Source organism: Hyphomicrobium sp. MC8b, assembly GCF_905067615.1.
Classification (GTDB): Bacteria; Pseudomonadota; Alphaproteobacteria; order Rhizobiales; family Hyphomicrobiaceae; genus Hyphomicrobium_B.
This window is the reverse complement of record NZ_LR898465.1, coordinates 4,131,106-4,188,776: the sequence shown is the minus strand read 5'-3', so window position 1 is coordinate 4,188,776 and position 57,671 is coordinate 4,131,106. Positions and strand designations below refer to the sequence as shown.

At 60.6% G+C, this 57,671-nt stretch carries 51 protein-coding genes and 1 tRNA gene (2 of these 52 only partly in view); 20 read left to right on the top strand and 32 right to left on the bottom strand.

Annotated features, from left to right (window positions below):
- The 9 genes from ACLB1Z_RS20050 to ACLB1Z_RS20010 all read right to left on the bottom strand — a co-directional run.
- Positions 1–97, bottom strand: the start of a protein-coding gene (locus tag ACLB1Z_RS20050) for a beta-ketoacyl-ACP synthase III (RefSeq protein ID WP_409561412.1). Its footprint begins 884 nt before the window's first position; only the first 97 of its 981 coding nucleotides appear in the window; its start codon is at positions 95–97; the stop codon falls past the left edge of the window.
- Complete coding sequence (locus ACLB1Z_RS20045) at positions 94–1,353, bottom strand: adenosylmethionine--8-amino-7-oxononanoate transaminase (RefSeq protein ID WP_409561411.1); 1,260 nt, start codon at positions 1,351–1,353, stop codon at positions 94–96. Before ACLB1Z_RS20045 ends, ACLB1Z_RS20050 begins: the two co-directional genes overlap by 4 nt.
- Entirely contained in the window at positions 1,350–1,997 is a 648-nt protein-coding gene (bioD, locus tag ACLB1Z_RS20040) for a dethiobiotin synthase (protein WP_409561410.1), read from the bottom strand. The genes ACLB1Z_RS20045 and bioD overlap by 4 nt, the downstream gene beginning before the upstream one ends.
- The gene (locus ACLB1Z_RS20035) at positions 1,994–3,127 is read right to left on the bottom strand and encodes an 8-amino-7-oxononanoate synthase (protein ID WP_409561409.1); all 1,134 of its coding nucleotides are present in this window, start codon (positions 3,125–3,127) and stop codon (positions 1,994–1,996) included. Before ACLB1Z_RS20035 ends, bioD begins: the two co-directional genes overlap by 4 nt.
- The gene (gene bioB / locus ACLB1Z_RS20030; protein ID WP_409561408.1) at positions 3,111–4,181 is read right to left on the bottom strand and encodes a biotin synthase BioB; all 1,071 of its coding nucleotides are present in this window, start codon (positions 4,179–4,181) and stop codon (positions 3,111–3,113) included. Before bioB ends, ACLB1Z_RS20035 begins: the two co-directional genes overlap by 17 nt.
- Positions 4,182–4,315: 134 nt before the next feature.
- Positions 4,316–4,768 (bottom strand): DUF1178 family protein, encoded by a 453-nt coding sequence (locus tag ACLB1Z_RS20025; protein ID WP_013950034.1) that lies wholly within the window; start codon positions 4,766–4,768, stop codon positions 4,316–4,318.
- Positions 4,765–5,643, bottom strand: a complete 879-nt coding sequence (locus ACLB1Z_RS20020; RefSeq protein ID WP_409561407.1) for a carbon-nitrogen hydrolase family protein — start codon at positions 5,641–5,643, stop codon at positions 4,765–4,767. Before ACLB1Z_RS20020 ends, ACLB1Z_RS20025 begins: the two co-directional genes overlap by 4 nt.
- Position 5,644: 1 nt before the next feature.
- The gene (gene grxC / locus ACLB1Z_RS20015) at positions 5,645–5,905 is read right to left on the bottom strand and encodes a glutaredoxin 3 (protein WP_013950032.1); all 261 of its coding nucleotides are present in this window, start codon (positions 5,903–5,905) and stop codon (positions 5,645–5,647) included.
- A gap of 135 nt (positions 5,906–6,040) precedes the next feature.
- On the bottom strand, positions 6,041–6,841 hold the full coding sequence (locus tag ACLB1Z_RS20010) for a ComF family protein (protein WP_409561406.1): 801 nt from the start codon (positions 6,839–6,841) through the stop codon (positions 6,041–6,043).
- Positions 6,842–6,921: 80 nt separating this feature from the next.
- Between ACLB1Z_RS20010 and ACLB1Z_RS20005 the strand changes: the two genes are divergently transcribed.
- Entirely contained in the window at positions 6,922–7,830 is a 909-nt protein-coding gene (locus ACLB1Z_RS20005; RefSeq protein ID WP_409561405.1) for a methyltransferase domain-containing protein, read from the top strand.
- Here ACLB1Z_RS20005 and mutT read toward each other — a convergent pair.
- From mutT to ACLB1Z_RS19985, 4 genes are all read right to left on the bottom strand, one after another.
- Positions 7,775–8,206, bottom strand: coding sequence for an 8-oxo-dGTP diphosphatase MutT (gene mutT, locus ACLB1Z_RS20000; RefSeq protein WP_409561404.1), 432 nt, complete (start codon positions 8,204–8,206; stop codon positions 7,775–7,777). The two genes, ACLB1Z_RS20005 and mutT, sit on opposite strands and share 56 nt — an antisense overlap.
- Positions 8,203–8,862 (bottom strand): thiopurine S-methyltransferase, encoded by a 660-nt coding sequence (locus ACLB1Z_RS19995; protein WP_409561403.1) that lies wholly within the window; start codon positions 8,860–8,862, stop codon positions 8,203–8,205. The genes mutT and ACLB1Z_RS19995 overlap by 4 nt, the downstream gene beginning before the upstream one ends.
- Positions 8,863–8,916: 54 nt before the next feature.
- On the bottom strand, positions 8,917–10,164 hold the full coding sequence (argJ, locus tag ACLB1Z_RS19990) for a bifunctional glutamate N-acetyltransferase/amino-acid acetyltransferase ArgJ (protein ID WP_409561402.1): 1,248 nt from the start codon (positions 10,162–10,164) through the stop codon (positions 8,917–8,919).
- A 94-nt stretch (positions 10,165–10,258) separates the two neighbouring features.
- Positions 10,259–11,179, bottom strand: a complete 921-nt coding sequence (locus ACLB1Z_RS19985) for a peptidylprolyl isomerase (protein WP_409561401.1) — start codon at positions 11,177–11,179, stop codon at positions 10,259–10,261.
- A gap of 411 nt (positions 11,180–11,590) precedes the next feature.
- On the opposite strand from ACLB1Z_RS19985, the gene secA reads away from it, so the two are divergent.
- Entirely contained in the window at positions 11,591–14,545 is a 2,955-nt protein-coding gene (secA, locus tag ACLB1Z_RS19980; RefSeq protein ID WP_409561400.1) for a preprotein translocase subunit SecA, read from the top strand.
- Between the two features lie 56 nt (positions 14,546–14,601).
- Here secA and ACLB1Z_RS19975 read toward each other — a convergent pair whose 3' ends face one another.
- The 10 genes from ACLB1Z_RS19975 to ACLB1Z_RS19930 all read right to left on the bottom strand — a co-directional run bounded on the left by ACLB1Z_RS19975 (position 14,602) and on the right by ACLB1Z_RS19930 (position 24,923).
- Entirely contained in the window at positions 14,602–14,775 is a 174-nt protein-coding gene (locus ACLB1Z_RS19975) for a hypothetical protein (protein ID WP_409561399.1), read from the bottom strand.
- 218 nt (positions 14,776–14,993) lie between these two features.
- On the bottom strand, positions 14,994–15,575 hold the full coding sequence (locus ACLB1Z_RS19970; protein WP_409561398.1) for a TIGR00645 family protein: 582 nt from the start codon (positions 15,573–15,575) through the stop codon (positions 14,994–14,996).
- A 136-nt stretch (positions 15,576–15,711) separates the two neighbouring features.
- Entirely contained in the window at positions 15,712–16,716 is a 1,005-nt protein-coding gene (locus ACLB1Z_RS19965; RefSeq protein WP_409561397.1) for a murein L,D-transpeptidase family protein, read from the bottom strand.
- A gap of 109 nt (positions 16,717–16,825) precedes the next feature.
- On the bottom strand, positions 16,826–17,668 hold the full coding sequence (locus ACLB1Z_RS19960) for a L,D-transpeptidase family protein (RefSeq protein WP_409561396.1): 843 nt from the start codon (positions 17,666–17,668) through the stop codon (positions 16,826–16,828).
- 76 nt (positions 17,669–17,744) lie between these two features.
- Positions 17,745–18,704 carry a L,D-transpeptidase family protein gene (locus ACLB1Z_RS19955; RefSeq protein WP_409561395.1) on the bottom strand — a complete coding sequence of 320 codons (960 nt, stop codon included), beginning with the start codon at positions 18,702–18,704 and terminating at the stop codon, positions 17,745–17,747.
- 175 nt (positions 18,705–18,879) lie between these two features.
- Positions 18,880–19,827, bottom strand: a complete 948-nt coding sequence (locus ACLB1Z_RS19950; protein ID WP_409563317.1) for an acetyl-CoA carboxylase carboxyltransferase subunit alpha — start codon at positions 19,825–19,827, stop codon at positions 18,880–18,882.
- 154 nt (positions 19,828–19,981) lie between these two features.
- Complete coding sequence (locus tag ACLB1Z_RS19945) at positions 19,982–21,514, bottom strand: peptide MFS transporter (RefSeq protein WP_409561394.1); 1,533 nt, start codon at positions 21,512–21,514, stop codon at positions 19,982–19,984.
- Between the two features lie 411 nt (positions 21,515–21,925).
- The gene (locus ACLB1Z_RS19940; protein WP_409561393.1) at positions 21,926–22,858 is read right to left on the bottom strand and encodes a site-specific tyrosine recombinase XerD; all 933 of its coding nucleotides are present in this window, start codon (positions 22,856–22,858) and stop codon (positions 21,926–21,928) included.
- Between the two features lie 9 nt (positions 22,859–22,867).
- Positions 22,868–24,775 carry a hypothetical protein gene (locus tag ACLB1Z_RS19935; protein ID WP_409561392.1) on the bottom strand — a complete coding sequence of 636 codons (1,908 nt, stop codon included), beginning with the start codon at positions 24,773–24,775 and terminating at the stop codon, positions 22,868–22,870.
- Positions 24,776–24,779: 4 nt separating this feature from the next.
- On the bottom strand, positions 24,780–24,923 hold the full coding sequence (locus ACLB1Z_RS19930; RefSeq protein ID WP_172636520.1) for a hypothetical protein: 144 nt from the start codon (positions 24,921–24,923) through the stop codon (positions 24,780–24,782).
- A 249-nt stretch (positions 24,924–25,172) separates the two neighbouring features.
- Between ACLB1Z_RS19930 and aroB the strand changes: the two genes are divergently transcribed.
- Complete coding sequence (gene aroB / locus ACLB1Z_RS19925; RefSeq protein ID WP_409561391.1) at positions 25,173–26,867, top strand: 3-dehydroquinate synthase; 1,695 nt, start codon at positions 25,173–25,175, stop codon at positions 26,865–26,867.
- A 79-nt stretch (positions 26,868–26,946) separates the two neighbouring features.
- Positions 26,947–28,254: an HlyC/CorC family transporter gene (locus ACLB1Z_RS19920; RefSeq protein WP_409561390.1), complete on the top strand. Its 1,308-nt coding sequence runs from the start codon at positions 26,947–26,949 to the stop codon at positions 28,252–28,254.
- A 7-nt stretch (positions 28,255–28,261) separates the two neighbouring features.
- Here ACLB1Z_RS19920 and ACLB1Z_RS19915 read toward each other — a convergent pair whose 3' ends face one another.
- The gene (locus tag ACLB1Z_RS19915; protein ID WP_409561389.1) at positions 28,262–28,558 is read right to left on the bottom strand and encodes a BolA family protein; all 297 of its coding nucleotides are present in this window, start codon (positions 28,556–28,558) and stop codon (positions 28,262–28,264) included.
- A 153-nt stretch (positions 28,559–28,711) separates the two neighbouring features.
- Between ACLB1Z_RS19915 and ACLB1Z_RS19910 the strand changes: the two genes are divergently transcribed.
- From ACLB1Z_RS19910 to ACLB1Z_RS19895, 4 genes are all read left to right on the top strand, one after another.
- Entirely contained in the window at positions 28,712–29,338 is a 627-nt protein-coding gene (locus tag ACLB1Z_RS19910; protein WP_409561388.1) for a J domain-containing protein, read from the top strand.
- A 94-nt stretch (positions 29,339–29,432) separates the two neighbouring features.
- A complete protein-coding gene (cobS, locus tag ACLB1Z_RS19905) occupies positions 29,433–30,434 on the top strand; it encodes a cobaltochelatase subunit CobS (protein WP_024274921.1) in 1,002 nt (333 codons plus the stop codon).
- A gap of 46 nt (positions 30,435–30,480) precedes the next feature.
- Positions 30,481–32,373: a cobaltochelatase subunit CobT gene (cobT, locus tag ACLB1Z_RS19900; RefSeq protein WP_409561387.1), complete on the top strand. Its 1,893-nt coding sequence runs from the start codon at positions 30,481–30,483 to the stop codon at positions 32,371–32,373.
- 9 nt (positions 32,374–32,382) lie between these two features.
- The gene (locus tag ACLB1Z_RS19895) at positions 32,383–33,453 is read left to right on the top strand and encodes an esterase-like activity of phytase family protein (protein WP_409561386.1); all 1,071 of its coding nucleotides are present in this window, start codon (positions 32,383–32,385) and stop codon (positions 33,451–33,453) included.
- Between the two features lie 39 nt (positions 33,454–33,492).
- Here ACLB1Z_RS19895 and rpmB read toward each other — a convergent pair whose 3' ends face one another.
- Positions 33,493–33,789 carry a 50S ribosomal protein L28 gene (rpmB, locus tag ACLB1Z_RS19890; protein WP_409561385.1) on the bottom strand — a complete coding sequence of 99 codons (297 nt, stop codon included), beginning with the start codon at positions 33,787–33,789 and terminating at the stop codon, positions 33,493–33,495.
- 259 nt (positions 33,790–34,048) lie between these two features.
- Between rpmB and ACLB1Z_RS19885 the strand changes: the two genes are divergently transcribed.
- The 5 genes from ACLB1Z_RS19885 (at position 34,049) to ACLB1Z_RS19865 (ending at position 40,636) form a co-directional block, all read left to right on the top strand.
- Positions 34,049–34,906: a DUF3108 domain-containing protein gene (locus ACLB1Z_RS19885; RefSeq protein WP_409561384.1), complete on the top strand. Its 858-nt coding sequence runs from the start codon at positions 34,049–34,051 to the stop codon at positions 34,904–34,906.
- Between the two features lie 118 nt (positions 34,907–35,024).
- Entirely contained in the window at positions 35,025–38,240 is a 3,216-nt protein-coding gene (locus ACLB1Z_RS19880) for a helicase-related protein (RefSeq protein WP_409561383.1), read from the top strand.
- Between the two features lie 4 nt (positions 38,241–38,244).
- Positions 38,245–38,664, top strand: a complete 420-nt coding sequence (locus ACLB1Z_RS19875; protein ID WP_409561382.1) for an RNA-binding S4 domain-containing protein — start codon at positions 38,245–38,247, stop codon at positions 38,662–38,664.
- A 124-nt stretch (positions 38,665–38,788) separates the two neighbouring features.
- Positions 38,789–39,127, top strand: coding sequence for a ferredoxin FdxA (gene fdxA, locus ACLB1Z_RS19870; protein WP_013950005.1), 339 nt, complete (start codon positions 38,789–38,791; stop codon positions 39,125–39,127).
- 468 nt (positions 39,128–39,595) lie between these two features.
- Complete coding sequence (locus ACLB1Z_RS19865) at positions 39,596–40,636, top strand: CarD family transcriptional regulator (RefSeq protein ID WP_409561381.1); 1,041 nt, start codon at positions 39,596–39,598, stop codon at positions 40,634–40,636.
- Between the two features lie 5 nt (positions 40,637–40,641).
- Here ACLB1Z_RS19865 and ACLB1Z_RS19860 read toward each other — a convergent pair whose 3' ends face one another.
- Both ACLB1Z_RS19860 and ACLB1Z_RS19855 read right to left on the bottom strand, forming a co-directional pair.
- Positions 40,642–41,574, bottom strand: a complete 933-nt coding sequence (locus tag ACLB1Z_RS19860) for a thermonuclease family protein (RefSeq protein ID WP_409561380.1) — start codon at positions 41,572–41,574, stop codon at positions 40,642–40,644.
- Between the two features lie 108 nt (positions 41,575–41,682).
- The gene (locus tag ACLB1Z_RS19855; protein ID WP_409561379.1) at positions 41,683–42,372 is read right to left on the bottom strand and encodes an outer membrane protein; all 690 of its coding nucleotides are present in this window, start codon (positions 42,370–42,372) and stop codon (positions 41,683–41,685) included.
- Between the two features lie 516 nt (positions 42,373–42,888).
- Between ACLB1Z_RS19855 and ACLB1Z_RS19850 the strand changes: the two genes are divergently transcribed.
- The 7 genes from ACLB1Z_RS19850 (at position 42,889) to ACLB1Z_RS19820 (ending at position 51,263) form a co-directional block, all read left to right on the top strand.
- A tRNA-Arg gene (locus ACLB1Z_RS19850) sits at positions 42,889–42,965 on the top strand.
- Positions 42,966–43,031: 66 nt separating this feature from the next.
- Complete coding sequence (locus tag ACLB1Z_RS19845) at positions 43,032–43,655, top strand: response regulator transcription factor (protein WP_409561378.1); 624 nt, start codon at positions 43,032–43,034, stop codon at positions 43,653–43,655.
- A gap of 239 nt (positions 43,656–43,894) precedes the next feature.
- Positions 43,895–45,115, top strand: coding sequence for an aminotransferase class V-fold PLP-dependent enzyme (locus ACLB1Z_RS19840; protein WP_409561377.1), 1,221 nt, complete (start codon positions 43,895–43,897; stop codon positions 45,113–45,115).
- Between the two features lie 103 nt (positions 45,116–45,218).
- Positions 45,219–46,175, top strand: a complete 957-nt coding sequence (locus ACLB1Z_RS19835) for an HpcH/HpaI aldolase/citrate lyase family protein (RefSeq protein WP_013949994.1) — start codon at positions 45,219–45,221, stop codon at positions 46,173–46,175.
- Positions 46,176–46,219: 44 nt separating this feature from the next.
- Entirely contained in the window at positions 46,220–47,386 is a 1,167-nt protein-coding gene (locus ACLB1Z_RS19830) for a malate--CoA ligase subunit beta (protein ID WP_013949993.1), read from the top strand.
- An 18-nt stretch (positions 47,387–47,404) separates the two neighbouring features.
- Entirely contained in the window at positions 47,405–48,304 is a 900-nt protein-coding gene (sucD, locus tag ACLB1Z_RS19825) for a succinate--CoA ligase subunit alpha (RefSeq protein ID WP_024274917.1), read from the top strand.
- A 109-nt stretch (positions 48,305–48,413) separates the two neighbouring features.
- Positions 48,414–51,263: a phosphoenolpyruvate carboxylase gene (locus tag ACLB1Z_RS19820; protein ID WP_409561376.1), complete on the top strand. Its 2,850-nt coding sequence runs from the start codon at positions 48,414–48,416 to the stop codon at positions 51,261–51,263.
- A gap of 54 nt (positions 51,264–51,317) precedes the next feature.
- Here the strand turns inward: ACLB1Z_RS19820 and prmB are convergent, their stop codons facing one another.
- The 5 genes from prmB to ACLB1Z_RS19795 form a co-directional block, all read right to left on the bottom strand.
- Positions 51,318–52,235 carry a 50S ribosomal protein L3 N(5)-glutamine methyltransferase gene (gene prmB, locus ACLB1Z_RS19815; RefSeq protein ID WP_409561375.1) on the bottom strand — a complete coding sequence of 306 codons (918 nt, stop codon included), beginning with the start codon at positions 52,233–52,235 and terminating at the stop codon, positions 51,318–51,320.
- A gap of 24 nt (positions 52,236–52,259) precedes the next feature.
- Entirely contained in the window at positions 52,260–53,360 is a 1,101-nt protein-coding gene (locus tag ACLB1Z_RS19810; protein ID WP_409563316.1) for a fatty acid desaturase, read from the bottom strand.
- Positions 53,361–53,604: 244 nt separating this feature from the next.
- Positions 53,605–54,969 carry a DUF2541 domain-containing protein gene (locus tag ACLB1Z_RS19805; RefSeq protein ID WP_409561374.1) on the bottom strand — a complete coding sequence of 455 codons (1,365 nt, stop codon included), beginning with the start codon at positions 54,967–54,969 and terminating at the stop codon, positions 53,605–53,607.
- Positions 54,970–55,677: 708 nt separating this feature from the next.
- Positions 55,678–56,841: a thermonuclease family protein gene (locus ACLB1Z_RS19800; protein ID WP_409561373.1), complete on the bottom strand. Its 1,164-nt coding sequence runs from the start codon at positions 56,839–56,841 to the stop codon at positions 55,678–55,680.
- Between the two features lie 139 nt (positions 56,842–56,980).
- A protein-coding gene (locus ACLB1Z_RS19795) for a protein kinase domain-containing protein (protein WP_409561372.1) crosses the window boundary here: on the bottom strand, positions 56,981–57,671 show its final stretch. Its footprint extends 1,661 nt past the window's final position; 691 of the gene's 2,352 nt are visible here — the last part of the coding sequence; its start codon lies beyond the right edge, outside the window; it ends in the stop codon at positions 56,981–56,983.

The following is a 57,671-nucleotide window of genomic DNA, read 5'->3' as shown; positions in this document are numbered from 1 at the left end:
AGCCGGCTTCGAGACCGAGTCGCGCTTCGATCTCGTGGTTCGGCACGACGCGCTCCGGCGCATAATGCCCGTGCCCGACGATGGCGACTCCGCTCATGCCAGCACCTCATCGACGGCCTCGCTGAGGGCATTGTAGACGAATCTAAGTTCGTCCTTCGTCGTGCAATAGGGAGGCATGATATAAACCGTCGAACCCAGCGGGCGAAGCAGGACGCCGCGCTCCAGTAATCGCGCTCTGAGCTTCAAGGCAACGTCAGCCAGATAGCCAGGTTGAAGGTCAGCAAGCTCGAACGCCGAAATCGTTCCGAGCTGCCGCAAGCTCGCAAAGCGCGGATCGGTTTGCAGTTCGTTGAGACACAAAGCCTGATTTTGGGAGAGTGCAAGGATGCGCTCCAGCACGGGCTCGGTCCGCCAGATTTCGAGATTGGCCGCCGCCGCGGCGCAGGCGATCGGATTGGCCGTGTATGAACTAGAATGAAAAAACGTCCGCGACCGATCTTTCGAAAGATGCGCGTCGTAAATCGCAGTCGTCGAGAGCGTCACGGCAAGCGGGATTGAGCCGCCTGTCAGCCCTTTCGCGACGCAAAGGATGTCCGGCGAGATGCCGGCCTGTTCGCACGCGAAAACGGTGCCGGTGCGCCCGAAGCATGTCATGACTTCGTCGGCGATGAACAGCACGTCGTGCGCTTTGCAGATGCGATGCATTTCTTTCAGAGTGTCGGCGTCATAGAACAACATCCCGCCCGCGCCGAGCACTAGAGGCTCGCAGATAAAGGCCGCCACGTCGCCTTTGCGGCATGCGATCTCGAGCGCATCGAACGTCGGCTGCGCGTGATGCGGTTTCGGATAGGGGATGCGGCCGACCTCGAATAAAAGTGGCTCGTAGGCCGCGTTGAACACTCCGCGCGCACCCGCCGACATCGTGCCGATGGTATCGCCGTGATAGCCGTGTTCAAGCGCCAGAATGCGCGTGCGCTTGGCGCCGATATTTTTCCAGTAGCCGAGCGCCATTTTCAGCGCCACCTCAACCGACGTCGAGCCGCTGTCGGAAAAGAAAACGTGCGACAGCCCCGGCGGCACGATTTTCAACAATCCCGCCGCGACGGCCTCCGCCGGCGCGTGCGTGAAGCCCGCGAAAATCACCTGATCCAGCGCCTCCGCCTGCTCTCGCATTGACGCGATGATTTTCGGATACCGGTGCCCGTGCGTGATAACCCACCACGACGACACGCCGTCGAAGATTCGTTGCCCATCGTCGGCTTCGAGCCACGCGCCTTCAGCGGCCCGAATGCGGCGCATATCGGGTTCGAGCGCATGTTGCGTGAACGGATGCCAGATCGGTGACGCGGTCATGGGCCGACCGCCCCGATGTCGAGGACGTCGGCAACGGAGAAATTCTCGGCGAATGCGCGTTGCAGGCTGTAGGCGTCGAGCTTGGCAAGCCGTGGGAGGCGGCCCAGGCGCCGAACGCCTCCAAATGATGTGATCGCTTCTTCGCTATTGCTATTCGCGTCGCCGATGAATGCAACGCCTAGAATAGGAATCGCTCGGCGCTTCAACGCTTCGATCGACAACAACGAATGGTTGATCGTGCCGAGCTTTGTCGATGCGCACAGGATCACGGGAAGACGCCACTGCGCCAAAAGATCGACCTGCAGAAGTCTGCGCGTCAGCGGCACCATCAATCCACCCGCTGTCTCGACAACGAGCGGTGTCGGCAGCCCAAATGGCGATAACTGTCGGGCATCGATCTCGACGCCGTCGATTTCTGCGGCGAAATGCGGCGATGCGGGCGTGTTCAGCCGATAGACTTCCGGCAGGATGTGCGACTGCGCAAGATCGGTCACGCGGCTGACGACATCGGAATCCGTCTCACCTTGAAGGCCCGACTGCACCGGCTTCCAGTAATAGCCGTCGAGCGCGCTCGTCAGCGCCGCGGAAAAAACGGTCTTGCCGACATCCGTGTCGGTGCCGGCGACGACGATGCGGATGGTCATGCTGCATTCTCCGCTTCAGCCGCCGCGAGATCGTCGATGAGGCGCGTAATTTCAAGCTCGGAAACATTGAGCGTAATCGTGAGTCGAAGCCGTGACGTGCCTTCCGGCACGGTCGGCGGACGGATCGCGCGGATGTCGTAACCCCTGGTCTTCATCGCTGTCGCAAGCGCCATCGCCGTGCCATCGCTGCCGATGATCAATGGCTGGATCTGCGAGCCTGAAGCCGCAAAGCGCGTTTTCGTCGTCAGTTCCCGCGCGGCAAACCCGACGAGATCGTGCAAGCGCTGCCGCCGTTGCGGATCGTTGCGGCAAATGTTGAGCGCTGCGCGCACGGCGGCAGCCATCAGCGGCGACGGTGCTGTCGCGTAAATAAAGGCTCTACCGCGATTGACCAGAAAATCGCGAATAGTGCGCGGCGCTATCACAAGTGCGCCCGTCGCGCCCAACGCCTTTCCGCACGTATGCACCGTGACGACGTTTTCGCGGCCTTCGAGATCGGCGGCGAGGCCGCGCCCATCTGGACCGAGCACGCCCGTGGCATGTGCTTCGTCCACGATCAGCATCGCGTCATGACGATCCGCGATCGCCGCGAGCTCAGCGATGGGCGCGCGATCGCCGTCCATGCTGTAGAGGCTCTCGATCGCAATCCACGGCTGCCCGGTGCCGCCGGTCGCGCGCCATGCCGTGATCGCATCGTCAAAACCTTGCGCATCGTTATGGCGCACGGCCTTTGCCTCAGCCTTCGACAGCCGCATGCCTTCATGCGCGCTGGCGTGGATCAACTCATCGTAGACGATGAGATCGCCGCGTGCAGGCAACGTCGAAAAAAGCGCGGTATTGGCAATGAAGCCGCCGCCGAAATAAAGCGCGGTCTCGCCGCCGAAAAAGTGCGCCGCTTCCTGCTCTAAAAGCTCGTGCTCAGCGTGATTACCGCGCAACAGACGCGATCCGCCCGCGCCGACCGGAACGCCGCGCGCAATCGCCGCTTCGATGGCGTCGGCAAGCGCGCGCGATTGCGCCAAGCCGAGATAATCGTTCGACGTGAAGTCCAGTCCGTGCGCGGGTTCTAGCGTTCTCAGACGCCCACGGCGGGAGAGCGCGTCGAGCGCACGCTCATGATTGCCTGGCATCCTGATGTCCCGCGCACGTCGCGGGCTCGTGCTCCGGAGACGTGTCGATATCGAGTTCAAGCGCCGAAAGTCCGAGCTTGGCGAAAAGTTTGCCGTCTTTGTCTTCGCCGGGATTGTCGGCGGTCAGCAGCGTTTCGCCGACGAAAATCGAGTTTGCGCCCGCAAAGAAGCACAACGCCTGCATCTCATCACTCATGTCGGTGCGGCCGGCCGAGAGACGGACGAACGACTTCGGCATCATGATGCGGGCGACCGCGATGGTGCGCACGAAATCGATCGGATCGATCTGTTTTGTATTTTCGAGCGGCGTTCCTGGAATGGCGATCAGCATGTTGATCGGCACGCTCTCGGGATGTTCGTCGAGATTGGCGAGCGTCACCAGCATATCAACGCGGTCCTGGCGCTCTTCGCCCATGCCGACGATGCCGCCCGAGCAAACCTTCATGCCCGCATCGCGAACGCGCGCGAGTGTGTCGAGCCGGTCGGCGTAAGTGCGCGTCGTAATCACCTTGCTGTAATAGGCTTCCGACGTATCGACGTTGTGATTGTAGTAGTCGAGGCCCGCATCGCGTAGCTTGACGATATCGTCATCCGTCAGCATGCCAAGCGTCATGCACGTTTCCATGCCGAGCGCTTTGACGCCCTCGACCATCGCGACGACGACGTCCATGTCGCGACTTTTCGGGCTGCGCCACGCCGCGCCCATGCAATAACGCGTCGCGCCCGCGGCCTTGGCTTTCTTCGCTTCCGAAATAACCCGCTCGACTTCCATCAGCTTCGAGGCTTTGAGGCCGGTCTTGTGATGGGCCGACTGGCTGCAGTACCCGCAGTCTTCCGCGCAGCCGCCGGTCTTGATCGACAGCAGGCGGCTCATCTGGACTTTATTGGGATCGAACGATGTCCGGTGGACACTTTGGGCGCGGAAGAGCAAATCCATGAACGGCAGCTCGTAGAGCGCCAGCGCTTCTTCACTCGTCCAATCGTGACGGATTGCGGGACCGGCGCGGTTGGCAGCGCGCACGGACGGATCGAGACGGGCAACGGTCGAGGTCATTCAGGCGTGATCTCCGCAGGGCGTACTGCCCTATCGGAAGATGTTTGCACCGCTTCCGGCCTGTCTCGCAACCGTCAAAATGCCTCCCTGATCGGCGAACTACGCCGGGAAAAGGGCAAGCATCGGTTCGGTGGTTAATTTAGCTCGTCCGGAGGCGTCGGCAGAATGCCGAACGGCACGCCGTCTTCTGCAAGCTCCTGGGCCTCTTCGAGCGTCGAGCTGCCGCGGATTTGGCGCTCTTCTGTCTCTCCGAAGTGCATTTTACGGGCTTCTTCGGCGAAGCGCGGCCCGACGTCCTCAGTATTGGCAATAATCTTCTGAGCGAAGGCCCTGAGCGCCTCGCGCACCGCAGCGCCGTTGCCGCCACCCCCGGCAGCCGCTGGACTGGCGTCTTGCGTCGATTGTGCTGGGAGCGCCGCACGCTTGGTGACGACCGAAGGTGCCATCGGCAGCTTGCTGACTTCGATCGAACCGCAGTGCGGACAGGCGATTTCACCCGAGCGAGACTGCGCGTCGAAGTCGGCGCTGGCGCGAAACCAGCTCTCGAACTCGTGCCCGGAGGCACATCCTAGAAGATATTTGATCACTGCTCGTGTACCAAGTGCGGCGATTTCGAAGGTGTCGCGACGACGACATCGAAATCACGGTCATGCATCAACGACGGAATTTTCCGCCGGATCTGATCCGCGTAGGCGGCGTCGATATCCGCAGTAATGACCTGGGGATCGACGCCCGCTTCCGCAAGGATTTCGCCCCACGGTGAGATGATAAGGCTATGGCCGAACGTCTCCCGGCCGTTTTCATGCAATCCGCCCTGGCCTGCCGCCAGGATGAACGTGCCCGTCTCGATAGCGCGCGCTTGCAAAAGGGTGTGCCAGTGGGCTTCGCCGGTGGTCCGGGTGAAGGCAGCTGGTCCGGCGATGAACTTGGCCCCCGCCTTGGCGAGAGCCCGATGCAGCGCCGGAAAGCGCAGATCGTAGCAAATCGTCAGGCCGAGCCGGCCCCACGGCAGATCCGCAAGCATTGCGCTTGGACCTGCCTGATAGTTGGCGCTTTCGCTATAGATCTCGCCGCCGCCGAGGTCGACGTCGAACATATGGATCTTGTCGTAGCGCGCCGCGACGTTGCCGTCCGGCGCAATGAGATAGGACCGGTTCGCCAATCGTCCCTCGGCAACCTTGACCGCCATCGAGCCGATGTGCAGCCAGATCTTCTGCTTGCGGGCGGCGTCGGTGAAAGCCTGAAGGGCAGGATTGCTCTGCTCTGGCTTCGTCTCGGCCATCAAGCGCGGCTGGTCGAGTTCCATCAACGTCGTGCATTCCGGCGTCTGGATGTAGACCGCGCCTTTGCTGGCCGCTTCCTTGATGAGCGAAACGGCGTCAGTGACGTTGCGTCCGACGTCACGGCGTGCCCGCATCTGGACGAGCGCCGCGCGAAAAGCCGTCTTGGACCCGGATGCCATCTCAGGACGCCGTCAGCAGCGTATCAAGGCGGCCCGATCGATCGAGATCGTAAAGGTCGTCACAGCCGCCGACGTGCACGTCGCCGATCCAGATTTGAGGGACTGTCCGCCGGCCACCCGAGCGCGAAGTCAGCTCCGCACGTAGATCGCTCCGTCCAGTCAGGTCGACCTCTTCGAAGGCAGCGCCTTTCCGGCGCAACAAATCCTTCGCCATATGGCAAAAACAGCAATTTCCAGCCGTGTAGACCGTCACCTTCGGCATTGCTCGGCGCCTCTCACTACGCCATTAAAAATCATTCGAATCAAAAGTAGCGCGTTCGCGAGGTCATGCAACCTTGCTTTGCAGTTTTGCGCCGCTGTGCCGCGCCTATGTCACGCCCTTTCCAGTTTCAGAATATCATTCTGAAACAATAGCAAGTGCGAGGACATCCACGCGCCGTGCACCGGCACGTCTGAGGGCAATTGCGGCGGCTGATGCCGTCGCGCCGCTCGTGATCACATCGTCGATCAGAACTATGGCTTTTCCGGACACGTTCGGCAATTCGTTGGCGGGAACCCGGAAAACACCTGACACATTTTTAAGGCGTTGCGCCCGGGTTAGTCCAACCTGGTGCCCCGTCGAGCGGCGGCGGACGAGTGCGAAAGGATTAACAGGCTTGCCCGCGCGCCGGCCGGTTTCCATGGCCAGAATCTGCGCCTGGTTGAACCGCCGCGACAGCAGCCGCCAGCGCGCGAGTGGCACGGGTACCAGCACGTCGGCGTCCGCCAGCAACTCTTCGCCCGCCACCTCCAGCCAGCGTCCGAACAGCCGCCGCGCGTTATGGCTGTCGTGGAATTTGAAACCATGAATCAACAGCCGCATCAGCCCGTCGAAGCGGGCAACGGCCCGCGCCCTGTCGTAGTCTGGCGGATCGGCGATGGCGGCTGCCGAGAGCATCGGTCCGCCGGTGTCGATTGCCAGCGGTACTCCGAGCCTATCGCACAGCGGTGGCCGGATGAACGCGACCTGCCGCCAGCATGATGGACACAGGGCATCGTGGTCCATAATGCGCGTCTGGCAGCCGAGGCACAGGGGCGGCAGCAGAACATCGAGAGCGGAGCGTCCGAGGTGCTTCAGACCATGCGCGAACGCCCAGCGGCCGGCGTGGCGCGGTGCCTCCGCGGGGTCCTCATACGCAACCGGCTGACTATTCGACATTGCGCAACTCTAGCCCAACGCGCTAACGCGGGCGAGAGGAACCGGGCCGAGGTTCTCGCGACGCCGCGGAAAGAGACAAAATGGCTGTAGCGCCCCGTATTTTCGACCGGACTTTGCTCCGCGCCCGCCGCGATCGCATCGCCAGGGTGTGCGCCGACCAGCCGCTTCCCGATTTTCTGCTGGAACGCGTCGCCGACGACTTTGCCGAACGCCTCATCTTCGTGCGCCGGGAGTTCCCTGTGGCCGCCAGCCTAGGGGCCTATCATGGACTGTTGGCGGCGCGGCTCCGGCAGCTTCCAACGATCGGCCGGATCGTCGATGTCGAACCGGCCTACGATGCCCTTTCGCGCGGGAAAGACTGGAAGGTCGTCGCTGACGAGGAAGCATTGCCGTTCGCTCCAGCCGCTCTCGATCTTGTCGTCTCCGGGCTGTCACTGCAATTCGTCAACGATCTGCCGGGCGTGCTTGTCCAGATCAATCGCACCCTGAAGCCGGATGGCCTGTTTCTCGGTGCGCTGCTCGGTGGCGAAACGCTGAAGGAGCTGCGAGAAGCCTGGATTTTGGCGGAGGACGAGGTGCTCGGCGGCGCTTCTCCCCGGGTCGCGCCGTTTGCCGATGTCCGTGACCTGGGTGGCCTGCTTCAACGCGCGGGTTTCGCGTTGCCTGTCGCCGACAACGACATCATCGAGGTGACGTACGCGTCGCCGCTGGCCTTGATGCAGGAACTCAAAGCCATGGCCGCCAGCAATCCGCTGGCCGAACGTCGTCGCGCCCCCGTAACGCGAAGCCTGCTTTTGCGCGCCGCCGAGATTTATCAGGACCGCTTCGGCCTGCCGAATGGCCGTGTCTCGGCGACCTTCGAGATTGTCACGCTCACGGGCTGGGTGCCGCACGAAAGCCAGCAGAAGCCGCTGCAACCCGGCTCAGCCAAAGTCAGCCTGGCCGATGTCCTGAAATCTCGGCCAAAAGATCCCGGAGCCACGGAATAAGGGGCTCATCTGCGGGCGGCATCGGATAGCGGCTCAGCTCGATGCCGCGAACCCATTTGATCGTTTGACCTTCGCGCGGGCAGATCTCACCGTCCCATGTGCGGCAGAGATAAAGCGGCATCAACAGGTGGAATTTCTCGTAGGCGTGGCTCGCGAAGTTGAACGGCGCAAGGCACGGCCGGCACAGCTCAATATCAAGTTCTTCTTTGAGTTCGCGGCAGAGCGCATCCTCGGGCGTTTCTCCCGCCTCGACCTTGCCGCCGGGAAACTCCCACAGTCCGGCCATCGACTTGCCCTCGGGGCGCTGGGCGAGCAGCACGCGATTATCGTCGTCGATGAGCGCGACGGCCGCAACGAGCAACAGGGGGTTCGTCATGCCTGCCGCCTGAGCAGATAGGCGACCTCTTCGAGCCGTGTCACGCCGCGCTTCTTGAGGTTGTCGCTGGCCGCGAGCCCATCGCGCACTTCGAGAACGTCGATGTCGTACAGCTTGCCGAAAAGCGCACGCACCTCGTCCTGAGCTACGGCAAACGGCGGACCTTTGATCTCGCCTTCAGGATATTCGATGGAGATCACGAAAATTGCAGCCTCTGGCGGTAGCACGCTCGCAAGCTTTTCTGCGTACTGCGGCCGCATCTCGGGCGGCAGTGCAATCATCGCGGCACGGTCATAGCAAACGGCAACGCCGCGAAGGGCATCCGCGGGCAGAGCGAAGAAATCACCCTGATAGATCTTGTAAGGGCCGGCCTCGAAAACATGAAACGGCCCGCTCGGCGTGACCGCAGGCGTCAACCCGCAGTCTTTGAAAAAGTCCCGAACCGCCAATTCGGAAAGCTCCGCGCCGATCACCTTGTGACCCTGCTCGGCAAGCCAAACCATGTCGCGCGTCTTGCCTGAAAGCGGCACGAACACGATGCTCCCCTTCGGCAGCGACAGCCCCGGCCAGAACTGCTGCAGCTGGGCATGAATATGGGGTTGGTGAAACCCGATCTCGCCGCGCTGCCAGCGCTCTTCCCAGAAGCTGTGTTCCATCGCGTGATCGGTCCTTTCATCCCACGGTCAGGCTCGCCCTGCTCCGTGTCGCCTCTAGCTGCGGTAGTCGGCATTGATCGACACGTATTCGTGCGTCAGATCGCACGTCCAAACGCGCGCCGCTGCCTTGCCGACGCCGACGTCGGCGCGAATGACGATCTCGGCGTTCTTCATGTAGGCCGCAACCGTCTTTTCGTCATACTCTTCGGCGCGTTCGCCGTCGCGTGCGACGCAATGCGGACCAAACCAAATGGTCAGTTTATCGCGGTCTGCGGCCTCGCCCGATTTGCCGACCGCCATCACGACCCGGCCCCAGTTCGGGTCTTCGCCGGCGATTGCCGTCTTTAGGATCGGCGAGTTGGCGCAGGTGAGCGCAATCGTCCGCGCCGCATGCCACGACTTCGCGCCGGTAATCTCGAACGTCACGAACTTCGAGACGCCCTCGCCATCCTTCGCCACCTGGATCGCCAGATCGCGCATCAAATCTTGAAGCGCGTCCGAAAAAGCCTGCAGCTTTTTCGTCTTTGCCTTCGTCACGGGCTTCTGCCCGCGTGTCTCTGCGGCGCCCGTCGCAAACATCAGGCAGGTGTCGCTGGTCGACGTATCGCCATCGACCGTCATGCAGTTGAACGTCGTCTGGACGTGCTCTGCCAGGAGTTCCTGCAATGCATCGGAAGAAATGGCGGCATCCGTGAAAATGAAGCACAGCATCGTCGCCATGTCGGGCGCGATCATGCCGGCACCCTTGCAGAAGCCGTTGATCGTCACCTCGACGTCGCCGATGAGCGCGGTCCGCGTCGCGAGTTTCGGAAAGGTGTCCGTCGTCATGATCGCGCGCGCCGCCGCCTCGAAAGCGTCAGGCTCGGCGCGCTTTGCCAAATCGGCGAGAAGATGCGCGAATTTTTCCGCATCCAGCGGTTCGCCGATGACGCCTGTCGATGCAACGAAAACCTCATGCGGCTTGCATGCAACCGCGTCGGCGGCGTGCGTGACGGTGATATCGACCGCCTCGGCGCCCTTCTTCCCGGTGAAGGCGTTGGCATTGCCCGAGTTGACGACCAGCGCTCGTGCCGTGCCTTTCTTTAGATGCTTGCGGCAGGCAAGGACCGGCGCTGACGCCGTTTTCGATTGCGTCAGGACGCCCGCGACCGAGGTCCCCTCGGCGAGCACGGTGAGCAGCAGGTCTGTGCGATTTTTATAGCGAATGCCGGCTTCGGCGGTCGCAAACGCGACGCCCTCGATGACAGGCAGTTTTGCAAGACTTGCGGGCGCGAACGGGGAAACGCTCGTGACTTTGCCCATGAGGGAACCTCCAGCTGAGTAAGAGGCTCCCTGAAACAGATCGGGCTGCCATAATCAAGCAGCCCGTCTGAATTCTTTTCGGTGATCGAAGCGGTTAAGGCTTCGGCGCGTCCTGCGGCGGCGTATCGACCGCCTTCGGTTGCGATTGCTTCTGGATCATGGCTTGCCGCTCGTCGATCGCCTTCTTGATTTCCGGATCGACGACATCGACTTTCGCGCCCGACCGCAGCGAGACGGCTGTTTGCTGCGCCTTCCGGAGCAGCAGTGACTGGATGATGCGATCCTTGACGATGTCGAACGCTGGCGGCTGCTTAACGCGGCGATCCTCAAGTTTGACGAGATGCCAACCGAACTGGGTCTTCACCGGGTCCGAAACCTCGCCCTTCTTGAGCTTGAAGACGACTTCTTCAAACTGCGGCACCATCTGCCCGTGGCCAAAGTAACCGAGGTTACCGCCATCGTCTTTCGAGCCCGGATCTTTCGAGTTTTCTTTGGCGAGCTGGGCAAAGTCGGCGCCCTTGTCGATTTTTTCCTTCAAAGCTTTGGCTTCTGCTTCGGTATCAACAAGAATATGCCGTGCCGATACTTCCTCTTCCGGCTTTAAAAGCTTGACTTGCTCATCGTAGATCTTGCGCGCGTCGGCGTCAGTCACGCCCGTCTTGATGACTTTTTCGAAATAAAGCTCACGCAGCGCACGGCGCTTCAGGTATGTGAGGCGGGTCTGGAAATCAGCCGACTGGTCAAGCTTGTCCTTCTCGGCAGCCTCGGCAAAGAGCTGGTTGTCGATGAGGAATTCGAGCAGAGATGCCCGCTTTTGCGGCCCCGGCATCGTGCCCATATCGGAGCCGATTTCGCTTTCCGCGACCGCCAGATCGCCTTCCGTGATCGGTTTTCCGTCAATCGTTGCAATGACTTTATCCGGCGATGCCGGCGCTTTGTCGTCGGCCGCGGCTGCCAGCGGCAAAGCTGCGCCTGCGAGCGCGAATGTGAAAATAGCCAGGGCAATGCGCTTCATCGGCGTTGGGCTCCGCTGTGGGTTTGAAGTCGAAATAATGGGCCGTCTCATAAGCTCATTCAGGCACGACGGCGTAACCGCACGCGGGCGGCCAATAAGCGCGCCTCGATAGCGGTCCGGAGGCCGAAAACCAAGTTAAAAGTTGGGAGGGTGCCAGGAAATCGCCATCCTCTGCCATCGCGCACAGAACATTGACAGTCAGGGGGGCGAGTTCTTATGTCTCCCGCTAATCGGATCGGGTCTTGAGCCCGTCACGACCGCGCGTTTAGCAGCTCCGAGGGAATGTTGACGCAGGCGTGGCGGGGCACCCCTTGCCGCGCATTTTTTGCTGAATGCTGCCCGGCGCTTGAAACTGAGCCTGGTCGCGCGCGTGCGTGGCCAACACGAATTTTGTAGGGACGGAACTTAAAGATGCTCTCGTTCGGTGGTCTCGCTTCGAAAATCTTTGGCTCTTCCAACGAGCGGAGGGTCAAAGGCTTTCGCTCGCGAGTCGCAGCGATCAACGCCCTCGAACCGGAGCTGCAGAATCTTTCGGACGAGGAGCTTCGCGCCCGCACCGAAATGTTCCGCAAGCAGCTTGCCGAAGGCGCATCACTCGACGATCTTCTGGTCCCCGCGTTTGCAACGGTTCGGGAAGCTGCCAAACGAACGCTCGGTCAGCGCCACTTCGACGTTCAGCTGATCGGCGGCATGGTGCTTCACCAGGGCGACATCGCCGAAATGAAGACCGGCGAAGGTAAGACGCTCGTCGCGACTGCCCCAGTTTACCTCAACGCTCTGGCGGGCAAAGGCGTCCACGTCGTCACCGTCAACGATTACCTCGCCAAGCGCGACGCTGACTGGATGGGTCAGGTCTATCGCTTCCTCGGGCTTACTGTCGGTGTCATCATCCATGACATGTCGGACGAGGATCGCAAGGCCGCTTACGCCTGCGATGTGACATACGCCACCAACAACGAACTCGGCTTCGACTATCTTCGTGACAACATGAAGATGAACTATTCCGAGATGGTTCAGCGCGGCCATGGCTACGCCATTGTCGACGAGGTCGACTCGATCCTGATCGACGAGGCGCGCACGCCGCTGATTATCTCCGGCCCGCTCGAAGACCGCGCCGACCTTTATCAGTCGATCGACGAGCTGATGAAGCTCCTCGTGCCCGAAGACTTCGAACTCGATGAAAAGCAGCGCCAGGTTTCCTTTACGGAAGCCGGTAACGAAAAGATGGAGCGTGCGCTCGAAGACGCGGGCCTGCTCAAAGGCTCGCTCTACGACATCGACAACGTCACGCTCGTCCACCATCTCACGCAGGCGCTCAAAGCCCACAAGCTGTTCCAGCGCGACAAGGATTACATCGTCAAAGGCGGCCAAGTCGTCATCATCGACGAATTCACCGGCCGCATGATGCCGGGCCGCCGTTACTCGGAAGGTCTGCATCAGGCGCTCGAAGCCAAGGAGCACGTCGAGGTTCAGCCCGAGAACCAGACGCTGGCGTCGATCACCTTCCAGAACTACTTCCGCCTCTACAAGAAGCTCGCCGGCATGACCGGCACGGCGATGACGGAAGCCTCCGAATTCCTCGACATATACGGCCTCGAAGTCATCGAAATCCCGACCAACCTTCCCGTCAGCCGTCTCGACGAGGACGACGAGATCTATCGCACGCAGCGCGAGAAACTTGCAGCGATCGTCCAGTCCATCGCCGAAGCCATGAGCCGCGGTCAGCCGATTCTCGTCGGCACGACGTCGATCGAGCGCTCAGAGCAGCTTTCCGAGCTTCTGAAAGACAAGAAGTACATCAAGGGCCTCGCTAAGCAGCTCGAGGAGCAGGCCGCCAGCCTGAAGCCGGGCAAGGAAGAAGAGCTGCGCAAGCACTTCACCGATATGGCGGCACTGCTGACGAGGCTCGTCAATGACGCCAAGGGCAACGAGTATCCCATCCCGCATCAGGTGTTGAACGCTCGCTATCACGAGCAGGAAGCCAACATCGTTGCGCAAGCCGGTCAGCCCGGCGCCGTCACGATCGCCACCAACATGGCCGGTCGCGGCACCGACATTCAGCTCGGTGGCAATGCCGAATTCCGTCTTCGCGATTGGATCGCCGAGGAAACGGCGAAGGGCACGCCGCCAGATGAATCGGCGATCTCGGCGAAGCGCGATGAGCTTGTTGCCGACGTTGCCGACAAGAAGAAAAAAGCGCTTGAAGCGGGCGGCCTCTACGTCCTTGCGACCGAGCGCCATGAAAGCCGCCGCATCGACAATCAGCTGCGCGGCCGCTCGGGCCGTCAGGGTGACCCTGGCCGTTCGAAGTTCTATCTCGCGCTCGATGACGATCTGATGCGCATCTTCGGCTCGCAGCGCATGGACAAGGTGCTGCAGACGCTCGGCCTCAAAGAAGGCGAGGCGATCACGCACCCTTGGATGAATAAGTCGCTCGAAACCGCGCAGAAAAAGGTTGAGCAGCGCAACTTCGACATCCGCAAGCAGATTCTGAAATACGACGACGTGATGAACGACCAGCGCAAGGTCATCTTCGAGCAGCGTCTCGACATCATGGGCCAAGAGGACGTTTCGGAAACCGTCCACGAAATGCGCAACGAGCTAATCGACGTGCTTGTTACGCGCTTCATCCCGCCGGCTGCCTACGCTGAGCAGTGGGACGTGAAGGGCCTCATCGAGCAGGTCAACGCCATCTACGGCATTGAGCTTCCGATCGAAGCCTGGGCGGCCGAGGAAGGTATTGCCGACGAAGAAATCGGCGAGCGCATCAAGGCCGCGGTTGACGCCAAGGTCGAGGCCAAGACCCAGGAGATGGGGCCGGAGCTTTATCGTCAAATCGAAAAGATGGTTCTGCTGCAGACGCTCGATCATCTCTGGCGCGAGCATCTCGTTACGCTCGAGCATTTGCGCCAAGTGATTGGCTTCCGTGCTTACGGCCAGCGCGATCCGCTGAACGAGTATAAGTCCGAAGCGTTCATCCTCTTCGAGAACATGCTTGGCCACCTGCGCGAAAACGTGACGGGTCAGCTCATGCATGTCGAACTGGCGCCGCCAGAAGATCAGCCGATGCTGCAGCCATACGAACTGCCGCCGATGGAAGCGCACCACATGGATGCGTCGTCGGGCTATGATGATTTCGTCGAGCGCGATCCTGAGCTGGCGATGGCGGATGCCGCGATTGCAGGCGCCCGCGCCCGTCGCGATACGCTGCCTGAGCCTGAGAAGCGTGCGCCGCTGCAGAGCCGCCGCAGCGATGGGGCCGTCGATCCGAACGATCCCGCCACCTGGGGCCGCGTCTCGCGCAATGCACTCTGCCCGTGCGGTTCAGGCAAGAAGTACAAGCACTGCCACGGCAAGATGGACTGACGAGCAATCCCTTTTTGCGAGATAGCTCGCCTTGAGCGGCGATGCGATATGAGAGTTTAGCGCGCGTCGTCACCGGGTGATCGAAGGATCGCACGGTGTTTGCGGAGGCGATCCGCTTTTTCTGCGCGCAGCGGTCCGTCGCCGTCTTCGCCCTTCATGAGTTGGACAAAGATCACGACGGCGGCGGCAACCTGGAAACCCAGAACGATCTGCAGGGGGAGCAAGTTCATCGGCGTCTCTCCGTTTGTGTCAAACAAACGGCGGGCGAGGCACCGTGTTCCGGACAGGGACACGAATGGCTGTGGACAAACAACTCGCAGGAATCCGCCCAGGACGAAATTACCAGGGCTAAATTAATTGACGCCTGGTGAAGCCGGGGCGAGTTTCGAAGGGAAAGCGGGCTAGCCTTCTAGCCGTTATGAGCTAGCCCATTTTTAGGCCCCGAAGATCAGTGCTCGTTTGTTTTTGCGGCGGCCTTCTCGGGAGCTTCGCTGGCCTCGCCATGGTGTCCGCCAGCGATGCGGTCGGAAAGCGCGAGCAGAACGCTCGAGACGACGAACACCAAGTGGATGATGACCAACCACATCAGCTCCTTCTCGCGTTCGGGCGTAACCGTGCCGAGCGACATGAACTGACGCAGAAGCTGGACTGCAGAAATCGCCACGATCGACGACAGCATCTTGAGCTTTAGCGCCGAGAAGTCGATGGTGCCCATCCATTCCGGGCGATCGTCGTGGTTGGAGTGATCCATCCGCGAGACGAAGTTCTCGTAGCCGGAAAAGATCACGATAATCAGCAGCGACCCCGTCAGCGTCAGATCGACGAGCGTCAGCAGTCCAAGAATGACGTCCGACTCTGTTGAGGTGAACGCACTCTCTGCGAGGTGCAGTAGCTCCATCAGGAATTTGATGAGCAGCACGAACAGCGAAATGGCTAAGCCGAAATAGAACGGTGCAAGCAGCCAGCGCGCGCTGAATAGCATGTTCTCCATAAATATCTCGACGCGCTTCACGACGCTCTTTTCAGCCATGCGTAGTCCTCGCTCCTGTGTCATCCGGTGAACCACGTGTGCGACGGCAAATGCTCATCGCACCCATTATGCAATGGTTATAAAGGCCAAGTAAGGCTTCAGGATAACGGGCGCAAGCGTTGGCCTTCGCAGCCGACTATCGGACGAGAGGCCACGAGAACATTGGTGGCGGGGTGTCGCTTTCGAGGCTCGTCTGGATTTGCGGAATAGGCGCCGACTTCGACGCGGCCGCTTGCGTCACGAGTTTCGGCATCACGGCCGTCGGCGGTGGCACGCCGTTGAGCCATTGGTCCTGTTCTCGGATGGACGCCAGCGTCGGTTCGCAGACGTCGAGCGGCCCAGGCAGAGCGCCGCGAGGTGTCTCGCTGAAGATATACCGACCGCTACACACGCCGACCGACGGCGGCCGACGGGTCCGTTCGAACAGGTCGTAGCCGTCTTTGAGGTTGTTCCAGAACGCTTTCCACGGCGAGCCGCTTTGCGCGATCATGTTCTCGTTCGTCATGCGGAACGGCAGCACATGCACCGGCACGAGCGTCTCCCCCGCATCGATTGCCGCGAGCGTCAGCTGATGAATTTCTTCCGACACCGGATTCGTCATCGCAAAGCAGCCAACCGACGAGCATCCGCCGTGAATGAGGATGTCCGAGCCCGTGCGCGCCTGCGATTGGTCGAGAATGTTCGGATATCCGATGTCGATGGAAATCGGCCAGCGGCCGACATGACGAGCTTGTGAGCGCGAGACGGTGTAGAACCCTTCCGGCGCCTGCCGGTCGCCATCGCTCAATTTCGGCCCGAGCGTTCCCGACCAGTGGCAGATGGGATAGGTCGCAAACAGGATGAAGGGGCCATCCTTTCCCGTCTGCTTCCAGATCTCCAGTTCGGACTCGGCCTTGAAGATGCGGATCATGATGGGAGACGCAAGCGTCACGCCTTTGTCGCGCAGGCGTTCCTGCAGCACCGCGACGTTGGGCGTTCCGGGCAACGGCAACGCACCGGTCGCCGCAGCACGCTGTCGCTCGACCCGGTCCGGGGCAACGTCCTTAAGCTCGATTGTCAGCGCGTAAGCGTGCTGAACGCCGACGAGGCAGAGCACCATCGCCGCGACAAGTCTGAGACGCGATAAATCGAACGACACCATAGAATTTGCGACCGGCTGACTCCTGCGCGAGCCGCACACTATCGCCGGTCAAGCGCGATTCTAAGTGACTTTGTGCAACACTCGGCCCGAGAAGTGAGGCTATGTACAGCTAGCTTTTAGCCTGCTCGGCTGTGCACTTGTCATCAATCGAATCATCCCCAGTCGAGCCGGCATCGCCGGGCGCGAACCGATAGGCGCCGTTGCAGACGCTGACCTTCGGTGGCCGCCCGTCTGCTTGGAATAGGTCATTTCCTTCTTTCAGGTTTTTCCAAAACGCGATGTTGGGATTGCCCGCATACCGCGCCATCGCCTCATCAGACATCCGGAATGGATAAACCTGCACCTGAAAGCGTTTTTGCCCGTTCTGCAGCGCCGCGGTGACGAGCTGCCAGATTTCCTGCATCTGCGCGTTCGTCATCGCAAAACAGCCGATGGACGCGCAGCCGCCGTGCACCATGATGAATGAACCCGTGCGTCCGTGGGACCGATCGAAGGCGTTCGGATAGCCAAGATTGAACGAGCGATACCAACTGCTGTTCGGATTGAGAGCCGTCTGGTCGACGGTATAAAATCCTTCCGGCGCCTGTACGTCGCCTTCGCGATGTTTCGGCCCGATCCGCCCCGACCACCGGCAGATCGGATAGGTCGCGAAGCGATGGAACTCACCGTCGCGCTGCATCCAAAGCTCCAGCTCGAATTCGCTCTTGAAGATCCGGACTAGGATCGGCGCGCCTTCTTTGACGCCGGCCTTCGCCAGCCGTTCCGGCAATTGCGCAAGATCGGGCTCGCCAGGCATCGGAAGGCCAAGGCTCCAACGCGTCAACCGCTGGCCGCGTTCATAGGCGATCAGCGCTCGGTCGCCATCCGGCAGTTTCGGCAGCCACGACGGCATCGTCGTGAACGCAGCGATCCCTGCCGCGAACAACGCCGCGACAAACAGAAAGATTTTCAAGGCACGTCTTTTGCGGGGCTTCTGCAACGTTGGCTCGCTTAACGTTTGGGACCGTTATCGAATGCCTCGCGGAGGCTCAGTTTGCGTTGGCGACCGGCGCCGTAACGGCGGCCGCCTGTGTGCTCTGACGCGCTTTCGCCTTGTTGATATCGGCCAGCGTCGGCTCGTTGTCGGGATCGGCAATCCCTTTCAACTTGTTACCATGCGCAACGTCAACCCCGCCAGGCTCTGGCAGCGGCTTGAACGCCGTCACGATTGGCCGTGCGAGCGGTGGGCAAGGGCCGGCCGGATCAGGACGGTTTCGCGACACCGCATCGACGACATAGCGCCGTTCGCAAACTGTGATGGCGGGCGGAATCCGGTACTTCTCGAAATAGTCGTAGCCCTGCTTCATGGTCTTCCAGAAGCCGTACCACTTGTTGTGCTTTTCTTTGGCCATCCGCGCGTCCGTCATCCGGAACGGATAAGCATGGAGCTGAAAGCTCGGCTGCCCGGCCTTCAAGGCTTCGCGCGTCAGTCCGTAAATCTCTTCCATCAACGCGTCGGTCATGGCGTAGCAGCCCGCCGACCGGCAATTGCCGTGCACCATGACGGAATCACCCGTCCGGCCCCACGACTTGTCGTAGGCGTTTGGATAGCCAAGGTTGAACGACAGATAATACTTAGAGTTCGGATTCATCAGGGCTGGCGTGATGGTATAGAAGCCTTCCGGCGCTTGCCGGTCGGCATAACGCTCCTTCGGCCCGATCGCGCCCGACCAATTGCAGATCGGATAGGTCTTGAAATGGTAAAAGCGCCCGTCGTCGCGCTGCTTCCAGACCTCAAGCTCTGACTCTTCCTTGAAAACCCGGATGAAAACCGGCGAGCCCGGCTGCATTCCTTTTTTCGCGAGAAGCGCCAGCGTGTCCTTGGACAGCGGCACGTCGGCGGGCGGCGGAATCGTTGGCGTATTCGAGCATGCGCTAAGCGTCACGGTGGCGATGACAATCGCGAGCCGCATAACCATCCGTAGCGCCGAACCAATGCTGGTCCCCACCAATGCCCCGTTCCCGTTCCGATTGACGTCCCCGCCGCTGCAGTCAGGCGGACCATGCGCACAAAGAACTCGAACGCCTTAGTGAGATTTGAACGATGGTCAGTCAACTCAAGTATCGTGTCGAAATGCGGCGTGCTGGGGGCGCCGCACCGGCGTTGCCTAATAGCCTCACAAACTAGCGACCGATCGACAGAAAGCGGTCGTGGCGCTGCGCGCGAATATCGTCGGACGACTTTCCGTCGAACTCCGAGAGCATCCGCGCAATGGCATTGCCGGTGGAGATGATCACCGATTCGCGGTCGCGATGCGCCCCGCCGGTCGGTTCTTTCACGATGGCATCAATGACGCCCAATTGGTCGAGGTCCTGCGCCGTGATCTTCATATTGGTCGCGGCTTCCTCTTTTTTGTTGCTGTCGCGCCAGATGATCGACGCCGCGCCTTCCGGCGAGATGACAGAATAGATCGCGTGCTCCAGCATCAGGATCCGGTTCGCCGTCGCAATGGCAATTGCGCCGCCCGAACCGCCCTCGCCGACGATGACGGCGACAATCGGCACGCCGAGCCGCAGGCAGCATTCGGTCGAACGCGCGATGGCTTCCGCTTGGCCGCGCTCTTCGGCGCCGATGCCGGGATAGGCGCCCGGCGTATCGACGAACGTGATGATCGGCAGGTTGAAGCGGTCTGCGAGTTCCATTAACCGCACGGCCTTGCGATAGCCCTCAGGCCGCGCCATGCCGAAGTTGTGCTTGATACGCTGTTCGGTGTCGGCGCCCTTCTCGTGTCCAAGCACCACAACCGAACGGTTGCGGAATTTGCCGATGCCGCCGACGATGGCTTCGTCCTCGGCGAAATAGCGATCACCTGCAAGCGGCGTGAAATCTTCGATGAGGCCGCTGATGAAATCGAGCGCGTGCGGACGTTCCGGATGGCGCGCAACGAGCGTTTTTTGCCACGGCGTCAGCTTCGCATAGGTATCAGCAAGCGCTGCTTTCGCTTTTTGCTCAAGCTTCGTGATTTCGTCCGTGATCTGCGGACCCTTGCCGTCCGTTTGCAAGGCCTTCAGTTCGGCAACCTTGTTTTCGAGCTCAAGAATGGGCTTCTCGAAATCGAGATAGGTACGCAATGCGGTGGTGGCGTTCACTGAAAGCTTTCCTGACTGTGCAACTGAAGCGTGCGCCCTCGCCGCTTCACGCGCGACATTCGCCATGGCTGGCTTCGGGTGTCAAGGCGACAGACCTTCCCGACCGCTGCTTAGGCGTAACCGGCGTTGTGAATGCTTAACTTTCGCCTTCCGAGAGCCGCCTGACAATAGGCGCAACGGCGAACATAAGGGCCGCCGCTGCCGCAACCAAGCCGGCCTGCGCCAGGAACGAAAGCGCGAGCGCATCCGGGTCGCTGGTCGTGAAGGCTCCGCCGATGTCGCCCGCAATTTTATCGCCGAATGCCGTCGCAAGGAACCAGAGGCCGAGCACCTGTCCGGACATTTTCTGCGGCGCAATCCGCGTCATCGTCGAAAGTCCGACCGGGCTCAGCATTAGTTCGCCGACCGTAAACAGGAAATAGAGACCGAGCAGCCACATCGGCGACACGCGGCCGTCGGCGGCATAGTTGGCGGCCGGAACCATCAGCAGGAAAGACGCGGCAAGAAACGTTAGTCCAAGCCCGAATTTGACGGGCGACGACGGCTGATGCGCGCCAAGCCGCATCCAGAGCGCCGCGACGAACGGCGTCAGCATAATGACGAAGATCGGATTGGCGGACTGGAACCAGGACGACGGGAAAGGCATGCCGATGAATTCGTTGCGCGTCAGCGTATCGGCAAAAAGCGAGAGTGTCGTACCGGCCTGCTCGAAAATGGCCCAGAAAATCATGGCGGCGAGAAAGTAGACGCCGACCGCGGCCATGCGATGCGCATCGGCGTTCCGACGTGTTGCACCGTAAGCAATGCCGACCAGCGGAATGATGATGAAGAACCAGCGGAGCCAGCGGAAGCCATTTACATCGGAAAGAAACGCCAATGCTAGCAAGCCGAGGGTTACAGCCGCCATATACCCCGCCTGCTGGCGGAAAGAGGATGATGTTTCACTGGCGACCACGCCAGGGTCTTTGAGATGGCGCATGTTCCGCGCAAACAGGACCATCGAGATGGTCATGCCGACGCCGGCAGCACCGAAGCCCCAATGCCAGCTTTGCGTCGGGTCGAAACCCATCGCCGAAAGCCAGTCCTTGAAGACGCTGCTCTGGGCCAGAAAGCCGGTGACGAGCGGAGCCAGGAACGCGCCGACGTTGATGCCCATATAGAACAGCGAGAACCCCGCATCGCGGCGGTCATCGTCCCGGCTGTAGAGCGCGCCGACGAGGGCCGAGATGTTCGGCTTGAAAAGCCCCGTTCCGATCGCGATAAGGGCCAGGCCGATATAGAACGTCGTCAGCGATGGCCACGCCAGCGCGTAATGCCCGGCCGCGATCGTCGTTCCGCCGATCAGCACGGAACGCTTCGCCCCGATGATGCGATCGGCGATAAAGCCGCCGGGCAAAGCCAGCAGATAGACCGCCATGCCATACGTGCCGTAGATGCTTCCGGCTGATGGCGTCGGGAAGCCGAGGCCGCCTTGCGACACCGGCGCGACCATGAACAGCACGAGCAGAGCGCGCATGCCGTAATAAGAAAAACGCTCCCAAAGCTCAGTAAAATAGAGGGTTGAGAGCCCCTGTGGATGTGAACCAAGTCCAAGCCACGAGCCGCGCGCGGCCGGTAGGATTGATGCCAGAAATCCGGCGGGAGCGCCCTGGTTGTTATGCGACGACATCAAGCGCCTTTCGCAACGCTCGTCATTGTGCCGGTTCGCTCTGGGGGCGCCGTGGCGACCAAGGTAGGCATCGGTCTTCGAATGGCCGGACGGAATTTTCTGATGTCCATCGGTCCGCTCCCGTTCGCAACATAGCACCCTCGCTTTGCTCGTGCCCCCCGTGCGTGGCGCCGCGATCCCGTTATGGCGGCGTCAAGCACGTTTGCGCGCGCCGACGTCTGGAAACGCCACGGCAGGACGCGATCAGCGTTTATAGAAGATCTGCGCGCGATCGCTACGGTTGATACCAGTGGCGAAAAACGTGTCGCGGGTTTCGACGCTGACGCAGCGGCACGATGGCAGGTCCGGTCGAGGCGGCTCACTGGCGTCTCCCATGCGGTCGGCGCTTTAAGGCATTAGAGCCCTGGCGCGCTACGTCTTGTTCTTGGCGAGCGGGTGATGCGCATTGACGAGCGCTTTCAGTCGCTCTTGCAACACATGCGTATAGATCTCCGTGGTCGAAATGTCAGCATGGCCGAGCAGTTGCTGAACCGCGCGCAGGCCCGCGCCGCGGTCGAGCAGGTGACTCGCGAACGCGTGGCGCAGGACATGAGGTGAAACGCGTTCGGCCGCGATATCCGCCGCGATGGCGACATCCTTCAGGTCCTGTGCGAAACCTTGCCGCGTCACATGTCCGAGCGCCGCCTTCGAAGGAAACAGCCACTCGGAATTATCGAACCGGCCGGATACGCCGAGGAAGGCGTCCAGCGCTTCGCGCGCGGTGGCGTTCAAGGGCACCATCCGTTCTCGTCCGCCTTTACCCTTGATGGTTAGAACGCGCGTATCGCCGCGAAGCACGCTCCGTGGCAGGCCCACAAGCTCCGAGACGCGCATTCCGGTCGCGTAAAGAAGCTCGAGCAAGCAGTGAAACCGCAGTGCGCGAAATAAGGCATGGCCTTCCACACCATCGCATTGCTTCTGCGAGGTCTCCAGCAGTCTGTCGACCTCGGCGATGCTCAGGACCTTCGGCAGCGCGCGCTGTTTTTTGGGACCTTGCAGTCCGGATGTCGGATCGAGTGCAATAGCGTCTTCGGCCAGAAGAAACCGATAGAATTGCTTGATGGCTGAAAGCCGCCGCGCCCGCGACGTCGGCGCTTGTCCTTCGCTGGCCAGATGGCCGAGATAGGCTTGAACGTCGTCCGAGGTAGCATTTCTCGGCATAACGCCCCGGCTTGGCAAGAAACTGAGGAAGCCTTCAAGATCGGCGGCATAAGCCTCAATCGTGTTGGGTGAAGCGCCACGCTCGGCCGACAGCATCGCGAGAAAATCCGCGACGTCGGTATCGCGCACCCCGGTAGACGTCATGACCGCCCCTCAATTCGTCTCGGTACGCGGCCATGTCGGCAGCAGGGCTTCGAGCCCGAGGCGGCGCGCGTCGGCCTCAAGTCCGGCGCGCTTCAATGCCCGGATGCTGTCGCCGAGCGCGATCAGATTGGCGTCGGCCGCGCCGTTCGGGCCGAGCGCCTTCATGACGAGCAGCACCGTATGGCCGAATTCCTGTTTCTTCGAAGCGATCTGCAACTCGGTCAGCACGCCGGTTTCGGGAAGATAGCCGCCCGTCGGCTGTGAAATCGTATTGGCCGCCTGCCAGAGTGGAATGGGCACGAGGTAATCGAGCGCTTCCATCACGGTCGTCAGCCGATATAGAGCCGCAGGCGGAAACCGTCCGTTGGCGGCGTAATTTTCCAGCGCGGAGAAGCTTTGCCCTCGGTTCGGATCATGCGGATCGGCGATGTCGATCAGTGCGCGCCAGTGGCCGAGACCCGGTCCGCCCGACTGATCCGCGATCTGAATCCAGTTACGCGACATGTCGAAACGGCTCGACGCCAGCCCGATTTCGACGCCCGTTTCGGCAAACCAGCTCACTTCCGGAGCCGGTTGCAGATCTGCCGTTGCCTGCGCGATCATTTGCGCGCCGATCATGCCGAGGCCTTCGTGCTTCATGTCATCGAGGAAGGCACGAATGAGCCGTGCTTTGCGTGCGGGCGTTCGTTCATCCTCGGCCGCCTTGAACAGCGCAGCGCGTCGCGCCACGCCTTGCGGACCACGGCCGCTTAACAAGTCGTCGGGCGGCATCCTCTCGGCATTGACGCGGTAGATCCCCGCCAGCATCTGCGGCGTCAGTGCATTGAGACGCGCCGCCGCTTCAGTTGCCGGAAATCCGAGGTCGACGGGGGTTGAATGATCGGTAGCCAGCGCTACGAGCAGAGCTGGCTCGCCCTTTTCCAACACGAGTTTGTGCGGTAGGCCGCCGACCTTTTCGGCAATCCGATAGTCGAGCAGCGTGATTTGTTTGACTTGCGTGTAGCGCGGCTTGGACCCGATCGAGAATGCATCGAGCGCTTCGAGGCCGGGCGATGTCTCGACGCCTTCCTCACGCGCCATGTCGGCCGCCAGTCCTGCCGCCGACTTGTCGCCTTGAGATTCGGAGCAATACCCAGCCATCAGGATGACTTGGCCTTTGAGGCGCGCCGGGATCGCACCTTTTAACTTGGCCGATTGCGCAACCAGTTGGCATGCCTTGTCCGGATGCCCGGCCGCCAGCTCGTTGCGGGCTTCGAGCGACACCAGCAGCGGATTGTCCCCCGGCGGTTGCTTTGCGATTTCGGCCGCGGCGGCGCGCGCCAAGCCCGAGCGGTAGAGCGCTTCGAGTCGGAGCGCCATAAAGTTGGAGTTCGAGCCATCGCCCGACGGCGACGTAATGAGCCTTTTCCAAAGATCGTGCAAAACGGGCGAGCGCGGCGGAATTTCAATCGTTGCGATCAGCTTTTCCAACGCGGCGACGTCCATGCCCCCCCAAAGCTCGTACGGCAGTCCTGAGCCGTCGTTCGACATCACGGGAGCGAGACTGCCCTTGTCCACGGCCGGCGGAATAGCATCGCGCATCACCGAATTGCCCGAACCCGAGCCAGACGACCGGCTTGGGCTGGACGGGAAGCCGGGCATGGAACCGGAATTTCCGCCGCTACCGGAGGGCCGCGACCACATATCGTCGTCCCCGCCGCCAGAGGGCGAGCCCAGCGGCTGAAGATAGCTGCGCTTGTCAGGTGGAGGTGAATAAGCATCGTCGTGCGCCGGCTTTTTCCGGCTGCTCGTCGCTGGCGCGGCATAGGAATCGTCTTGCGCGCTTGCCGGCAGCGCGGCGGCAATAGCGATCGGCAAAAAACCGGCAAGCACAACGCTGCGCGCCGCCGCTATCGTCTTTCGGTGTGTATGCACCATGGCTCTACCGCCGGATTTTCACGTCTGGCACGGGCTTGCTGATCATCTGCTGCTCCGGCTCGAAGCGTGTCGCGAGCACATAGAGACCGCCGAAAACCGCGGCCGCGAATGCGCAAAGTACGAACAATAGCCGGAAAAGGCTCGGCATTTCTTTACCCCGTTCCGGCCTTTAGGTGAGCACCCTTGATGGCGTGATTATGACTCGGATTGGCATTTTAACGGAACCCCCCTTGCGTCGAAACGGCGTCTGTTTCCGATCCACGGCAGGCTTGAAGTATGGTTCCAATTTGCGAACGATTTTGGTTCATGGCATGAGGGCGCGGAAATGACCTTTCCGCTACGAGACAGTCTGCCCGAAGCTAACCGATTCGCCGTTGATATCGGCGTCGAGACCCCCATGACGGAAGCGGAAGCCATAGACCTTGCGAAGAAGCGCATCGGCAAGCGCCCGATTGTGCTCGTCGGCCTTATGGGTTGCGGCAAGTCGTCGGTCGGCAAGCGCCTGGCGTTTAAGCTCAGTCTGCCGTTCGTCGACGCCGACGAAGAAATCGAGCGCGCGGCCGCCAAGACGATCAACGATATTTTCACCGACCACGGCGAAGACCATTTCCGGGATGGCGAGCGCAAGGTCATCGCCCGCCTGCTTGGCAACGGCGCGCAGGTGCTTGCAACCGGCGGCGGTGCCTTCATTCACGCTGAAACTCGCAAACGCGTTAAGGACACCGCTTTTTCCATCTGGTTGCGTGCCGAATTGCCCGTACTGATGCGCCGTGTCATGAAGCGTGACACCCGGCCCCTGCTGCGCGGTGGCAATCCGGAAGCCACGATGCAGAAGTTGATTGAAGCGCGTTACCCGATTTATGCAGAAGCCGATATGACAGTCGAAAGCCGCGACGAACCACACGACATCATCGTCAACGAAATCATCACCCGGCTCGCGACCGGCGCAGACGGCGCGCCGCCTACGACGCTTGAGGCTAACCCCTCCAAGACCGTTCATGTCGAGCTGGGCGACCGCTCTTACGATGTTTTGATCACGCGCGGCGTTCTTCGCGACGCCGGCGCGCTCATCAGGGCGCGCTTCGGCCCCGTCAAATGCGGCGTCGTGACGGACGAGAACGTGGCGCGCCACCATCTTACGACGCTTGAAAATAGCCTCAAGGCTGAGGGCCTGTTCGCCGGTTCGGTCGTCATGAAACCGGGCGAGGCGACGAAGAGCTTTCGCAACCTCGCAGACCTGTCCGAGCGTCTCCTGGAGCTTGGCCTCGAACGCGGTGACCTTGTTGTGCCATTTGGTGGCGGTGTGATCGGCGATCTCGCGGGCTTTGCCGCTGGCATCCTGCGCCGTGGCGTCCGCTTCGTGCAGATTCCGACGTCGCTTCTCGCGCAAGTCGATAGCTCCGTTGGCGGCAAGACCGGCATCAACACGCCGCAAGGCAAGAACCTCATCGGCGTTTTCCACCAGCCGAGCCTCGTCATCGCAGATACGTCCGTGCTGACGACGCTACCCGCGCGCGAGATGCGAGCCGGATACGCCGAGGTCGCCAAGTATGGCCTGCTCGGTGACGCCGAGTTCTTCTCCTGGCTTGAGGCGCATTGGCAGTCGGTCTTCGGCAACAACGGTCCGGCGTTGACGACGGCCATCGAAACGAGCGTGGCCGCCAAGGCCGCCATCGTCGCCCGCGACGAAACGGAGACCGGCGACCGCGCGCTCCTCAACCTTGGGCACACGTTCGGTCACGCATTGGAAGCGTGGACCGGTTACTCCGACCGCCTGCTGCACGGCGAAGGCGTGGCCATTGGCATGTGCATGGCTTTTCGTCTGTCAGAAGAGCTGGGTCTTTGTCCCGCCGGCACGAGCGCCCGCGTCACCAACCATCTGAAAGCCGTCGGCCTACCGACGCGGATCGCCGATATTCCCGGCGGCAAGGCCGATGCTACCGAATTGTTGCGCCTGATGGGCCAGGACAAGAAAGTTAAAGCCGGGAAGCTGACGTTCATTCTTGTTCGTGACATCGGTCAGGCTTTCGTCACTCGCGACGTCGCACCGGAAACCGTGCTGGCCTTCCTCGGCCGGGAAATCAGTCTATAGAGCATATTAAGTCTCTGCCCTGCATCTGTGCTAGATTACTGCCTCCCCTAGGCAGGAATAGCGGACACCATTACCCCCGATGACCGTAATCATAAGCTTTCTGGCAATCCTTTTGCTGATTGTTCTGTCGGCGTTTTTTAACGTCAGCGAGACCGCGCTGACGGCAGCGTCGCGGGCACGCATGCATGCGCTCGAAGAAGACGGCAACGTTCCGGCCGCCCTCGTCAATAAGGTGCTGTCGCGCCCCGAAAAGATGATCGGCACAGTCCTGCTCGGCAATACGCTCGTCGACGTGCTGGCTGCAGCCCTTGCCTCCAACATCGCCGTGCATCTTTACGGCCAGGTCGGCGTCGCCTACGCGACAGCCATCATCACGATCCTGATCGTTATCTTTGCTGCCGTGCTTCCGAAGACGTACGCGCTCGCATATGCCGATCGCGTCGCGCTTGTCGTTGCGCCGCCCATGCAGGGCCTGATCTACGTTCTGACGCCCTTCACCAAAGCCATAGAATTCATCGTCCGCCACATCCTGATCCTGACGCCAGGCAAAGCCGACGATGCCGCCAATATTCTCGCTGCGCACGAAGAGATCCGCGGCACGATCGATTTGCAGGCAAAGGAAGGTACCGTCGCCAAGGGTGACGCCGAAATGCTCGGCGGCGTTCTGGATTTGCGCGATCTCCAAGTCGCCGACATCATGGTTCACCGTACCAAGATGGAAACCATCGACATCGACGAGCCGCCCGCGAAAATTCTCGATCAGTTGATGCGCTCGCAATATACGCGTGTGCCGCTGTGGAAAGACGAGCCGGAGAATATCGTCGGCGTTCTGCACACCAAGGATCTTCTGTTGGCCCTGTCGCGCCACGGATGGGATCCCGAGAAGCTCGATATCATGAAGTCAGCGTCCGAGCCCTGGTTCGTTCCGGACACCACGACGCTGAAAGACCAGCTCAACCAGTTTCTGAAAAAGAAGATTCAGATGGCCCTCGTCGTCGACGAATACGGCGAAGTGCAGGGCCTGATCACGCTCGAAGACATTCTGGAAGAGATCGTCGGCCAGATCACCGACGAGCACGACAATCCCGATAGCCATATCCGCATGCAATCGGACGGCACCGTCAACGTTGACGGCACCGTTGCAATTCGCGATCTCAATCGCCATTTAGATTGGGATCTTCCCGACGATGAAGCGACGACGGTTGCGGGTCTCGTGATCCACGAGGCGCAAACGATCCCGGAGCCAGGACAGGTGTTCACCTTCCACGGTTACAGGTTCGAGATTTTGCGTAAAAGCCGCAACCGGATCATGGCGATGCGCATCAAACCGATCGCATCGGCAACCCAGCCGAATTCAGGCTCGGCGTCCGCACGGCCGAGCGGCTGAAGCTTATTCAACCGTGTGAGGCAGCCGTTTTGGGGAGCGCTTCGCCCGGCGCGATGGTCGAAAGTGCGAGCGCGTGCACGCCGCCGGCAAGTTCGTCTTTGAGCAGATCATTCACAAGGCGATGCCGTTCGACGCGTGACTTGCCGGCAAATGCCTCGGAAACGACAAGAATTCTAAAGTGGCTCTCGCCCGTGCCCGGAGAATTGCGATGGCCCGCGTGGAGTTCGGACTCGTTGATAACGTCAAGCCGTGTCGGCTTGAGGGCGATCATGAGCTTTTCGCGAAGTCGGCCAGTAACGGACATCTTTTTCTCTCATGGTGTCTTTCGTGCTGCTTTGGTGCGATGGGGCACACGGACGAAAGGGCCTATTAATGGATTGACTGCACAGTCACGACGGAAATCAAGAGTTTTCTTGCCGCCTTGTTTCGGCGCGGCCTAACCCTCATAATTCATGCAATGAAACTGGAATCAAAATACTTCGACAGCATCCGCGTCTCTTCGAAGCGCCAGACGAGCGCCAAGAAGGAAACGCACGCGCCCGTGTGTCAGTGGAAAGGTTGCGACAAGCCCGGCGTACATAGGGCGCCAAAGGGTCGAGGCCGCGACGGCGAATATTTCCAGTTCTGCGTGGATCATGTCCGCCAGTACAATCAGGACTACAACTATTTCGACGGCATGAGCGACGCCGAGGTCAGCAATTTCCGCAAGGACGCCGCGACCGGCCATCGCCCGACCTGGAAGACCGGCGCCAACGCCTGGGCCCACGGCACGCGCGATGGCTCGCAAGACGCCGACGCCGCTGCCCGCGTCAAGGCAGGCACGCAGCGCATGAACCGCAAGGTCCGCTCGTCTCGGACGGCCACGGCGCCGACGTTTCAACGCCAGTTGAAGCCGCTTGAGCGCAAATCGCTGAAAGTCATGGATCTCGGCGAAGACGCGAGCCGTGAGGATATCAAGTCGCGCTTCAAGGAGCTGGTGAAAATTCACCATCCTGATGCGAACGGCGGCGATAGCAGGTCTGAGGAAAAGTTGCGTGAAATCCTCCAAGCCTATAACTATTTAAAGCAATCTGGCCTGGTCTAATCCTCCGAGCCTCTGAAGCAGGTGCACCCGCCGAGGTCGCCCCTGTTCGAGGCCTTAGCGGCAGCTGGGCGATTTGATCGGGAATCCAATGGAAATGCGCACGTCTACAAGCGCGAACGGCGCGGCTGCCGCCAATCTACCGGACATGAAGCTGTCCGTTCGCCAAGTTTTCGGGATCGATAGCGATCTTGAGGTGCCGGCCTATTCAAAGCCGGAAGACCATGTCCCGGAAATCGATCCAGATTATTTGTTCAATCGTGATGTCACCCTCGCGATCCTGGCGGGCTTCAAGCACAACCGCCGTGTGATGATCCAAGGCTATCACGGCACCGGCAAATCAACGCACATTGAGCAGGTCGCGGCGCGCCTCAACTGGCCGTGCGTGCGCGTCAACCTCGACAGCCACGTCTCGCGCATCGATCTCGTCGGCAAGGATGCCATCGTCCTGAAGGACGGCAAGCAGGTGACGGAATTCAAGGAAGGCATCCTTCCTTGGGCGCTGCAGAACAATATCGCGCTGGTGTTCGACGAATACGATGCCGGCCGCCCCGACGTCATGTTCGTCATCCAGCGCGTGCTCGAAGTCTCGGGCAAGCTGACATTGCTCGATCAGTCGAAGGTCATTCGTCCGCATCCGGCCTTCCGCCTGTTCGCAACGACGAACACGATCGGCTTAGGCGACACATCGGGCCTTTATCACGGCACGCAGCAAATCAACCAAGGTCAGATGGACCGGTGGTCGATCGTTGCGACGCTGAACTATCTTCCGCACGATGACGAAGCCCGGATCGTGCTGTCGAAGGTCAAATCATTCGCGAAGACCGACGCCAAACGCAAGCAGGTTTCGCACATGGTTCGCGTCGCGGACCTGACTCGCTCGGCCTTCATCAATGGTGATCTGTCCACCGTGATGAGCCCGCGTACGGTCATCACCTGGGCCGAGAATGCAGATATCTTCGGTGATATCGGCTTTGCATTCCGCGTCACCTTCCTGAACAAGTGCGATGATCTCGAAAAGCCGCTCGTTGCGGAATTCTATCAGCGCTGCTTCGGCGAAGAGCTTCCAGAAAGCACGGCCAACGTCGCGCTGAGCTAATCTCTCCTCCCCATCGTGGGGAGGGCAAAAGAGCGACACGAAGTCCATGACGTCTCCAACCAAACGCCGGGAAGCGCCGTCCGAGCCGCTGAAACGCGTCCTCGGGCCGGCCGTGCGCGCCATTGCGGGTGATGGCGAAGTCGAAGTCGATTTCGGCCCCGGTAAGGGCGACGTGTCGGGCAAGGCCGTGCACCTGCCGGACTTGCCGCGTGCTCCATCCGCGAAAGACGTCGCGTTGGCGCGTGGCTGGGCCGATAGTCTTGCTCTGCGTATCGGCTGTCATGACGCCAAGGTTCATCGCCGCATCGCGCCGCCCGCCGGCCCCGCCCGTGCCGTCTTCGAAGCCGCCGAACGCGCACGCGTCGAAGGCTTGGGCTCGGCTCGCATGCCCGGCATGGCGGCCAATCTCACCGCGCGTCTGGAAGACCACTACAGTCATGGTCGTTTTCGGTCCGTCGCAACGCGCGCCGAAGCTCCGCTCGAAGATGCGCTCGCGCTTCTCATTCGCGAACGATTGACCGGCCAAGCTCCGCCTGCATCGACGAAGGGCCTCGTCGACGTCTGGCGTTCCGTGATCGAAGGGCGTGGTGGCAAGCTTTTGAACAAGCTGGAGGCGCTCTCGGAAAACCAAGAGCAATTCGGCCGCCAGATTCGGGATCTTCTGAAGATCCTCGAAATGGCCGAGCAGAGCGACGAGCCGCAGCCGAACGACGACGAGGAAGAAAACGACGAAGGTTCGGCCGAAGGCGGCTCGGAAGATTCCGACGAGCAAAGCGAGGACGCGACCGACGGTCAGGATCAGGAAAGCGAGGAGAAGCTTTCCGAAGGCGATCTCTCAGAGACCGAGGAAACGATGGAGCAGGGTTCGACCGAACCCCAAGACCTCGACGACGGCGAGATGAACGAGGAAGAGACGCCTGCGCCCTGGCGTCCGAACATGACGGTCCTCGATAATCCCGAGGCCTTCGGCTACAAGGTCTTCACGCGCGCCTATGACGAAGAGGTTAGCGCCGAAGAGCTTTCGACGCCGGAAGAATTAGAGCGTCTGCGTGCCTTCCTCGACAAAGAGCTGAAAACGCTTTCGGCTGCCGTCGCCAAGCTTGCCAATAAGCTGCAGCGCCGTCTCTTGGCGCAACAAAATCGCGGCTGGGATTTCGATCTCGAAGAAGGCCAGCTCGACGCTGCGCGCTTGACGCGCATCATCACCGATCCGACCGGCGCGCTGTCATTCAAGCGTGAGCGCGACACTGATTTCCGCGATACCGTCGTGACATTGTTGCTCGACAATTCCGGTTCGATGCGCGGCCGGCCGATCATGGTCGCGGCTTGCTGCGCCGACATTCTCGCGCGCACACTGGAGCGTTGCGGCGTCAAGGTCGAAATCCTGGGTTTCACCACCAAAGCTTGGAAGGGCGGGCAGTCGCGCGAGGAGTGGCTGGCGGCAGGCAAGCCGCCCGCGCCGGGCCGCCTCAACGATCTTCGCCACATCATCTACAAGACGGCGGATGCCCCGTGGCGACGCGCCAAAAACTCCCTCGCCCTGATGATGCGCGAAGGTCTTCTGAAGGAAAATATCGACGGCGAAGCATTGGCCTGGGCGCATGCTCGCCTTGTTAATCGGCCCGAGCAGCGCCGCATTCTGATGATGATCTCCGACGGCGCGCCGGTCGACGACTCGACGCTCTCGGTGAACTCAGGCAGCTACCTCGAACAACACTTGCGCCAAGTGATCCACGAGATTGAAAATCATTCACCGGTCGAATTGATCGCCATCGGCATCGGTCATGACGTGACGCGCTATTATCAGCGCGCCGTCACCATTACCGATGCGTCGGAACTGGCCGGCGCGATGACGGAGAAACTCGTCGAACTGTTCGATGAGCATCACGAAGCCGACAAGGCGGCCGCCACGCGCCGCAAGCACGCGCGCGTTCATTGAGGGCTATCGGTGGCGTCGCTTTTTCTCCGACGATTTGCAGTCGCGATCGCCGTTTTAGGCGTTGGCGCGAGTTCGGTTCTGGCGGACGAGAAGCCAGACATCTCGACATTGAAGTCGGCACCGATCACTGTCGAAGCCCGGCCGATTTCTACGTTTTTGCGCACCGGTGAGGACCGGCCGCTCGGCAAATTGAAGTTCGTGGGCGGCCTCGTCCTGACGTCGCCGTCACCCTATTTCGGTGGCTGGTCGGGCCTGTTGCTGAGCGACGATGGGAAATTTCTTCTCGCTCTGTCTGACACTGGCGTCTGGATGACGGGCAACCTGACCTATGCAGGGATACGCCCCTCCGGCATCGTGGACGCGCGCCTGGGGCCGCTGTTGGAAAAATCCGGCCGCCCCATCCAGCGCGTCCGCGATCGCGATTCTGAATCGATCGCGCTCGAAGGTGGCGCCTTTCAGAATGGCTCCGTCCTCATTGGTTTCGAGGGCCGTCACCGCATCGAACGCTTCAGGCTCGGCCCGAAAAATATTCAGGCAACCGGCATCGCCCTCAGGATCCCTGCCGCGGCCATGCACATGGACCAGAACAAAGGCTTCGAAGCGCTCACGATCTTGAAGGGCGGCCCGTACAAAGGCTGGCCGATCGCATTTTCGGAGCGGCTTTATGATCCGGCGCGCAATCATACCGGCTGGGTCTGGACCAAAGCCGGACCACAAACCTTCCATCTGAAAAACGTCGGCGACTTCGACATCACCGACGTTGCCAGCCTCGATGACGGCACGATCTTCGTTTTGGAGCGCCGCTTCCGCTGGCTAGAAGGCGTCAAGATGCGCCTCGTGCGCATCGCGCCCGACGCTCTCGCTCCAGGACGCACGATCGAGGGCGAAACTCTCATCGACGCCGACATGGCTGATAATATTGACAACATGGAAGGTTTAGCAGCCACACGGCTGAAGTCCGGAGAGGTGCTGCTCACCATGATCTCGGATGACAACTTCAATCACGTCATCCAGCGCACAGTGCTGCTGCAGTTTCTGTTGCAAGGATCCAGGCAAGCGAAAGCCCGGCTGCCGAACTAGACCACCGGGCTAAAACGATCTGCAAATTGCGTCGAAAGATCAGGCGGCCTTGGCGCCGGCCTGGACCTTCTGAATCTCGCGCTTGAGCTTCAGGCAGGTCTGCGACAGCTCATTGTTGTTCGCCTTCAGGAGGAAGGCATCGAGGCCGCCGCGGTGTTCGACCGACTTCAGCGCCCGTGCCGAAACGCGCAAACGAACCTTGCGGCCGAGCAGTTCGCTCATCAGCGTCACGTGGCAAAGGTTCGGACGAAACGTGCGTTTCGTCTTGTTCTCAGCGTGGCTCCGGAGGTTACCCGAGAGGGGCAAAGTCCCCATGAGCTCGCAGCGCCTGGTCATAACACTCTCCTATGCCGCACCCTCAAACCGGGGCGGTCGATCGAAAACTTGCTGTTTCAGCAAAAAATAGCGCCCCGCAAGCCGAGCCTGCGAGGGTTTCGGGTGCTGTATAATTGACAGGACCGATGCCCGTCAAGACGGGCAGCGACGATTGCAGTAGCCCGCCTAGTCGCCCTCTCCGAACCCGCCCAAAGTCCAAGAATAGTCGCAAATTCTGACTATCAGGGCCCCTTCGCCCAAGGGCAAGTAGGGAAACACGATGGCGATATCGGGAGCCGGTGCGCGGAGGCGGGGCGCCTTCTGCAGCCTTTTCGCGGTTGCCGCTGCCACTTTTCCGCTCGAGAGCGCCTCGGCCATTGGTCCCAATTGGCCGACGGAGGTGGTTGCCACCTATAAACTTGCCTTCGCAGGCTTCGACGTCGGGGCCTACCAATTCAACGCCCGTTTCAATAATGGAACCTACGACGCCCAAGCACACGCCAAAGTTTCGGCATTTTTCGGCGCGTTTAAATGGGCAGGCAATTTCTCCGGCAAAGGAGCCCTGGAGCCCTCGGGCCTTCGCCCCGCAGCCTTCGAAATGAGTTACAAAAAGAAGAAAAAATTTGTCTCCGTCAAAATTGGCTTCGCCGGGCGCGCGGTGACCGCCGTCGCCCTGGTTCCCAATAAGCCCCCCTCACCGGATACGATCAAGCTGAAGCCCGAAAATTTGAAGAATGTATTCGATCCGATGGCGGCGATGATCTCGGTATCCGACGCCAACCCCTCCGACGCCTGCAACCGGGTAATTCCGGTATTCGACGGCAAGGCACGCTATGATTTGCACTTCACTTTCAAAGGTCGCGAGCCCCTCACCGAGCGCCGTCCGTCCGGCCAGCCCAAGGAGCTTATCGTGTGTCGGGTCAAATATGTGCCTATTGCCGGGCATAAGCCGAAAGATTTCACCGATCCCTGGATCGATTACAATAATATCGAGTTTGCGCTTCGGGCCGTGCCGAGGGCCGGAATCTACGTTCCCTACCGGGTCACGATCCCTTCCCCCATCGGCAACGCCGTCATGACCGCTAATACAATTAACATCACCTCGGCTAACAACCAGCAGATCGCGCTGACGCAGTAACACGCGTGGCGCTCGAGGATTTGAGGCGGTGTGACGCTCTTTGTCCGCCGACCGAATAATCCTTGATCTCTAGGCCCTCCTCTGCAATGCCAGGGCTCGATCGGAGTCAATGCAACATATGGCAAGTGATCTGGAAGCCCGCATCCGAAACGTGACGGCGGTGCTCGGACCCACCAATACCGGTAAGACGCACCTCGCCATCGAGCGGATGCTGGGCCACGAAAGTGGCATGATCGGCCTGCCGCTGCGCCTGCTCGCGCGCGAGGTCTATGATCGCATCAAGCAGCGCGTGGGCGCGGACAAGGTCGCCCTCATTACCGGCGAAGAAAAAATCAAGCCGGAGCGCGCCCGTTATTGGGTGTCGACCGTCGAAGCGATGCCGCGCGACATCGATGTTGATTTCCTGGCGATTGACGAAATCCAGCTTTGCGGCGATCCCGAGCGCGGTCACGTCTTCACCGACCGGCTGCTGCATGCGCGCGGCCGCTCCGAGACGTTGCTGCTCGGCGCCCAGACGATGCGTGACGCCATCTCGGATCTTATCCCCGGCGCCAACTTCATCTCGCGCCCGCGCCTGTCGAAGCTGACCTACAGCGGCGAAAAGAAAATCACCCGCCTGCCTGCACGCTCGGCAATCGTCGCGTTTTCGGCACAGGAAGTTTATGCACTCGCCGAATTGATCCGTCGCCAGCGCGGCGGCGCGGCTGTCGTGCTTGGTGCGCTCTCACCGCGCACGCGCAATGCCCAGGTCGCGCTTTATCAATCAGGCGATGTTGAATTCCTGGTTGCGACCGATGCCATTGGCATGGGCCTCAACCTTGATGTAGACCACGTGGCGTTCTCTGCGCTTCGCAAGTTCGACGGCTACAATCATCGCAATCTGACGCCGGGCGAGATTGGTCAGATCGCCGGTCGTGCCGGCCGCCACATGAACGATGGCACGTTTGGCGTCACGGGCGGCGCCGAGGCGCTCGATGCCGACATGGTGGAACGTCTCGAAACCCACAGCTTCGATAGCATCCGCACGCTGCAATGGCGTAACCGCAATCTCGATTTCTCGACGCTCGATGCGCTGCATGCGTCGCTTCGCGAGCTGCCGCGCGAGCAGCGTCTGACGCGCGCCCGCACCGCCGACGATGTGGCAGCACTCGAAGCCTTGACCTCGGATCGTGAAATCGCGGACATCGCCTCATCACGCCCGCGCGTCGAGCTACTTTGGGAAGTCTGCCAGCTTCCCGATTATCGCAAGATCTCCGGTCAAAGCCACTCCGAACTCGTCTCAAATCTTTACCGGTATCTGACGACCGGCGAAAATCGCATCCCCGAAGACTGGTTCTCCAAGCAGGTTGCTTTGGCGGATCGGACGGATGGTGATATCGACACGCTCGCGACCCGCATCGCGCACATTCGCACTTGGACCTTCGTCGCAAATCGTCCCGATTGGCTGAAGGATCCGGCGCATTGGCAAGAGCGGACGCGCGCCATTGAAGATAGTCTCTCCGACGCCTTGCACGAACGTCTGACGCAGAGGTTTGTGGATCGCCGGACCAGCGCTCTGATGAAAGGCATGCGGGACAAAGACGAATTGACGGCCGACATCGCCGATGACGGCGCCATCACGGTCGAAAACCACTTCGTGGGCAAGCTGAAGGGTTTCCGCTTCACGCTCGATTCCGCCGCTGACGGCATTCACGAGAAGGCGACGCGCCAGGCGGCGATGCAGGTCGTGACGCGTGAGCTGGGTATGCGGGCGCGTCGCGTTGCGGCGGCGCAGAATGATGCGTTCAAGCTCGCGCGCAACGGCATGATCATCTGGCGCGACGATGAAATCGCCAAGCTAGAACCTGCCGAAGATCCGCTGCAGCCGTCCGTTACGCTCATTGCCGACGAGACGATGAGCGAGTCCGATCGTGAGAAGGTTCAGGCCCGCATCAAGACCTGGGTCGACGATACGATCGCCGACAAGCTGAAGCCGCTCGTCGAGATGTCGAAGAGTGCCGAGCTTCAAGGCTTGGCGCGCGGCATCGCATTTCAGTTGAAGGAAGGCCTCGGCGCCTTGAAGCGCGAGACGGTCGCCGACGACATCAACGCGCTCGATCAGGCGGCGCGCGCTGAGCTACGCAAGTACGGCTTGCGTTTTGGAGCTTTCAACATCTTCTTCCCGATCATGTTGAAGCCTGCTCCGGCCGACCTTGCGGCGACGCTATGGCTTCTGAAACATCCGTCCGAAAACGGCGTCGTGCCGCAATTGCCCCGGCCCGGCTTGACGTCGGTCGTGGTCGATCCTGCGACGCCCGAAGCGCTCTATCGCGCGCATGGCTTCCACGTCTGCGGCCCGCGCGCCATTCGTCTCGATATTCTTGAGCGTCTGGCCGATTTGATCCGGCCGCTGCTCGCATGGCGCTCCGGTCCCGGCAAGACGGACGCCCCGAAAGGCTCGACGGGCGATGGCGGTTTCCGTGCCACCGACGACATGATGTCGATCCTCGGATGCTCGGCTGAAGAGCTTGGTGAAGTGTTGAAAGCCCTCGGCTTCCGCCTCGAACGCCGACCGATCGCAGTTGAAGCCGCGCCTGCGGCTCCGGTTGCTGAGCCGGAAGCAACTCCGTCGGCAGCCGAAGCTTCGACGGAACCCGAGAGCGAAGTCGCTGCGGCCCCGGCAGAGGTCGGTGCCGAAGCGCCAGTTGAAACGCCGCCAGCAGCTGCTGAGGCTCCGCCCGTGGCGGAAGCGGTCGCTTCCGTGGATGCGGGTTCCGATGCAGCCGCTGCGATGGCTCCCGATACGTCCGCGGTGTCGGCTTCGGCGTCGGAAGAACCCAAGTTCGAAGAGATCTGGCGCCCGCGCCGCCATCAGCGTCCCGAACGCCGTGACGGACAGCGTCGCGACGGACAACAGCGCCGCGACGGTGGTCACGGACGGCATCGCTACGGCAACCGTCATCAACAGCCGCAAGCAACCGTCGCAGGCGAAGGTGCAACCGCCGCGCCCGCCGCAGACGCCTCCGGTGCGCCGCAGGGCGGCGAGCAACGCTCCGACCGTCAGCATGATCGCAACCGCCACCCCGACCGGCGCGATAATCGCCAGCGGTTCGAAGGTCGCAACAACGACGATCGCCGCAATGATCGCAGGGACGAGGGTGGTCGCCCTCGTCGCGACGATGATCGTAAGGGACGCCGTGATGATGGCCGCCGCCGTGACGACCGGCGTTCACCGCAGGTGATCACGGCCGCGCCGCCAAAGTCGGCTGGAGGCGATGCCTCATCGCCGTTCGCGGCGCTGGCGGCGCTCAAGGCTCAAATGGAGAAACGGAGCGAAGGCTCCGGATCGACCTGACGAGATGCCGGACGCGGATCGCGCCGCGCTGCAGCGGATCGACCAGTGGCTGTGGTTTGCCCGGATTGCGAAATCCCGGACATTGGCGCAGGCGCTGATTGAACGTGGCAAGGTGCGAGTCAACCGTGTGAAGATCGATAAGGCGAGTACAATCGTGAGGCCGGGCGACGTCCTGACCCTCTCGCTTGGCCCCCGCGTCATCAGTGTCGAGATTCTCGGCATTGGCGCTAGGCGTGGTCCGGCTCCTGAGGCCCAGGCGCTTTATCGTGACCTGACACCCCGGCAGTTGCCGCCAGCGTCGGGGGGAGTGCCGGAGGCGAGCGGAAGCGATATTGTCATGCAGGTGCCGTCCCGTCCCGAAGGCAGCGGCCGGCCGACGAAGCGCGAACGGCGTCTGATCGACAAATTCAGGGGACGGCACTGAAACTGTGACGCCCGGTCCACCTAGGCAGCCGTTGTGCCTATGGTAATAAGGGCGCCGCTCGAACCAGAGATTGCTTCGCGACGCCACGCTGGAGCGTCGGCCGTTACAAGAATTAGGAATTCGAATGACCTACGTCGTCAACGAGAAATGCATCAAGTGCAAATACACCGATTGCGTAGAGGTCTGTCCGGTCGACTGTTTCTATGAAGGGGAGAACATGCTCGTCATCCACCCCGACGAGTGCATCGACTGTGGCGTCTGCGAACCGGAGTGCCCTGCTGACGCTATCAAGCCCGACACCGAACCGGACATGGAAAAGTGGATGGAGCTCAACCGCCAGTATGCGGACGCTTGGCCGAACATCACCGCCAAGAAGGCTGCGCTGCCCGACGCCGATGCGGTTAAAGACGAGCCGAACAAGTTTGAAAAATATTTTTCACCAAATCCGGGATCAGGGGATTGATTTTGCGCCAAACAGCGACTCTTGCAACCCGTTAGGGCATCTCTTACATAAGCCGTTGGTTTAGCGCGTTAATTTAAATGCGGCCTTAAGCTCGTCGAGATTGTCTCAGAACCCGACACTTCAATTACCGTCAAGACTGTGTTAGTGTCAGTTGCGATGGCGTTAAGTCTGCACAAATCCGGAACGGCCGCGAACAAAAGGGGGCTGCTCAACTCTGAAGAGCAGCAACCAATAAGACGTTATGGGGCGTCAACGGGCCAATTCAGAGTCGGACGGGATTTGCGAAGCTAGGCCACAAATGAGCGCGCAGGGGACGGCCTCTCGTAAAGACGAGGCACGGATCAATGCGCGCGTGCCGTTCGGACGTCGTCTCGTCCGCGGCACGGATGCTCCGTCCTTAAGGTAGGGCGGACTGACGGCAGAGCCGGCCCCCCGGCGACGCCCAGTATGCGAGAGTGAGAGATCGATATGGCTCAAAAGAAGAAAGCTCCGGTCAGCCCCAAGTCCGCAGCCAAAACTGCCGTCCGTAAGTCCATGCCTTTGAAGGTGAGCGCAAGCGCCAATAAGGTCGCGAAGCCGTCTGCCAAAGCCAAAGCCGAACCGCCAACGAAATCCAAGCTCGCGCCGACCTCCAGCTCGAAACCCGCAACGCCGACGAAGAAGGCAGCGCCCGTCGCGGCGAAGCCCGTAAAGGTCGAGGCAGCTCCGGCCGCCAGGAAGCCTGTCGCAGGGCCGACGCCGGTCGCGCCGCACATCGCCGCTGCTCAATTGAATGCCAAGGTCGCCGCTGCAGCCGCGCCTCAGCGCACTGTTGCCGTGCCTGCAAATGCGCACAAGGCCGCCAGCCAGAAGATTTCGGCGCCAGTCGCAGGCACACAGCAGTCTGCTGCACCGAAGGAAGCCGCTGAGAAATCTGCCGCTGCGCGCCAGATCCTTGCGGTTCAGAAGAAACCCGTCAATCAGCGCCACGGCTTCAAAGCCAACGAATTCATTGTTTATCCCGCTCACGGCGTCGGCCGCATCGTCGGCATCGAGGAGCAGGAAATCGCCGGCATGTCGCTTGAGCTCTTCGTCATCACTTTCGACAAGGAGAAGCTGACGCTGCGCGTCCCGACCGGCAAGCTGGCCAGCGTCGGAATGCGCAAGCTGGCGGACGAAGGCCAAGTCAAGAAAGCGATGGAAACGCTCAAGGGCCGCGCCCGCATCAAGCGTACGATGTGGAGTCGCCGCGCACAGGAATACGTTGCGAAGATCAATTCCGGTGATCTCATCGCGATCGCTGAGGTTGTTCGCGATCTCTATCGCTCCGAAGCGCAGCCCGAGCAGTCATACTCTGAGCGTCAGCTCTACGAAGACGCGCTCGACCGCATGGCCCGTGAACTCGCCGCCGTGGAAAAGCTTGACGAGCGCGGCGCCGTTCAGCGCATCACGGACATTCTCTCCAAGAGCGCCAAAGGCCGCCGCTTGGCGGAAGCTGAAGCGCCGGTCGAGGAAGAAGAAGCCGCCTAACGGCTTCAAAGAGACTTCAGGTTTACAGTGCTCGGTTCCGCACCTTCCGGCGGGGCCGGGCGCGCCTCTTTTGGGGCCTCTGTCTGCGAAGCTGCCGCATCGTCTGCCGCTTCAAGCTGAGACGGATCGGCGATATCGATCAGCGGGCCGTTGCGCCGTTCGATCCAGCCGCGCACGACGACGGTGGTGTTTGCCAGCGCATCGAGTGAGCGATCGAAGTCCGGATTGGCGGCAAGAACTTTCTTGTCGATCCGCGCCGTGAAGTCGCTTCGCCAGTCATTGCTGAAATTCAGATACGTCGCGCTCTTCGTCCGCCCGACGGAAACGACCGTTCCCCCAACGCGCTCGTATTTGCCGCGCCGCTTCATGATCTCGCCCGGCCGATCGGCAGTGAGCGTGCGATAGACGCCGTTTTGCCAAAGCCTCAGGCGCCGCGTCCGTGCATAGGCCTCATTGGCGACGAGTTCGTGCGTGCACGCAAAGCTTTCCGGCAATCCGTAAGCGCGTGCAAAACCGCCGCGCAACAGTGCGCCCTGTACCCAGTCTTCCCGGCCCCGGTCGATAACGAATACCTGCGCCAGCTCGCGGCCATAACGATCGAGGCGGCGGCCTGCAAACGCCAGCTTCACGCGCTTTGCCAGCACGAGATCCGATAACGCTTTGATCGTATCGGCTTCGGGTGGCCACGCGCCCTGAGCGGCGTCTGCGTCGCGCGCTCTCGGCGCCAACGCCCCTATCAATCTCACGGCCTTGCCGTCATCAAGAATGAGCGTCTCGCCGTCAATCACTCTGGTGACGGTTCGGATGGGGCCTGGCTCAAGCGTGCACGGCGGCGGAGCCTTCGCCTCTTCGGCCGCGGCGCCAAGCGGAGCGAAAAGCCCCACAGCGCCGATCAATCCTGCCCACCATCTCCCAGCCATGACACAAAGAGAGATCACACGCGCCCTTGTTCGCCAAGAGCGGATTGGCGTTGCGCACGACGAGACAAGATAAGTTTATGAGGAACCGGTCAGCCGGCCCATCTGAGAGGTATGCGGTCCCGAAACTCAGAAGCGATGAACAAAGCCGAAGCTGAATTTGTCCATGGTGGCGCTTACGTCATTGTAACCGGACGGCAGAGAATCAAAGCCCTCGTCAGAGAATTCCACCCGTTTGTATTCGAAACGCAGACTGTTGCTGTCGCTCCAAAGATATTCGATGCCGCCGCCTGCGGTCCAACCGGAGAGCATATTCGTATCGCTGGTGCCAAGACCGCCGTTCCGCACTTCCAAATTGGCAAACGCATAACCGCCAGTGGCGTAGATCAAAGTGCGATCGAACAGAAGAAAACCGGCCCGCGCGCCGACCGATCCGTCGAAGTCGGCATGCGCTTTGAAGCCCGAGATCCCGTCTACCCGAGAGCTGTCGCCATAGAGGAAATCGTAGCTCAAATCCGCGGTCGGTCCGAAAATGATGTTGCCAAAACGGAAGTCATAACCGCCCGACGCGCCGAGCGTGATGCCATCAGCGCTGCCGAGCCGATTAAACGACATGGTGTTATAGCCGATCGACGGTTTCCAGTAGAAACCCTCCCACGACGAGGCGAGCGGCTTCTCGGCATAGTTGGGAACGACAAGGTTATAGGGGTAGTCCATGCTGCCGATGGGTTTCACCTCTTCGGGAAGGCTCTGAGCCATTGCGCCGCCCGCGGGCAACAGAATGGTCGACAAGGCCAGCGCGAACAGTGACTTTTTCATCGGAGCATTCCCTCGCGTCATGACCACTTCCCAACGTCAGCCAGGAGGTCCGATTTTCCAGGTTGTGCGTCAACCGGAATGCTTCGGATATCCCGCCCATAAAACAGATGACGTTGAGTTTTCTTCCCCACCTTCGGCCAGCGTGCTGTCCGCGGCCATTCCACGTCGCACTGTCGGCCACGTTAAGCATTTTGAGAAGTAGGCAATTTGAAACATTTCGTATCTTGTTTCAAAGCGTTGCCCTTAAGCCCCTCGCGGCACCATGACTCGCTGGCTATTTCTGGCTGTCGACAGGGAGTAGCTATTTGCAACCAAAAGTAGCAGATATGAAATTCGAGCACGCAAGGCGTTTGGGAAGGCGATCTAATTCCACGACGTCCGTCGCGAAAGAATCGCGCCAAAGGTATCCTCCAATGAGCCGCGCTTGACCTCCGCCTGCGCTGACCGCATAGCTCTTGGCACCCGCCGCAGGGCCGGGAAATCGAACTGACGAAGTGCGGCCGCAAGGCCAGGGCCGGCCCCGTAGCTCAGCTGGATAGAGCAACGGTTTCCTAAACCGTAGGTCGCAGGTTCAAATCCTGCCGGGGTCGCCAATCGCGAGGCAGGGCTGCGGACGCCTTCAGGGGTGCCGTCGCGGATTTAAGGAGAGCATCGCGGGAATGGCGGCCAAGATCGAGGTCACGATCGCCGATCAAAATCCGGTCGTACGCGCAGGTCTCGACGCGCTGATTGAGCGTGACGGGCGCTTTACCGTATGCGGTGTGCACCCGACGGGTGAATCGTTGCTCAACGCTCTTAAGACAAAGCCGGTCGAGATCGCCGTCGTCGGCTGGACATTGCCGGACATGACCGGCGGAGCCGTGCTTCAGCGTATCAAGCAAGAGAAGTGGCAGACCCGAATCATCATCTACACGGGCGAGCGTTCCAACGAGGTGCTACGGCAAGCCATCAAAGGCGGTGCCTGGGGCTTCGTCTCTAAGACCGAAGATCCGCAGGTTCTGCTCGAAGCTGTCGTTTCGGTCGCGCGTGGCCGCTTGTCGCTGCCGTATGTCGATATTGATCTTTTGAACCATGACCCGCTTGAAGGTCTGACGGCGCGCGAGCGTGAGTTGCTTGCTGCACTTGCGAACGGCTGGACCAACTTGCAGATCGCGGCGCGCACCGGCATTTCGCGCAACACGGTGAAATACCATCTGAAAAATTTGTACGACAAATTGGGCGTTTCGAATCGCGCCATGGCTGTTGCACTGCATGTCTCCGTTAACCGTTCGGAGCAGCAATAACGCTGTCGCAAAAAGGCGCTGAATTGCAGCACCAAAGCACGACGAGGTGGGTAGCTTATCCTGCCCAACAGGGTGTTGATAGATTTCCGTTCCCACCGTCACTGTCCGCCTGCTAGTTAAGACTTGACGCCCGCAACTGCGATCGGGCGGAAGGATCAGCAAAAGCAATGCCGGAACGTCTCCCCTGCTGCGTCGGGGATCGTCGGCTTGGCACAACGCAGCGTGGAGGAGCGCTTCATATGAATTTGATTACGCCACATCTCTTCATTCCCGGCCCGACCACGATTCCGGATGCCGTGCGGATGGCCATGAACGTTCCGATGGAGGACATGCGTTCTCCGGAATTCCCGAAGTTCACGCTTCCGATCTTCGAGGACTTGAAGAAGGTCTTCAAGATGAAGGACGGCCGCGTTTTTATTTTCCCGTCGTCGGGCACCGGCGCTTGGGAATCGGCGATCGAGAACACGCTGGCCCCTGGCGACAAAGTTCTGATGAGCCGCTTCGGTCAGTTCTCGCTTCTCTGGGTCGATATGGCTGAGCGTCTCGGCCTCAAGGTCGAGCTGTGCGACGAAGAGTGGGGTACGGGCGTGCCGCTCGAAAAGTACGCCGATATCCTCGCCAAAGATAAGAACCACGAGATCAAGGCCGTCTTCGCCACGCACAACGAAACTGCGACGGGCGTGACGTCCGATATCGCCGGCGTTCGCAAGGCGCTCGACGCTGCAAAGCACCCCGCACTTCTCTTCGTTGACGGCGTTTCTTCGGTTGGCTCGCTTGAGATGCGCATGGGCGAATGGGGCGTCGACTGCTGCGTCTCCGGTTCGCAGAAGGGCTTCATGCTTCCGACCGGTCTCGGCATCCTCGCCGTCAGCCAGAAGGCACTCGACGTCAACAAGAGCGTCAACGGCCGCATGAACCGTTGCTTCTTCTCTTGGGAAGACATGATCAAGACCAACGATCTTGGCTACTTCCCCTACACGCCGGCCACGCAGCTCATTCGCGGTCTGCGCGCTTCGCTCGATCTGATCCTCGCTGAAGGCATCGACAACGTCGTCGCTCGCCATCACCGCATGGCGTCAGGCGTTCGCGCCGCTGTTGACGCTTGGGGCCTGAAGCTCTGCGCCAAGGAGCCGAAGTGGCATTCGGACACAGTGTCAGCGATCCTCGTTCCGGAAGGTGCTGATGCGAACGCTGTCCTGAAGACGGCTTACTATCGCTACAACACCTCGCTCGGAACCGGCCTCAACAAGGTCGCTGGCAAGGTGTTCCGCATCGGCCATCTCGGTGCCGTCGATGAGTTCATGGTCGGTGGTGTTCTCTTCGCTGTCGAAATGGCGCTCAAAGACTCTGGCATCAACATCAAGCTTGGCTCGGGCACGGGCGCTGCCGCGGAGTACTTCTCCAAGACAGCGACGAAGTCAGCGACGGGCGTGACGCCGGCTCAGGCCAAAGCTGCCTAACAAATTAAAAGCGCCTGGCTTCGGTTGAGGCCGGGCGCTCTTTCCCGTTCGTTTTGCGATCGAAACAAAAACACGTTCTCAAATCTAGGAAGGCAACCTCCCAATGAGCTTCTCGCAGTTCCCGCTCCGCAAACAGAGATTGCAGCGTTCATACCTCGCGGTTCCGGGCTCCAACCCGAGCATGATCGACCGCGCCATCAAGAGCGCCGCCGACTATGTCTTCCTCGATTGCGAAGACGCCGTTGCGCCGCCCGAAAAAGAGCAGGCCCGTAAGAACATCATCCAGGCGCTGAACGATCTCGATTGGAAGGGCGCCGGCAAGAGCGTCTCGGTCCGTATCAACGGCCTCGACACCCACTACATGTATCGCGACGTCGTCGATATTTGCGAGCAGGCTGGCGCCAAGCTCGACACGATCCTCATCCCGAAGGTTGGCGTTCCTGCTGACGTCTACACGGTTGAATGCATCGTCAGTCAGATCGAAGTCGCCAAGGGCCTGAAGAACCAGATCGGCACCGAGGCGCTCATCGAAACGCCGCTCGGCATGGCCAACGTCGAAGCCATTGCTTCTGCTCCGAGCCGTCTGGAATCGATGCACTTCGGTGTGGCCGATTACTCCGCCTTCAACAAGGCGCGCACCGTCGTCATCGGCGGCTTGAACCCCGATTATCCGGGCGATCAGTGGCACTTCCCGCTGTCGCGCATGACCGTTGCCTGTCGCGCTTACGGTCTTCGTCCGATCGACGGACCGTTCGGCGGCATCGACGATCCGGAAGGCTACAAGGCAGCAGCGCGCCGCGGCGCGGCTCTCGGCATGGAAGGCAAGTGGGCCATCCATCCCTCGCAGATCGAACTCGCGAACGAGATCTATTCGCCGACGGCCAAGGAAGTCGAGCGCGCTGAGCGCATTCTCGTCGCTCTGAAGGAAGCCGAAGCCCAGGGTAAGGGCGCCGCTTCTCTCGACGGCAAGATGATCGACGCAGCCTCGGAAAAGATGGCGCGTAACCTGCTCGTCACGGCTGCCGCGATCAAAGCCGCAGAAGCTGCGCGCGCGAAATAAAAAAACAGCCAGGAAACGTCGAACAATCCTAAGGAGGTCCAATAATGGACATTCACGAATACCAGGCGAAAGAGCTTCTTACGAAGTTTGGCGTGCCGATCCCCCGCGGTGGATTGGCGTATTCTCCTGAGCAGGCGACCTACCGCGCGAGCGAGCTTGGTCACCCCGTTGTCGTCAAGGCCCAGATCCATTCTGGCGCCCGCGGCAAGGCGGGCGGCGTCAAGCTCTGCCGCAACGAACGGGAGATCGAGGAAGCAGCCGAGTCGATGCTCGGTCGCAAGCTCGTCACCACCCAGACGGGACCGGCCGGCAAGCTGGTCTCGCGCCTCTACATCGAAGAAGCGACGAACATCGACCGCGAAATCTACCTCGGCTTCGTGATGGACCGCGCGGCGGAGCGCATCGTCGTCGTCGCGTCGGCAGCGGGCGGCATGGATATCGAAGAGATCTCTGCAACCCAGCCCGATACCATTATCCGCGTGCAGGTCGATCCGGCCGTCGGCATGCAGCAGTTCCAGGCGCGCGAGATCGCGTTTGGCCTCGGCGTTGATCCCGAAATCGTCAACAAGATCGTGCCTGCGATCATGGGCGCTTACCGCGCTTTCCGCGACCTCGACGCGATGATGGTTGAGATCAACCCCCTCGTCATCACCAAGGAAAAGCAGGTTCTCGCGCTCGACGCTAAGATGTCGTTTGACGAGAACGCGCTGTTCCGCCGTCCGCACATCGCCGAGCTGCGCGACAAGAGCCAGGAAGATCCTCGCGAGACGTACGCGTCCGACCGCGGCCTGTCTTACGTCGGTCTCGACGGCGACATCGGCTGCATCGTCAACGGCGCCGGTCTCGCGATGGCAACGCTCGATATGATCAAGCTCGCAGGTGGCGAACCGGCGAACTTCCTCGACATCGGCGGAGGTGCCTCGCCCGAACGCGTGACGAAATCGTTCCGCGCCGTGCTTCGCGACAAGAACGTGCGTGCCATCCTTGTCAACGTCTTCGCCGGCATCAACCGCTGCGACTGGGTTGCAAAGGGCGTCGTCGATGCCGTGAAGGAATTGAACATCACAATGCCGATTGTTGTTCGCCTCGCCGGAACGAACGTCGAGGAAGGCCGTAAGATCATCGACACCAGCGGCCTCACCGTCATCAGCGCAGAAACGCTGGCGGAAGCGGCGAAAAAGGCTGTCGAAGCAACGAAAAAAGCGGCCTAAATCCGGAGAAACGCACCAATGGCAATCTTTATCAATGAAAAGACGCCGATCCTGATCCAGGGCTTCACCGGACGTATCGGCACCTTTCACGCTCAGGAAATGATTGACTACGGCTCCAACGTCGTCGGCGGCGTGACGCCCGGCAAGGGTGGCACGTCTCACCTCGGCCGCCCGGTGTTCAACACCGTCAAGGGCGCGGTCGATGAGACCGGCGCTGAAGCTTCTATCGTCTTCGTGCCGCCGCCGTTTGCGGCCGACGCGATCATGGAAGCAGCCGACGCCGGCATCAAATACTGCGTCTGCATCACGGACGGCATTCCGGCTCAGGACATGATACGCGTGAAGCGCTACATGCGCCGCTACAAGAAAGAAAGCCGCATGGTTCTGACCGGCCCGAACTGCGCCGGTACGATCTCGCCAGGCAAGGCGATGCTCGGCATCATGCCGGGTCACATCTACCTGCCGGGCCGCGTCGGCATCGTTGGCCGCTCGGGCACGCTCGGTTACGAGGCGGCGGAACAGCTGAAAGCGCTCGGCATCGGCGTCTCGACGTCGGTCGGCATCGGCGGCGATCCGATCAACGGTTCATCGCACCGTGACGTTCTTGAAGCTTTCGAGGCGGATCCGGAGACCGACGCCGTTCTGATGATCGGCGAAATCGGCGGCCCGCAGGAAGCCGAAGCTGGCATGTTCGCCAAAGAGCACATGAAGAAGCCCGTGATCGCCTACATCGCTGGCTTGTCGGCGCCGAAGGGCCGTCGCATGGGCCACGCCGGCGCCATCGTCTCGGCATTCGGTGAATCGGCCGCTGAAAAGGTCGAGATCCTGAAGGGCTGCGGCGTCACGATTGCGCCGACGCCGTCGGAAATGGGTTCGACCGTTGCCCAGGTCCTCGGTCAGGTCCGCAAGGTAGCTTAAGTTTGGTTCGGCCGGAGCGTGCGTGTTTTGCCTCCGGCCGTCCACTTCGCTACACTATGAATCTTCATGAGAATTCTGTCCCGCACGATGGGACATGGAGCCTTTGGTGATGCAGGATACGACGCCCGCTGTTGGCTCGAACAAGCTCGACGAAATCGAGCTGATCAATCAGCTGAAGCGTCTTAGAGCGCAAATTCCCGACAACCCTTCGCTCAACCCGATTTTGAACGTCGCGTTCGACATGTCGCGGCGTCTTGAGGCGGGCGAAGTGTCGTTTGACGAGATGAAGGGCCTCGCGTGCCGCCTGATGGATCGCGCCTTCGTTCGCCGCGCTCGCGGTTTGCGCGATAAGGTCGGCTACGTCGATCAGGCGACCACGCTGAAGGACTTCACGGCCTACGTCGAAAAGACGGCAACCGAGTCCGGCAACAATCTCAAAGCGTTTGAAGAGCGTTGGTCGCGTGCCCGCACCGGCATCGTTCTGACCGCCCATCCGACGTTCGGCCTTTCCGACGCGCTCTACCGGCGCATGGTCGATATCGCGGTTTCCGATCCAACGTCCGACGTCACGATCGGCTTGCCGCATCGCCCCGAAGATAAGCTGACGCTCCATCACGAGCACAAGTGCGCCCAGGATGCGATCCGCAACCTGCGCAACGCATACGAAGAGCTGCTGCACGGCTTCTATAGCGTTGCCTCGCAGAAGTTCGGTGACGCGGCGTTCAAAGTGCGCCCGAGGCTGACGACGTTTGCGTCGTGGGTCGGCTACGATCTCGACGGCCGCACCGACATCACCTGGACGTTCTCGTTTGAAACCCGCCTTCGCGAAAAGCGCGCCGCCTTGGCCGATATCCGCGAACGCTTTGTCGTCCTGAAGCACAAGCTCGAAAGCGGTGACGCCGCACAGCGCGTCGCCCGCCAGATCGTCGGTAAGCTCGATCTCGGCATCGCTGCCGTCGATGAGCAATTGAAGGCGCTCGAAAGCTTCGCCAACAACACCGAAGGCCTCGCCAAGGCCGCTAACGTCATGACAAAGACGGACGGCTACAACCTGCTGACGGTCGAGGCGCTACAGGCTCTCTTCAACAATCTGATCGATGCGGTCCAGGCGCCGCAGATGAAGCGCGCCACAGCCGCGCTCGCCGGTCTCGTCGAGGCAACCGGTCTCGGCATGTCGCATATCCACCTGCGCATCAATGCCCTGCAGCTCCACAACGCATTCCGCGCCTACGTGCACGAGCCGTGGACGCGCGACCTGACCGAAAGTCAGTCGCTGAAGCGCATTGTCGAGATGATCAAGAACACGCCGCGCGAGACGGTCAACTTTGCGACGCTCGATCTCGAAACCGCGACTGCGATCCGCCAGTTTGCGCTTACCGCGCAGATCATGAAGCACGTCGATAAGGAAACGCCGATCCGCTTCCTCATCGCCGAATGCGAGTCGCCTGCAACGGTTTTGATTGCGGTGTTCTTCGCCAAGCTGTTCGGCGTCGACCACATCACCGATATCTCTCCGCTTTTCGAAACTCCGACGGGTCTTGAGAACGGCGCACGCATCATGGAGCGCCTCATCGAAGAAGAGGCCTACCGCGAGTACGTGATCGGCCGAAAGCGGATCAGCATTCAAACTGGCTTCTCCGACGCTGGCCGCTTCATCGGACAGATCTCGGCGACGCTGGCCGTCGAACGCTACTACAAGGCACTTGCCGCCATTGTCGATGCCGCCAAGCTCGAAGGCATCGAGACGCTGCTCTTTTCGACCCACGGCGAGTCGATGGGCCGCGGCGCGCACCCCGGCACGCTTTACCGTCGTCTGCACTACGTGATGACGAACGAAGCACGCCGCCGGTTCGGCGCTGCCAACATTCCGGTGAAGCACGAGACGAGCTTCCAAGGCGGCGACGGCTACGTCTTCTTCGGCAACCGCGCTTTGACGACCCGCGCGCTCGCAACCATCGTGATGGATGGCGACATCCCGCCCGCTGAAAAGGATCCGTTTTATTCGGCGCAGGATTTCAGCTTTGACTTCTTCCTGCGTCTTCGAGGCTTCCAGCAGGACCTGTTCGCGCACGACGGTTACCGTGCCGTACTCGGCGCATTTGGTCCAAACTTGTTGTTCAAGACGGGCTCTCGTCCCGTGAAGCGCCAAGGCGACCACGCGTCAGACCGCGGCAACCCGGCGCGCATGCGCGCCATCCCGAACAATGCCATTCTCCAGCAGTTCGGCTATATCGCCAACGTCGTCGCCGGTCTTGGCACCGCTGTCGGCGTCGATCGCGACCGATTCTATAAGCTTGCGAGAAAGTCGAAGCGGTTGCAGTCGCTGCTCGCAATGATCGCGCACGGCAAGACGATGTCGAGCCTCAATGCCATGGCGGCGAACGCTCAACTCTTCAACGCGGGCCTGTGGGCCTCGCGCGCCTCGTGGGGCCGTGAGGAAGCGCTGAACAGCGCGTTCCGCACGTTAGCGACGCATCTGCTGCCGGATGACCGTTATGGCGACATCTCTGAACTCGTCCATCTGCTGCGTCTCGACGCCATTGACCTTCACGCCATCCTTGCCGACTTGAACATTGAAGACGGCATGGTGCCCGACGAGAACCGGCTCGAGCTCGATCTCCTGCAGGCAATCCGCCTCGCGCTGATCATGCGCATCTTCATCTTGGCGGCGCAGCTTCCGCGCTTCGCTCCGCAAGACGGGCTGTCGCATACGCAGGTGCTCGAGATGGCTTTGAGCCTCGAAATTCCCGAAGTACTAAGCATTCTGCGCAAGGCGTTCCCGCACGACGAAAAAGACGTAACGGCCAAATCGTTCGACGAACAGGCGAGTTACCGTCCGCGCGGCATCGACGACTACGCGCGATTGGAAACGGAAATCCTAACTCCTATGGAGATCTCTTACGAATTCATTCGTGAGATCGGCACCGGCATTTCGCACCACTTCGGCGCCTTCGGCTGAGGCGGCGACTATCCGCGGGCGGAGCGCTGGCTTTTGCCACGGCCGCCCGCCGTTTTATTTCATTGCTTTCAGATCGTCGGCAAAAAGCGCGAACACTTCGGCTTTGCTGGTCTCGGTATCGAGCCACAGGAACGGCAGATCCGGCCGAGACGCTTCGAGCGTCGCCTGCCCCTCTCCGATTTCGACGATGATGCCCCCGCCCTCTGCCAGCCGCTGCGGCGCGTCGCGCAAAATGTGATGCACGAGATCCATCCCGTCTGCGCCGCCAAGATGCGCAAGCGTCGGCTCGGCCTGATACTCCGGCGGAAACGCCGCGACGGCATCGGCCGTCACATACGGCGGGTTGGATATGATGAGGTCGTACGTTCCGGCCGGCAGGCCATCAAACAAATCCGACTTGAACGTGTGGACGCGTTCCTCCAGCCCGTAATCGCGAATATTGCGCTGCGCAACTGCCAGGGCATCTTCTGAAATGTCAGCGGCATCGATCTTGGCGTTCGGAAACCCTTCCGCCGCGAGAATGGCAAGACAACCCGATCCGGTGCAAAGATCGAGCACGCGCGTCACGGCCATCGGATCGGGAACGATTGCCGCCAATTGATCTTCGACCAGCAGTTCGCCGATGAACGACCTCGGCACGATCACGCGTTCATCGACGTAGAATTTTCGCCCCTGGATGTAGGCCGCATGCGTCAGGTAAGCCGCTGGCTTACGCGTATCGACGCGCTCTGCAATGAGCGAGGCGATGCTTTGGCGCTCGTCCGTCGTCAGCCGGCAATCGAGCCATGGGTTGACGTCATCAATTGGCAGATCGAGCTGCGATAGAATAAGAAATGCGGCCTCGTCGACGGCATTGGATGTACCGTGCCCATAGACGAGATGCGCTCGGCTCATATGGGTCACGGCATAGCGCAGCCAGTCACGAATAGTGACGAGATCATCAATCGGCGCTCGCGCGGGGGCTGTCGTCATGGCAATGCGCGAACGCAATAATCTTTAGGCAGTTGCTGGAAGTTCGTCGAAGCCGATGAGGCGGCGCTGGTCTTCGTCCCAGAGCTTCAATCGCGTGCATCGAAGGCTCTCACGCAGCGTCATCCGATTGATCGATTTCAACTCCGGGCTTGCATCAAGGCAAGCGAAAAGCCGGTAGTTCGGAATCATGCTGTTAAGGTGATGGATATGATGCAGCCCGATATTGCCCGTGAACCAGTTCAGGACTTTCGGGAGATCGTAATAGGACGAACCGAGCAGCGCCGCGACTTGGAAATCCCAGCCTTCGGCAGTGTCCCACGTCGTCTCTTCGAACTGATGTTGGATGAAGAACAGCCAGCCGCCCGTCGCGGCCGCAATATGCAGCACCGGTAGGCCCACCCAGAGCACGTTAGCGACGCCGAAGAAGTAGCAGAGCGGCGCGTAGAGCGCGACGAGCCCCACGTTCAGCGCTAGGACGCTTTTCCACGCATCACGCGGCGGCAAGGCATGGAACCACGGCAGTCGCTGTATGATAACGAAATAGGCTGGCACTCCCAGCCCAAACAAAAACAGCGGATGCCGATAAAGCTTGTAGTGCAGCTTCCGAAGCTTAGAGAGCTTCATGTATTCGTTCACCGTCATGGTATTGATATCGCCGGCACCGCGGCGATCGAGATTCCCGGACGTCGCGTGATGCTGCGCATGCTCCCGGCGCCACAGGCCGTAAGGCGCGAGCGTCAGCACGCTCATGGCGCGTCCGACGAAATCGTTGAGAGGACGCGACGCAAAGAATGACCCGTGGCCGCAATCGTGCTGGATGATAAAGGCCCGGACCAGAAGCCCGGCAGCAGGAACGGCAAGCAGCAGCGTCGCCCAATAGGCATGTTCGACGGTCGCGAACATCACGCCGATGATCAACACCAGCGGCACGATGGTCGTCAGCAGCTGCTGGATCGCAAGCCTCGGCACTGAACCGCGATACTTCTGGCAATGCGCGGCAAGGCGGCGGACGCGCTGTTTCTGCGTCTCCGGTAATGTCTTTGCGGCGGATGATGGAGCTAGTCTCGGATCGCGGGTGAAGACGTCGGCACGACTGTCGGCCTGCAGCGGCTGCTTGAGGCTCACGTTCAAAGCTTGGTCCCCCAATAGTGGAATCGACGGCCGGCCACAGGTAGCGTCGCGTAGCATATTCGTCGCACTTCGCGAAACGCTGTTGACGGAGTTTGCTGCGGGATAATCGGTCGATCCGATACGATTCCTGCGCAAAACCCTCAGTATTCTTCGGTCCGCGCGCATTGGTGCGAAAAAAAGAGGGCCGGATTGTGCCCGGCCCTCATGATTCTCCATCTACCGGCTATTCGCGCGAAGCCTAGTAATGTTGGCCCCAGATTTCGACGATGGCCGAACCTTTGCCTTTCGCGGACGAGTCGAAGAAACGCGACCGGTACTTGGCTTCGATATGGTCGATCGGGTGGCGGCGGCCCATCCTGAGATCGATCGGTCCGAACGTGCCGCCTGCGTCGACACGCGTGCGGATCGGAATGGTCTCGTCCTGGCCATCGGCGTAGACGACTTTGACCTCGTTAAGCGTAATAGCGCGGTCGCGGACCGTGACCCGCAGGCGTCTGAAGCCGCCTTCGTTGCTGCCGACTGGAATGATGTCCTTATCGAAGCCGATGAAGCCTGCCGTCTGAGCGCCGAGGAGCACCCAGCCCTGGTTATATTTGCGGCCTTCGCCCTTCGGTCCGAGCCAACCCGGCGCGTAACGGCCGAAGACTTCGATCCGCGCTTGCCCGTTGAAGTTCGGCCGCGAGCGATAGACGAGCTGGATCTCCTTGATGAAACGGTCGCCTCTGAGGTCTATCCAATTCGTCCGGGAGTTTTTCGGAATGTCGGCATTGATCGCCAGCGTATCGCTTTCCCCGTTCGCATAGACGATCTTCATCTCTTTGATGTGAATGTCGTTATCGAGGACACGCAGGCGAATCTTCGAAAACTTGCCTATTTCCGGTCCAATCCGGATGACGTCGCGGTCCGTTAGGAAGCCCACGTACTGCGCCCCAAAGAGAACGTCACCGCCCGCTGTGGGTTGGCCTGGTGTCGATGGGGACGCGACCGGAACCGTAGGGCGCACCGTGATATCGTTGTTCGATATCGCCCGGCTGGGCTGTCTGCTGCTGTAGTCAGCGCCGCCGCGATCCATTCCGCGGCCTTCGCGATCCTGAATTCCGATGATCTGCAGTCGCCCGCGGCCATAGCCGGGGACCTGTTCGATCTTGATCTGATCGATGAACTTGTTTTCGTAGGTCGGATTGATAGGCCGGCTGCGCTCGCCCCAATACATGTCGATCTGGCGGTCTTCGTTCCACACCGAACCGTCGCTGTAGACGATCTGGACGCGCCGGACGTCGAAAAGTTTGCCCATGGCATTCTTGATGCGAATGCCTTTGTAGGCGCCTTTAGCTTGCCGCACATCGATCGTATATCGGTCGAGAGACAGGTCGACGTCGGTTTCGGCAATGAGAATAAGCTGATCGCCACGGCGATAATGATACCGGTGCCGGTGGCGATGATGCCGATGGCGCCACGATTGAGCTTCGGCGACTGTCGTAGTGCTGATGAGGCCGGCAACACCCGCCCCAGCTCCGACGACAGTGACTGTTCCAACGCCGCTTACACCTGCGGCGCCTGTGGCCATGATGGCGCACAGCCCCAGTACCAGTCTGCGCAACATAAACTTGAACCCCTCTGGTTACTAACGCCCGTGCCCCTGCAACGGCGGCACTTTAGCGGCAGCGTTTCAAAACCGGGAGCGTTCACGCCAACGTTTGGCTGTTCAGAAAAAACGATGGTGTGAATCTGCAACACAGACTTCTGACTGTCCTGTCCGAGACTTGTGCGAGCTAAAGAAGAATCGGAATTCGGTTGCTGTATGAACGTTTGCACACCGATTTATTTTGCCAGTGTAAAGACCATTAGCCGGGCTTCTGCAGCGGACGGCGGTTAAGAGACATCTGGCGGTTTCCTCGCCCGCCTCTTTTGGTAGCCCAGAGAACTTCCGGTTGCAGGCTCGCGAGCTGTGGTACCGAGGCGGCTGATAAAAGACGGCGCTATCGTGCGCTTTTCCTAGTTCATTAGCGTTTCAAGTTTGATGCTGCCACAGCACAGCCGACTTTCCGCAAAGGAAACTTTGTTAGTTTATCGGGAGTTCAGCCGTTGCTTCTACGCATCACGGAACGGCAAATTAGGTACATGTTTACGACAAAAAAAGAATCACATGCCTCTGGTTCTTGATCTTTCTGCCACCTTTGGCTGTATAATCCGTATAGATCTTTCGCGCCGTTCCAAGACCCCAACAGCGTGAAGGTCGGTTTGCAACCCGCAGTCTCCCCCGGCTGCGGGATTTTTTTCCCGGGCAGCGTTCAACGCCAATACTGGCAGTTCAAGATTTATCCCATGGCGCGAAGCCCGCAGCTTTCGCCTCGTCTTCGCTGCAGAACCACCGCTCGCCGCGTGCGGTCCGCACCCGCGCCTTGGCATAGGCATCCGACCAGGGCAGGGCGTAGATCTTCGCCGATGCCCTAATGACACCCTTGATGGGGCAGCCGTCGGGCGCGTCGCGTTTGGCCGCCTCCCAGGTCTGGTTGCGCCAGTCTTGCGGTCTAAGAACTTCACCCTGCCAGATGCCGCGCTTGGCCTCGCGTGCGCCGCCTTCGTCGCTGCTGAGCGAGCCGAAGAACGATTTATCCGTCGCGAAAACGTAGCCGTCCCGCACCAGCATCGTCGCGACGTCCTGCGAACCATCGATCACGCAGCTTGCAAGCGTTCGTCCGCTATCGTCCTGGCCCGACGATGAGCACGTCACCTTATGACCGCGGACGATCCTGTTGAGGCCTAAACGGGCGGCGGAAGCGCAATTCCAGCGTCGGCCGTTGGCCCGATGGCAGGGCTGCGCTGCCGCCGGCGCTTCAATGCCAGCGAGGCGCACGAGGGTCCCATCGACTCGCATCGTATCGCCCGTCAGCGCGGCTGCCGTACCTGAGATTTCATTCGAAATGGTGACTTGGTGCGAAGCATCGATCGAGCCGGTCGAGATATTGAGATCCGACGTGCCGATGCCATCGGCGCTTCTCAGCATCGGGCCGCCGACGTAGATGAGCAGCAGAAACAGCCCCGCGCTGATGAGGTGATGCGCCTTGATCGGCGATTTTCGTGCTATGTCCGGCATCAGTTTGAGCTTGTCGCGTGCAGCATCAGCAGGAATGCGGATCGCGCTACGCAGTGGCGTCAAAAGTGCGCGCGCTGCGTCCTTCAAAACGCTCCAGCCGAATGAGACCCAGCGAACAATGCCCCAGAAGATCGCAATTGCGACGTCGGCGATGGCATGTCCGATGAACGCCAGCACGCGCATGACGCCGCTTTTGGCAGCGAACGCCCCGGCTCGCCCGGCATCGACACCCGCGTCGGCGACGTTCTTGACCTTCTCGATGGCGGCAACGCGCGCATCTTCAATCCGGCGCTGACGGTCGGCCCGGCGAACGAGAATGGTCGTCCGCACGTATTCCTTCCATTCAAAGCCTTCACTGCGCCTGCGCCACCCGAACATCGAGCGCACCTCCTCGAGCATGAATCGATTTAAGCATTTTGGGACGAATGATGGCAGCCCTTTGGCTCCATCGTGCAGCCCACAAGCATTTGCATGTGATCTAGCGAAGCCGTCTGACACCCGCAAGCAAAGGTGCGCTTCAGTTGCGCTGGGCGAGCTGTGCTCCCGGCAATGACCAGATCCGTATGACGCCGTCTTGTCCGCCGGTCAGCAGTGTGCGCCCATCGTTTGAGAACACGACAGTCTTTGCGCCGGATCCCAGTCCCGTGAGCGGCAGATAATTGCGCGGTCGCTTCAGGCTCCTGACGCGTACGACACCATCTTCGGACGCCGACGCCAGCAGATCACCGACGCCGGAAAACGCGAGCGCGGTGATGCGCGCATTGTGTCCGCCCAACGTCCGCTGCATGCGATAGGAATTCATGGAGAGCAGCTTCACAGTACCGTCGAGGCTACCGGTCGCGAGTAATGAGCCATCTGGCGAGAAATCAAGCGCCGAAATGAAATCGGAATTGTTGCGATAGAGCCGCCGCGAGTCTTTCGTCTCGACGCTCCAGATCCTCACAGTCCGGTCCGCGCCGCCTGATGCAATCCAACGACCCGATGGATCGACCGCGAGCGCTTGCACCGCATTCTCATGCCCTTCGAGCACCGCCGTGGGAGCGTTCTGGAAGGCTGTTTCCCACAGCGTCACCATCCAGTCGTGACTGGCGGTTGCGATGCGATCTTCCGAAGCAATGAAATCGACCGCCCAGATGGTTGCGTCGTTGCGCTTGAAGCGGAAGAGGCGGCGCTTGCTGTCAAGATCATAGATGTCGACGGCGCCGTTG

Bases quoted from the DNA above. Each gene is read 5' to 3' on its own strand.
- ACLB1Z_RS20045 (WP_409561411.1), bottom strand. From the start codon at position 1,353: ATGACCGCGTCACCGATCTGGCATCCGTTCACGCAACATGCGCTCGAA.
- bioD (WP_409561410.1), bottom strand. From the start codon at position 1,997: ATGACCATCCGCATCGTCGTCGCCGGCACCGACACGGATGTCGGCAAG.
- ACLB1Z_RS20035 (WP_409561409.1), bottom strand. From the start codon at position 3,127: ATGCCAGGCAATCATGAGCGTGCGCTCGACGCGCTCTCCCGCCGTGGG.
- bioB (WP_409561408.1), bottom strand. From the start codon at position 4,181: ATGACCTCGACCGTTGCCCGTCTCGATCCGTCCGTGCGCGCTGCCAAC.
- ACLB1Z_RS20020 (WP_409561407.1), bottom strand. From the start codon at position 5,643: ATGGCATCCGGGTCCAAGACGGCTTTTCGCGCGGCGCTCGTCCAGATG.
- grxC (WP_013950032.1), bottom strand. From the start codon at position 5,905: ATGCCGAAGGTGACGGTCTACACGGCTGGAAATTGCTGTTTTTGCCAT.
- ACLB1Z_RS20010 (WP_409561406.1), bottom strand. From the start codon at position 6,841: ATGTCGAATAGTCAGCCGGTTGCGTATGAGGACCCCGCGGAGGCACCG.
- ACLB1Z_RS20005 (WP_409561405.1), top strand. From the start codon at position 6,922: ATGGCTGTAGCGCCCCGTATTTTCGACCGGACTTTGCTCCGCGCCCGC.
- mutT (WP_409561404.1), bottom strand. From the start codon at position 8,206: ATGACGAACCCCCTGTTGCTCGTTGCGGCCGTCGCGCTCATCGACGAC.
- ACLB1Z_RS19995 (WP_409561403.1), bottom strand. From the start codon at position 8,862: ATGGAACACAGCTTCTGGGAAGAGCGCTGGCAGCGCGGCGAGATCGGG.
- argJ (WP_409561402.1), bottom strand. From the start codon at position 10,164: ATGGGCAAAGTCACGAGCGTTTCCCCGTTCGCGCCCGCAAGTCTTGCA.
- ACLB1Z_RS19985 (WP_409561401.1), bottom strand. From the start codon at position 11,179: ATGAAGCGCATTGCCCTGGCTATTTTCACATTCGCGCTCGCAGGCGCA.
- secA (WP_409561400.1), top strand. From the start codon at position 11,591: ATGCTCTCGTTCGGTGGTCTCGCTTCGAAAATCTTTGGCTCTTCCAAC.
- ACLB1Z_RS19975 (WP_409561399.1), bottom strand. From the start codon at position 14,775: ATGAACTTGCTCCCCCTGCAGATCGTTCTGGGTTTCCAGGTTGCCGCC.
- ACLB1Z_RS19970 (WP_409561398.1), bottom strand. From the start codon at position 15,575: ATGGCTGAAAAGAGCGTCGTGAAGCGCGTCGAGATATTTATGGAGAAC.
- ACLB1Z_RS19965 (WP_409561397.1), bottom strand. From the start codon at position 16,716: ATGGTGTCGTTCGATTTATCGCGTCTCAGACTTGTCGCGGCGATGGTG.
- ACLB1Z_RS19945 (WP_409561394.1), bottom strand. From the start codon at position 21,514: ATGTCGTCGCATAACAACCAGGGCGCTCCCGCCGGATTTCTGGCATCA.
- ACLB1Z_RS19940 (WP_409561393.1), bottom strand. From the start codon at position 22,858: ATGACGTCTACCGGGGTGCGCGATACCGACGTCGCGGATTTTCTCGCG.
- ACLB1Z_RS19935 (WP_409561392.1), bottom strand. From the start codon at position 24,775: ATGGTGCATACACACCGAAAGACGATAGCGGCGGCGCGCAGCGTTGTG.
- ACLB1Z_RS19930 (WP_172636520.1), bottom strand. From the start codon at position 24,923: ATGCCGAGCCTTTTCCGGCTATTGTTCGTACTTTGCGCATTCGCGGCC.
- aroB (WP_409561391.1), top strand. From the start codon at position 25,173: ATGACGGAAGCGGAAGCCATAGACCTTGCGAAGAAGCGCATCGGCAAG.
- ACLB1Z_RS19920 (WP_409561390.1), top strand. From the start codon at position 26,947: ATGACCGTAATCATAAGCTTTCTGGCAATCCTTTTGCTGATTGTTCTG.
- ACLB1Z_RS19915 (WP_409561389.1), bottom strand. From the start codon at position 28,558: ATGTCCGTTACTGGCCGACTTCGCGAAAAGCTCATGATCGCCCTCAAG.
- ACLB1Z_RS19910 (WP_409561388.1), top strand. From the start codon at position 28,712: ATGAAACTGGAATCAAAATACTTCGACAGCATCCGCGTCTCTTCGAAG.
- cobS (WP_024274921.1), top strand. From the start codon at position 29,433: ATGCGCACGTCTACAAGCGCGAACGGCGCGGCTGCCGCCAATCTACCG.
- cobT (WP_409561387.1), top strand. From the start codon at position 30,481: ATGACGTCTCCAACCAAACGCCGGGAAGCGCCGTCCGAGCCGCTGAAA.
- rpmB (WP_409561385.1), bottom strand. From the start codon at position 33,789: ATGACCAGGCGCTGCGAGCTCATGGGGACTTTGCCCCTCTCGGGTAAC.
- ACLB1Z_RS19885 (WP_409561384.1), top strand. From the start codon at position 34,049: ATGGCGATATCGGGAGCCGGTGCGCGGAGGCGGGGCGCCTTCTGCAGC.
- ACLB1Z_RS19880 (WP_409561383.1), top strand. From the start codon at position 35,025: ATGGCAAGTGATCTGGAAGCCCGCATCCGAAACGTGACGGCGGTGCTC.
- ACLB1Z_RS19875 (WP_409561382.1), top strand. From the start codon at position 38,245: ATGCCGGACGCGGATCGCGCCGCGCTGCAGCGGATCGACCAGTGGCTG.
- fdxA (WP_013950005.1), top strand. From the start codon at position 38,789: ATGACCTACGTCGTCAACGAGAAATGCATCAAGTGCAAATACACCGAT.
- ACLB1Z_RS19865 (WP_409561381.1), top strand. From the start codon at position 39,596: ATGGCTCAAAAGAAGAAAGCTCCGGTCAGCCCCAAGTCCGCAGCCAAA.
- ACLB1Z_RS19855 (WP_409561379.1), bottom strand. From the start codon at position 42,372: ATGAAAAAGTCACTGTTCGCGCTGGCCTTGTCGACCATTCTGTTGCCC.
- ACLB1Z_RS19845 (WP_409561378.1), top strand. From the start codon at position 43,032: ATGGCGGCCAAGATCGAGGTCACGATCGCCGATCAAAATCCGGTCGTA.
- ACLB1Z_RS19840 (WP_409561377.1), top strand. From the start codon at position 43,895: ATGAATTTGATTACGCCACATCTCTTCATTCCCGGCCCGACCACGATT.
- ACLB1Z_RS19835 (WP_013949994.1), top strand. From the start codon at position 45,219: ATGAGCTTCTCGCAGTTCCCGCTCCGCAAACAGAGATTGCAGCGTTCA.
- ACLB1Z_RS19830 (WP_013949993.1), top strand. From the start codon at position 46,220: ATGGACATTCACGAATACCAGGCGAAAGAGCTTCTTACGAAGTTTGGC.
- sucD (WP_024274917.1), top strand. From the start codon at position 47,405: ATGGCAATCTTTATCAATGAAAAGACGCCGATCCTGATCCAGGGCTTC.
- ACLB1Z_RS19820 (WP_409561376.1), top strand. From the start codon at position 48,414: ATGCAGGATACGACGCCCGCTGTTGGCTCGAACAAGCTCGACGAAATC.
- prmB (WP_409561375.1), bottom strand. From the start codon at position 52,235: ATGACGACAGCCCCCGCGCGAGCGCCGATTGATGATCTCGTCACTATT.
- ACLB1Z_RS19805 (WP_409561374.1), bottom strand. From the start codon at position 54,969: ATGTTGCGCAGACTGGTACTGGGGCTGTGCGCCATCATGGCCACAGGC.
- ACLB1Z_RS19800 (WP_409561373.1), bottom strand. From the start codon at position 56,841: ATGTTCGGGTGGCGCAGGCGCAGTGAAGGCTTTGAATGGAAGGAATAC.